A 57671-nucleotide genomic window follows, 5' to 3' on the forward strand; every position below is an offset into this window, starting at 1 on the left:
TCCTGATGCTTTTTAGTGTACATCTCACTGTAATTCTTTGAGCTTTCCTCAAAGTCATTACGGGTTTCTTTACTATTATCTCGTTGTTCAATTTTCAAGGTCCTATGTTCACTTTGCACAAGAAAAACTTGATTCTCTCTTTTGTTTTAAGAGGATTTGTTGTTTTCCTTCGCGGAACATTGTCTATTATATACCTTTTTCAAGAAAAGTCAACCCCTTTTTTCAAAAAAATTCAATTTTTTCAGAAAAAGTTTTAGCCTTGTGGTTTTGCCAACAAATTTCTTTGTTTTATCACAACATATTGTGGTTGTCTAAAATACACCTTTTTACAATTTTCAAAATCCTATTGTATTTTCCCTTTCTATAATATAAAATAGAAATACAAATTAATTTTTCGGAGGAAAATTTATGATTAATTCCATTCCCTATTATCCGTATCAACAGAATGTGCAGATATTGAAAGGATTCTTTTCCAAACCGCTTACATTAATATGTGCAATAGTCTCCGGCCTTACATGTATTCTCGGAATGTTTAGCATTAATACAAGAGCAGGTTCTACGAACATATCTTTCTCGAGCGGCACGGGCGGTTCAATTTCAATTCTTTTATGTATTGCTCTTATCCTGCTTTATGCAAAGTGCCGTTCAAATGATCCAATGCCGTTTGGTGCAACGGTTACTCTCATCAAGATATATTCTATCATTGAAATAGTAATCGGCGGACTTGCATTGCTCGCCTTTACCGGAATAACTTTTCTTCTTGCATTAGTTTTGCAGGGACAGGAAGTATTCGGATACATTCTTATCCTCTGCATCTTTGCTATTCCTATTGCACTTGTAACACTCATACACGGTATCGGATTGCTTTTATGGTCTGATTCAATTAAGAAGGGTGCAACATCGGTTTATCTCAAAAGCAGAGGTTCAATACTTCTTGCCGTGTCTTCTATTCTCTCTATTATAGTAAGCGTTGCATCCGCAATTGCTTCATTCATCTTCATTAAGGAATACGGTCCGGAAATTTCAGCGTATCTGCATCATTTGGCTGAGGAGAATCCGAACTTTAATTTTAGCGGTCTATTTGATTCGTCAGATCCCATGAATTCATTGTTTATTTCCGCTGCGGGGGTTGTAACGGTATTAAATACAGTACTGTCTGCTGTATTTTACGCTTTGCTTGCAGCACTTGCTATTTCTTTTCATACATATATAAAGAAATACACAAACGGAATTAACTTCGGTTCAGGTCACTCTCCTGAATATGACGCTCAGCAAAACGCTGTTCCCGTACCTCCTGTTGCTCCTGTAACAAATGAAATGCCGACAGAAGGTATTCAGCCGCCTGTTCAGCAACCGATTGATTTTCAGCCCCAAAGCGTTGATTTTGGCTCAATGGATGCAACTTCCGACAACAAACAGATTAACACTCAGTTTGAAAATCCTTATATGCAAGCTGTCGCAGACGATATGAGTGATAAATCAAATACGGTTGTTTGCCCGAACTGTCATGCACAATGCAATAACGATATGAAGTTCTGCGGAAACTGCGGTACAAAACTCAAATAAAAAACGCTATACATATATATAGAAAAAGCGGAGATTGAAGTTGAATCAATCTCCGCTTTATTGTGTCACAATTATTTACATATATATGTTACTTTTTAAAAGCCTTGAAATCCTTGATAACCTGCTCACGATGCTTATAGTTATCGCTATTCTTGTCGGGATTCGTCTTATCAATAGCAGTATCTGTATAAATCATAAGATAGTTGCCGTTATCCGAAAGATAGGCTGTTACATCGGGAAGTCCGTAGATGCTGAATGTGCCGTTGTCCTTAACAGACTTTACAATCTCATCGGCTGTGCTGTTCGTTTTCTTTGTATCATAAGAGTAAAGCTCAATGATAATATTTGAACCTGCATACTTTGCAGCAAACTTTTTACCTTCTTTGGCGCCGATAGCGGACGCATCCATTTTAATGCTGCCGTCTTTACTTCCAAGGTATTCCTTAGCTACAAAATAATCAACAAGTCCGTCAAGGTCATTGCCGTATTTATCATCCTTAACCGAAGATGTTGTAGGCTGAGTGCTGTCCTCGCTTGTCTGTGAAGAACTGTTACCGTCCTTATAAAGTGCATCATTATAGCTGCAACCAACTGCAGTAACCGCAAGAATGCCTGCACATAAAATCGCTGTAAGAATTCTCTTCATAATATTTTTCCTTTCGGTTCATTCTTTCGTTCTGTCATAAGTACAGTATATTATACCGCATATTTTCCGATAAATCAATATAAATTTCAAAAACAATAGGCAGATGCCGAAGCGTCTGCCCTGATTATGTCGTAACATTATTAATATCGTAAGATTTGATTATATAGAACTGCCCTTTCAAATTAAGTGTGATACACTCACCATACAGAGTTAATTCTATCACCAAGTCAAGCTCGGGAATTCATAGTTTAGATTATATCAAACTATCTACACGAACTAAAATTAACACGAGCTAAAATTAACCTACTATATATACATTCACATTTCGTCTGCCAAAGCTTACGCATTCATCATATGTGTTGTAGAAACAGTCAACAATTGCAGTTCCCGACATGAGCGCACCGCCTGTGTCAACGGCTGTTGCGTAGCCGTAAACAAAACTGCCGTCTGTTGATACAATGTAAAGCTTTGAGCCATACGGAATGATGTTCGGGTTGACTGCCACACCGCCGTGATAAGCCGTTACGCCTGTTGCCGTAAGTGAACCTGCGGGTGCTGTGTACGCTGTACCTGAACCTGTAACAACCGATGAATAGGCAACGGTGTTGCCGTTCATATCCGTAAATGTGCCGACAGGATTGCTGACATTTGAACCCTTTGTACCCATAAGTACAACCTTGTCAACAGGCTCTTTTGTAATTTTGGTGTCTACTGTTTCTGAAGATACCTTTTTGCCGTCAACATACTTGCACTTCTTTGTTACAAGAGCTTCGCCCTGTTTACCCTCAGTCTGAACCTTTGTTTTGCCAAGGTCAACATCTTTTGAATTTTTCTTAACGGTTTCAAAATCAACCGACTGAGTTTCAGTTTCGTTCCTGTAGGTCACACGCTTGATTGTGATGCTGTCTGCGTCCTCAATGTTGCTATCCTTGTCAACGCTGAGAATATCGTCATCGGAAAGCTTGTAGCCAAGCTGATTGAGGACATCGCAAACATTGCCGTTCGGAACATAAACGCTGTCGGTTTTGCCGTCAGCCGTAATTGAAAGCTTTTTGCCCTTGTAAACCTTAACGGTGAGATTATCAGAAACCGGAGTTGAAAGCGACGGCTCAACCACCTCGTTATATGCGGGAGTGATGCCTGTTCTTTCAAGCACATCGGAAACCGTACCTTTTGCAAGGCTGACTGTCTGAACATCGCCGTTATAGTCAACGCTGATTTCAACAGCCTTAATCATGCCGTGTGTAAATCCGTTTTCATCAAGTCCTGCATAAACGATATCACCGTTTGCAAGCTCAACACCGTCTGATGTTACAGCCTGTTCTGTTTCTGCGCTGTAGTTCACGGCAGCAGCTACCGTGTAAATCGAACCTGTAATAATTGCAGCTGCAAGTGCAAAAGTCGTTACGGAACGCAGGGAACGAAAGTTCTCTTTCTTTTTCTGCATAATAAATTTCTCCTGACTTGCAATTTTCTCAGGATTGATTTTGCATAGAAAATTGCATATTTAATTCATAAACCTTCACTAAAGAGCCGTCTTGCTCTTTACAGGCACACATTATAGGACTGTGTTTTGTGAATGTCAAACCAATCAAAAGTAAATTTTTTGTGCAATTCCACAATACTTTCGCCTTTATTTTCTATTTTTGCAATATAATCTTGTTTCCTATCGGGAATTATCCTGCAAATTTATATGCAATTTGCAAGAAATTCACTTTTACCGTTTCGTTACCGATTTGTTACTGTTTTGTAACCACTTTCCCATAGAGAATTTTATCGCTTTAAACAGCCGTTTTTAATGCTTTTTTAGCAACAAAAACGAGGTCAAATCGACCTCGTTTTCTGCTGTATTTATTCATCTTTTTTCTTTGTAATTGTTTTTTGTGATTTCTGTTCTATTTCTTTAATACTACTCTTTGGAGTGGGCAAATCTTCCGGCATAGTACCGCCAAGTTCCTTTATTGTTTCACGGACTTTTTTGCCAACATGATAATGGGTTTGATTAGCCTCCTGCTTGCCCTTTATATTATCTCTTCTAAGTTTTTCTTCAGTTTGAGTTGCTCGGAATAAATTAGCAGCTAATTCAGTGCTACCCATATAATCCAAAATTTTCTGACTTTTCTTTAAGCCCTTTTTATTATGTATTTCTTTCGCTCCAAGTCCACCGTAAAGCCCTTTATATCCATAATTTTGAAATATAGCATAATCCCTTTGTTCTACAACACCCGCATCATGCGCTGCATCTGCCAACATAGAATTATGTCTTTTTAATTCATTTCTGATTGCTAATCTTTTTGCATCTTCAGATAAGGAATCAAAATTTTCAGAAAGTTCTTGTTCTCTTGTTTTTACAGCAAAATAAGTTTGTCCAAAGGATATAATTTCCTTTTGAGGATCACCGTTCATAACGATTAGATAGCAAGCGTAACGAGATAATTTTATATCTTTTACTTTTCTATTTGCACCATTGCCTATCTTTCTTACAACTTCGCATTCTTCAAAATGTTCGTCTATATCATAACCGCTGTTTTCACATGATACAGCCGCTCTTTGAACAGCTTCATAAAAATTTCGCCATTGCGAATATTCAAGCACTTCCTGAAGTTCTCTCGCATACCAAAATTCTTGACCATATTCATTAATCTGTTTGATGTTCTCAAATATTCGGTCGCTATACTTTTCAATACTAGTCACGACTATCCTCCTTTGTGCAAAGTATACAAAATTTTCGTTTTTTTGCAACATTTTGCTGGCATCAGCAAAATGTTATTATTCAAATTACTAATCTTAAATCAGCTATTATTATATAATAATTATAATGTAACTCACATTAAAAATCAACACTAAAGTTTTATAATGTTGTTTCATTTGCGTGCTTTTTGCGGTACTCCGTAGGGGTGATTCCTTTCAGCTTTCTGAAAACCTTTGAAAAGTATAACTGATCGGAAAAGCCTACCGAGAGGGCGACATCCTTAATCTGAACATTCGTGTTGTTAAGCATTGTGCAGGCTCTGCCGATTCGGCAGTTGTTGATGTACTCGATAACCGAAAATCCTGTTTCTTCCTTAAAAAGTCTGTAAAGGTAAGTGCGGTCAATCTGAACTTTGTCGGCAACGCTTTTAACCGTGCATGAAACCTGCCGAAAGTTTCTTTCTATATAATCTCTCGCCTGCATAATGTAGTCGGTTTCGGTTGATTTCCGACTCGGATAATACTGAATATAGTATGACAGCAGAATCAGAACCTTGCCGTTTGTGCGACAGGCGGCATAAACCGTGTCGCTGCTGTCATCACAGACATCAAAATATTGAAAAAGACTTTCAACGGGAATTTCGGGGGCAACAGGACGGCTTTTTGAAAAATTGGTTCGGCTTATCATTACGGCAATTTCAAACCCCGTGAGTTCAACCCATTTGTATTCAAACATAATATTCGGATAGATCTTGACGCTTATGCTTGAATACGGAAAAAGCATAACCGAATTACCCCTTTTCACGGGATATTCGATGCCATCTATAATAAAAATTCCCTTGCCTGCCGTAACAAGAAACAGACCGTAGGTTTCACGCATTGCGGGTTTGATTTCAAAATCAATATCAGGAATCCTCACACCGCACGAAACACAAACATTTGACAGTACTCTGTAATTACTATTTTGTTCCATATAATCGCCTCAAATACAACATTTGTCCATAATATCATAACATATCTATATAGATTTTCGTGCTTTTTCACGCTATAATTATGTTATTATACAATAATTTTGCATTTTTGACAATAGGTGATTCGGAGTGAAGCATTTTGAACTATAAATACGAAATAATAAATTATGACCAAAACACACCTGCAAAGGTTATGTATCTTAACCTTTCGTCAGAAACACACAAGACTGAACTTCATTGGCACAGAGAGCCTGAGCTTGTCTATGTGATTGAAGGTCAGGCAGAATGTCCGAGAAACGGCGAAACAACGCTTGTAAACGAGGGAGATTTTATTCTTTTCAACAGTGAAGATGTTCACCTTGTTCGGCCTGTTGTCGGAACAAGCGTCCGCCTTGTGTGCATTCAGCTTTCGTTTGAATATATGCGAATGTTCTGCAAGTCAATTGACAGCGTTGTTTTTGACCTTTCTGTTTCTCCTCAAACGAAGCAGAAGCTTATTGAAGTTCTTCAGGAAATTGCCGAAACAAATCCCAATGACGAGTACAGCACACTTCTTCAAATTGCTCATGTCAATAAGATTTACTATCTGCTCTTGAAGAATTGCACCTGCTTTAAGAGAGCAACCAACAATCCGATTATTCCACGCAGAGATTTTTCATATGCAAAAACAGCAATTGCATATATTAATGAAAACTACAAGCGTGAAATTCCTCTTAACGAGATTTCATCGGTTGTAAATCTTTCTCCGTCTTATTTTTCAAAGTACTTCAAAAGCATCACCCGCGTGAGCTTTTCGGAGTATCTTGCAAACCTCCGACTTGAAAATGCAATCAACGATATGCTTGATAAGAACTCGACGGTTTCTGCCGCTGCACTTGAAAACGGCTTTGCAAATGTAAAGTCATTCATCACACAGTGCAAAAAGGTCTACGGTCTTACACCGGCACAGTATAAAAAGAAACTTCTCAACAGATAAAATTTTAAAGGCTCAGAACTTTGTACAGGTTCTGAGCCTTTTTGCATACGGCATACAGCCGTTTCTTATTGATAAAGTTTATCCTTGAAAAATTTCGCCACCATATCCCACAGCTTTTCCTGTGCAAAAAATATGTCGGCGTGTTCCGCTCCGTTAATTGCAACCAATGTGACATCGCAACCGTTTTCCTCAAGCAAATCGTGCAATTCGGCACTCTGCGAAAAAGGAACGGTGGAATCGTCTGTTCCGTGAAAAATCATAAACGGCGGTGCTGACTGGGTTACATACGAAACGGGGCAACACTTCATTGCCTTTTCCTTATTGAGTGCAACATTCATTCCGAGCATGAGCGACTCCATACTTGCCGCCGAAGTTAACGGCGATTCATATGGAAATGTCGAAACATCAGTCGGCGGATAAAAGGCACAGCAAGCCTGTACCTCGCTTGAACAGTCAAGATAATTTCCGACATCAAGAGCCTTATCGTTATCTAAAGCGCACATGGCAGCAAGATAGCCTCCTGCGGATTCGCCTGCAACACCGATTTTGTTTTCATCTATATTATAACGGTCTGCGTGAGCCTTGATGTAGCGAATAGCCGCTTTTACATCCTCCAACGGCATCGGATATGCCCCTTCATTGCTTGTGCGATATTCAACACTTGCAACTGCAAAGCCCTCGAGTGCCAACTTTGCAAGATAAGCAAAATGGGCAGATTTATCCAGTCTTATCCAACCGCCACCGCAAAACCACACAATACACGGGGATTTTTTGTTTTTTAATTTTGGATAAATCAAGTCGAGTTTCAAGTCTCTTGTGGTGTGTCCGAACCATGCGTCAACCTGTGCATAGGTTATGTCGGATACGGTAAAATATCTCGGTTTTTCAATTTTAAGATTCATTTCAAACTTCATAATATTATCCCTTATCAGTTGTATTTGCGAAGCAAGCCTATATTATATGACTCAATCTCCGAAAGGTCGCTTTCGCTGAAATTGTAGTTTTTGTGATACCAGCTCCGGCTCTCATAGTATTTCTGAATTGATTTTGTTTTGAAAACATATCCGTGACGGGCATAGATTTCATTGATTGCATCCTGTGCAACATCTCCGCCGAGTCCCGTAACTTCACCTACAGTAAGTTTTCTTTGTGACGAATGCGGAAATATAAAACCGTTGTTACGGCTTTCGTCTGATTTTGACGAAGAACTGTTTGAACCTTCATGCCTCTTAGCATCATCACTCTTTGTCGGCTCTGTTGATTTTGTGTAACTTTCGGTCGGATTCATATTGTTGCCCTTTACGGTAACGGTACAGGTTGCCTTTTTGCCGTTTGCGGATTCGCAGGTGATTGTTACAACGCCTTCGCTTTCACCAAGAACCATGCCGTTGCCGTCAACACTTGCGACCTTCGGATCCGATGACGACCACACAAGGTTGTCGGACGGAGCGTCAACAGGTTTAACCTTTGCCTCAAGCTGAATTTTACCTCCCTGTTTTACGGAAGTTGAGCTCTCGCTCAGAGTCACGCTTTCAATCTCTTTGTCAAGAACGGTCACATTGCAAAGTTTTTTAAGTCCGCTTTCGCTCTCTGCCGTCACAACGGCTGTTCCCTTTGATTTGCCTGTGATTGTTCCGTCATCAACGGTCACAATTTTATTGTCCGAAGATGACCAGCTTATTTTTCCCGCATCTGCACCCTCGGGTTCAATTGTTACCGAAATATGCTTAGTATCGCCCACATGAAATTCAATTTCTTCATAGCTTAATTTCATGCTCTTGGCTTGTTGTACAAAGCATGAGCAAATCACAAACGGCACAATCATAATCATCGCCAAAACGGGTATTAATTTTTTCACAAATACTCCCCCAGTCCTTAATATATGTAAAATCCTTATCCTTATCTGTATTCTAACCTATTTATATACTTTTGTAAACCACAGCCGATCAACTTTCATTCACAAGCTTTTCAAGACCTTCTCTGCTCTTTATAAGTATTCTTCGGTACTCGGTAGAAATGTATCCCGATTTTGCAAATCTGCTCAGAGTTTTGCTGACCGTTACCCTCGATACGCCTACCGTATTGGCAATTTCTTCATGCGTAATTGCAACAATGCCGTCATGTTCGCTTTCAAGCAAGAGCCCTGCAATACGGGCGTCTGCCTGCATAAAGGTCATTGAGTCAAGCTGTGATGACAAAAGCCTGATTCTGTTGGCAAGAATTTCAAGCAATTCAAACGCAAGCGTCGGGTGCTGTGCGATAATGTCGGTCAATCGCTTTTTGTCAATCATTATAACTTCGGTATTTGTAAGTGCCTTGGCGGAACTGACTCTCGGCTTTTTGTCAAAAAAAGCACCCTCACCGATAATCTCGCCGTGTCTTGCCGTGTTGAGAGTTTTCTCGTTGCCGTCAACGGAATTCATATACACCTTTACACTGCCCTTTTTGATGTAGCAAAAGCTTTGCGCCGTGTCGCCCTGAAGATAGATTATCTCATCTTTTGCGTATTTTCTGACGCTCCCCGACTGTTCAATCAGCGACTGCATATTCTCATGAACAGTGCTGTTTGCGTGTCCGCAGGCATTAATCGTGTGTTCCATAATACACCGCCCTAATAATCCGATTTATTTCCTTAATTGTAACATACTTTACAATCTTTTTGCAAGGTGTATGCAATAATTATCTTAAAAGAAAAGGAGTGATTTATTATGGGTATGACTATGTCGCAGAAGATTCTTGCGGCTCACGCAGGACTCAGCGAAGTCAAGGCAGGTCAGCTTATTGAGGCAAAGCTCGATATGGTTCTCGGTAACGATGTAACATCTCCCGTAGCCATTAATGTATTCGAGGAAAACGGCGCTACCTCAGTATTTGACAACACAAAAATCGCAATGATTATGGACCACTTTACACCTAATAAAGATATCAAGGCAGCAACACAGGTTAAACAGGTTCGCACATTTGCAGACAAATATGATATCAAAAACTACAGAGATGTAGGTCAGATGGGTATTGAACACGCACTTCTCCCCGAACAGGGACTTGTAGGACCGGGCTGTCTTTGCATCGGTGCTGACTCACACACCTGTACATACGGCGCACTCGGCGCATTCTCAACAGGTGTCGGCTCAACAGATATGGCGGCAGGTATGATCAGCGGTAAGGCTTGGTTCAAAGTTCCGTCAGCTATCAAATTCAATATCGTAGGCAAGCCACAGGGTTTTGTAAGCGGTAAGGATGTTATTCTCCACATCATCGGCAAAATCGGCGTTGACGGCGCACTTTACAAATCAATGGAATTCACGGGCGAAGGTCTTAAATACCTCAACATTGATGACAGACTTTGTATTGCAAACATGGCAATTGAGGCCGGCGCAAAGAACGGTATCTTCCCTGTTGACGACATCACCCGTGAATACTGCAACGGCAGATATCAGGGTACCCCTGTCGAATACACGGCAGACGAGGACGCTGTCTATGACGAGGAGTACACAATCGACCTTTCAACTCTCCGTCCGACAGTTGCATTCCCGCATCTTCCCGAAAATACAAGAACAGTTGATGAAATCGGCGAAAAAGAAGTTAAGATTGACCAGTGCGTAATCGGTTCATGCACAAACGGCAGAATTTCAGACCTGCGTGCCGCCGCAAACATTCTCAAGGGCAAGAAGATTGCAAAGAATGTTCGTTGCATCATCTTCCCCGGCACACAGCAGATTTGGCTTGACGCTATGCACGAAGGTCTTTTTGATATCTTCATTGAGGCAGGCGCAGTTGTTTCAACACCGACCTGCGGTCCGTGTCTTGGCGGTCATATGGGTATTCTTGCCGCAGGCGAAAGAGCAATCTCAACAACTAACCGTAACTTTGTCGGCAGAATGGGTCATGTTGACAGCGAAGTTTATCTTGCAAGTCCGGCTGTTGCCGCCGCAAGTGCTGTCGCAGGCTACATCATTGACCCCGAAAAGGTATAAGAAAGGCAGGTAACAAACAATGAACGCAAAAGGTACTGTACACAAGTTCGGCGACAATGTGGATACCGATGTAATTATCCCTGCTCGCTACCTTAACACCGCATCTCACAAGGAGCTTGCGGCTCACTGCATGGAGGACATTGACGCAGATTTCGTAAACAAGGTTAAAGAGGGCGACATTATGGTTGCCGAAAAGAACTTTGGCTGCGGTTCTTCCCGTGAACACGCACCAATCGCAATCAAGGCAAGCGGAATTTCATGTGTAATCGCATCAACCTTTGCAAGAATTTTTTATCGTAACTCAATCAACATCGGTCTTCCGATTCTTGAATGTGATGAGGCGGCAAAGGATATCAAAGAGGGCGACACAGTTTCCGTAAACTTTGACACAGGCGTCATCACCAACGAAACAACAGGCAAAACATATCAGGCTGAGCCGTTCCCCGAGTTCATTCAGAACATCATCAAAAAAGGCGGTCTCATCAACTCGATTATGTAATCCGTTGATTTTGATTTATAATTATAACAGAACAATAAACGGCAGACTTGTAAATAAGTCTGCCGTATTTTTTAGTTTGTAAAAACAGTCTTTTATGAGAGAAACAAAAAAGTCCGAGCGCTACATTGCTATTGTTTGTACAATCCAATGTAGCGGCAAACTTTGTTCGCCAATCGTTTCGATGGTAACATTGAAACGAACAGTAGGGGCGAACCGTGTGTCAAGTGCAACATGGTAACCACCTGTGCAAGGACATGGTATACAAATTCACAATCTTGAAATTTTGCGGTGAATACGCTTGCCGGATGACGAGTCATACTCAGCAATAACAAAATTGCGATAGCAAACAAGAAATGAATCATTGTTTGGATTAGGTCTGAATTGAACATAATCATTGATGAAAGTTTCACTAAGATATAATTGAAAATTCTGAAAACGGACATATCCCCACGAATTTACTTTTATGACTTTAAAGCCGGGTTCATATTCAAACGGCTCCACCTTGTCAGCAAAAATCCTTTCGCTGTGAGTATAGACATCGGCAGGACATTTGTTCCCAAGTGCTTCATGAGGTCGCAGGCAATTATACTTAGTTCGCCACTCTTGCAGAGCCTTGTCAGCGTAATCCAAGTTCTTGAATAGATTATGATTTAAAAGTTCTCTTTTCATACTGCCATGAAACCGTTCAATTTTTCCTTGTGTTTGCGGATGTTTAATTCTGCAATGTATGGGAAGAATGTCATTGTTCATAAGGAATTTTTCAAACATAGTAAATCCATGTTTAAAACCTGCAAACTGAGAACCATTGTCAGAAAGTACGCTTGATGGGCATACCAAACTCATAAAAAGCTTGCTTAAAAGCGTTAATAACGACATTTTTAGTGTTAGGAAAGCATGCTATTTTGATTGAGTATCGTGAGCTGTCATCGAGAATAGTCAATGGATAGCAATAACGATTATCGGCAGTTAAAAACTCTCCCTTGAAATCAGTTTGCCACATATCATTGCAATGTTCTTTCTGAAAGCGTTTAAAAGGCTTTCTTTTGAGAGATTCCTCTTCAGATATGAGTTGGTGTTTATGAAGAATGTTAGTAATGGTTCTTGGACAAGGAATGTTTTTATACCCTTGATTTTCAAGAAAAATTTTAATTTTATCATCACCCCAACCCGGGTTATCGAAACGAACAGAAACGATTAATTCTTCAATGTCGTCAGGCGTTCTGTTAGGAGAACATAATGGTCTGCGTGACATATCAGTTAAGGGCAGTCCCTGTTTAAATCTATCAACCCACTTGCGACCGGTTTTGCGTGTGATTTCATATTCCCGACATAGAGCACTAAAATTATTTGTTTCTAATGCTTTTGTAACAAATTCTAATCTTTGTTTTTCCACAGTTTTACACTCCCACGGCATAAAAACAGCTCCTTCATTTGCTATTTTCTTGCCATTTATTTTATCATAAAACTGTATACTATGTCTTTGCACTGTTGTATACTATGTTACTACACTGCACACCGTGCAAGCTTTCAATGAAAATCCATATAATCATTACATTAATATACAAAACAACCCCGACAGATTTTGCTCTGTCGGGATTGTTGCTTATAATATTATTTTCTTGTAATTGACCAACCTGTTGCGTTATAACCGCTGATTGTCTTGCCGTTTTTGTCGATACAACGGAGAGTGTATGTAACCTTCTTGCCCTTCTTTGCACCCGAGTCCGTATAACTTGCAGCTGTTGTGTCTTTAACCTTTGTCCAACTGCCTCCGTCATATTTTCTGTAAAGTCTGTAGCCGTATACACCTGCAACCTTGCCCCATGTCACGCTTACACCCTTTGGAGTGTTTGTAAGCTTTGTGATTTTCGGTGCAACTGCGGTATAGCAATGCGACCAACCTTTTGATTCAAAGCCGCTTACTGTATTTCCGTTCTTATCAATGCAACGGATTGTGTAGGTTTCCGTTCTGTTCGGACTTACTCCCGAGTCGGTAAAACTTGTCGCAGTTGTATCCTTAAACCTTTTCCAACCGCCTGATGAGGTCTTGTAGTAAAGTCTGTAACCGTAAACTCCTGCAATTTTGTTCCAACTGAGCTTGATACCACCTGAAGTGTTTTCAAGCTTTGAAATTTTTGGTGCAACGGGTGCATATTTTTTCGACCAACCCTTTGAATTGTAACCGCTTACTGTGTTGCCGTTCTTGTCAATACAACGGATTGTGTAGGTTTCCGTTCTGTTCGGACTTACTCCCGAGTCGGTAAAACTTGTCGCAGTTGTATCCTTAAACCTTTTCCAACCGCCTGATGAGGTCTTGTAGTAAAGTCTGTAACCGTAAACTCCTGCAATTTTGTTCCAAGTCAGTTTAATACCGCTTGATGTGTTTTCAAGTTTTGAAATTGTCGGAGCAACGGGAGTGTATTTCTTTGACCAACCCTTTGAGTTGTAACCGCTGACAGTATTGCCGTTCTTGTCAATGCAACGCATTGTGTAGGTTTTTGTCTGATTTACGCTTACCGCTGAATCGGTATAACTTGTTGCAGTTGTGTCCTTAATTCGTTTCCAACCGTTTGAAGTTTTCTGATAAACTCTGTAACCGTAAGCACCCGAAACTTTATTCCAGCTTATTTTGATACCGCCCGAAGTATTTTCAAGTTTTGAAATTGACGGTGTCTGCAAAGTTTTATCAAGTGCAACAAAGTTAAAGCTGTTTTTCTTAGCGTAAGATTCTGCGACAGTACCTCTGTAACCCTTAACAGTAAAATCTTTAACCTTGTTTATTTTATAATTATCAAAATCAAAAACAAAGCCGATTGCATAATCGTCTATTTTAGTTACATTTTTCTCAATTGTAACTGTTTTAAGATTTGAGTTATCAAGTAGCATACCGTAACTTCCGACATAACCATTGCATAGTTCTTTTAATGAAGTAGGTGTTGTATAGGCAGAATCCTTTTTGTTATACGGATAAAGAATAATTTTAGTCTTATTCTTGTCATACCAAATACCGTTTTCAGAGGTATAGTTTTTATTATTGAGGTTGACATTCACCTTTTCAAGCGAAGTACATCCTGCAAATACCTGTCCACCTACTGTTTTCAAATTGCTTCCTATATTAACACTCTTTAATTCCGAACATCCTGCCATTGCTATATTATCCATAATTATCACGCTGTCGGGGATGTCAATAGTTTCAAGACTTGTACAATGCGATAATGCACCCATTCCGATTTCGGTCAAATTCTTTGAAAGCTCTATATTTTTCAGATTGGTGCAATAAGAGAAAGCAAGTCCGTCAAGAACCGTAACGCTGTCGGGAACAGTAATGTTTGTCAAACTTGAACAATTAGAAAAAGTCCATGATTCAATGCGTTTGACACCGTCAGGAATATTTACATTTTTCAGTCCCTCACAATCTAAAAATGCCCAATTACCGATTCTGTTTACTGTTTCGGGAATTTTCACACTTGTCAGATTCTTTTCTTCATAGAAAGCATAACCCGAGATATTGGTAATGCCCGACTTGAGGGATAATTCTGTATTTTTAGGCATATCGCCTTTGTAACCGTAAGCACTCTCGCCTATATATACCACACCGTCAGGCTGACTGTTAAGCCACTTTGTTTTTTCAAAAGCTCTTCCGCCGACATATGGTAAATCATCCGAAACTGTAACACTTGCAAGATTTTCACAACCTGAAAACGCATACTCGCCCACACTTGCAACACTCCGAGGAATTGTTATTTTCGAAAGTTTTTTACACTCAACAAAAGCAAAAGCGCCGATACTTTTCAAGGTTTCCGAGAAATTAACGCTTGTAAGTTTTTCGCAAGAGCCAAAAGCGTCATTTTCTATTCTTTCAATGCCGTCATTGAAGTTAAGTTTTGTGAGTCCCTGACAATTATAAAAAGCGTACTTGTCAATATGTTTTACACTGCTTGGAATTAAAATGGCGGTAAGATTTGCACAATCTTTAAAAGCCGACTCTGAAATGCTGACTGTATCGGATTTTACAGTAATTTTGGTGTTGCGTGGCATGTCGCCTTTATACTTATACGCTACTTTTCCGACATACACAAGACCGTTCGGCTGATTATTAAACCACTTTGTGTTATTAAATGCATTTTCACAAACAGTATCAAGATTGCTGGAAAATTTAATTCTCTCAAGTTTTATACAGCCGTTAAAAGCAGAAAATCCAATTGTTGTAACTCCGTTCGGAATGGTAACGCTTGTAATAATTCCGTTGTCACTCAATGCACCGGTATCAATTTGTTTTACCGTGTGACCGTTAATTGCCGAAGGAATGGACAAAGATGATGCCATACCGTCATAGTCAGTAATTGTACACGAATTATCGTCTTCTATTTTGTATTGAAAATCACCATAGGTAAGTTCATCGTCCTCCGATGCGTTTACCGTAATCGGAGCAACAACAATTATACTTAAAAGCATAGTAATCGTCAGAAATACAGATGTCAAACATTTAATCTTTGTTTTCATAAATAAGCCTCCTTAAAATATAATACTCGTTGTCTGTCAACTCGATTATACACCTTGATATTTGCAATTATCAATAAAATTATTTTTAATTTCAAAGCATTTTTATGAATGTTATAGAAATTCACATTGCTTTTTAATATGTCATACCAAAAAGCATCGGACAAATAATGATTGAATTTTTTGTTATGATAACACCATATAAAATTCGCAAAGTAAAGGTCATAATGTGGGGGAGAACCGTGTTCTCCCGTTCGTGTGCATTGCACACGATTGAACGCTGTGCGTTCAAATTATACACAACTCATCACCTTTTCATCAAAAATCTATTAAACAAAAACATTCATCACGCGGGCGGATAATATCCGCCACTACAGTATATCAACAACTTTGTAACATTTATATAATATGTAACGACAAAAAAGCCTCCCGAACAAACGGGAGGCTTGAATGCTTTTACGCACAAATATTTAAAGTAAAGTTATTTAACAAATTACTTCTTGTAAGATGTGTGCCAGATTTCCTTAGCATACTGGAGGATTGTACGGTCAGATGAGAACTTACCTGCATTTGCAATGTTGATAAGGCACTTCTTACCGAATTCCTTACGGTTAGCATACTCTGTGTTAGCTCTGATCTTTGTATCAACATAATCGGGAAGGTCATAGATGAGGAAGTAGTTATCAGCCTTCTGCCATGAAGAATCCTTGAGGAGTGAATCATGGAGTTCCTTGAAGCTGCCTTCGCCCTGAGCGCCGCCGTCATCAAATGTGCCGTCAACAAGAGTATCAACAACTCTCTTAATTTCCGGATTAGCGTCATAAAGAGCCTTTGGATGGTAGCCTTCCTTCTTCATTCTCTCGATATCCTCAACCTTTGCGCCGAAGATGTACTCGTTCTCAATGCCTGCGCACTCAGCGATTTCAACATTAGCACCGTCAAGTGTACCGAGTGTAGGAGCACCGTTGAGCATGAACTTCATGTTACCTGTACCCGATGCCTCAAGACCTGCTGTTGATGTCTGCTCAGAAAGGTCAGCAGCAACAACAATCTTCTCAGCGTAAGATACATTGTAGTTAGAAATGAAGTAAACCTGAAGGAGATCCTTTGTTTCGGGATCGTTGTTTACAAGCTTTGCAATCTCGTTGATGTACTTAATGATTGCCTTTGCTCTTGCATAGCCCGGAGCAGCCTTTGCGCCGAAGATAAATGTTGTAGGAGTCCAGTTTTTAAGCTTCTTATCCTTCAATCTGAAGTAGATTGTCATGATTGAGAAAGCGTTGAGGAGCTGTCTCTTGTACTCGTGAAGTCTCTTAACCTGAATATCATAGATTGAATCGGGATTTACATCGTAGCCGTCCATCTTCTTGATGTAGTCTGCGAGCTGCTGTTTCTTCTTCTTCTTGATATTGTTGAACTTTGTGATTGTTCTTGTGTCAATGCTGTCATTGAGCTTTTCAAGAAGTGAAAGGTCTGTAAGCCATGCATCTGAGCCAACCTTCTCTGTGATAAGAGCAGAAAGCTCAGGGTTGCAAAGACCGAGCCAACGGCGCTGTGTAATACCGTTTGTCTTGTTCTGGAATCTCTCGGGATATACCTGATACCACTCTTTGAGTACATCAGCCTTGAGGATTTCTGTGTGAAGCTCAGCAACACCGTTTACATATGTTGATGCGTATGTTGCAAGTCTTGCCATATGAACAACATTACCGTCGATAATGCGCATCTTAGCCTTTATATCCTCGTGCACACCCTTAGCAGTAAGCTCTTCCTGGCACTTGTTGGCGATAAGGCAGATAATGTGATAAATCTCAGGAATAACCTGTGTCATAAGGTCAGCAGGCCACTTCTCGAGAGCCTCACCGAGAACTGTGTGGTTTGTATAGTTAAATGTCTTTCTTGCAATTTCAAAAGCGTCGTCAAAATTGAAGCCTTCGTTCATAAGAAGTCTTACAAGCTCGGGAACACATGATACAGGATGTGTATCGTTAAGCTGAATTGTGTTTTCCTTTGCAAAGAAGCTGAAATCATTGCCGTGCTTCTTCTTATAACGGCGCATAATGTCCTGAAGTGATGCAGAACAGAAGAAATACTGCTGTTTAAGTCTGAGAACCTTGCCCTCATACTTGTTATCGTTAGGATAAAGAACCTTTGTGATGTTTTCGGCATCGTTCTTTTCCTGAACGGCATTGTTGTATTCTGTGTTGTTGAAAGCAGTAAAATCAAAATCGTTTATTGCCTCAGCCTGCCAAAGACGAAGTGTGTTGATGTTTGTTGTCTTACAGCCGATAACAGCCATATCGTAAGGAACAGCCTTAACTGTCTGGCCCTTGAATGATACTGTAACAGCCTCATCTTCAACACGGTTGCACCACGGATCTTCAAATCTCTGCCAGTTATCAGCTGTTTCAACCTGATAACCGTTTTCGATAAGCTGCTTGAAAAGGCCGTACTTGTAACGGATTCCGTAGCCGTCAAGCGGTACTTCCTGTGTAGCAGCACTGTCGAGGAAACAAGCGGCAAGTCTGCCGAGACCGCCGTTACCGAGAGCGGCATCGTCGATATCCTCAAATACATTGATGTCAATGCCCTTCTTTTTGAGGAGCTTTGTAACATCTTCAAGAATGCCGAGGCAGTAGAGGTTGTTGTACATCATTCTGCCCATGAGGAATTCTGCAGAGAAATAGTAAGCTCTGCGTTCGCTGTCATGTTTAATCTTGCTTGCTTCCCAGTTGCCTGCGATTTCGCCCATTACTGCTTTGCCGAGTGAGTAGTGAAGCTCAGCGGGTGTGAGCTCTTCAATCTTTTTGCAGTACATAGACTGAGCTGTGAGTTCAAGCTTTTCCATAATATTACCCATTTGTTTAGTCCTCCAGTCGTCCGCTTTTTTCAGACATAGTTTTTAATTTATCAGCAAGCTCATCAGTAAGAGCTGCACCATCGAGTCTCCATACCCAGTTTCCGCCGAGTGTTGACGGAATGTTCATTCTTGCCTCCTTGCCAAGGCCGAGAATGTCCTGCATAGGTACGATTGCTGTATCTGCCTTGCTTTCATAAGCAACACGGATGAGTCCCCAGTTGAATGGTTCGTCATCAGGCATCTGACAATAACTTCTTGCATAGTTAACGTCCTCGGGTTTAGCTGTTTCAAGCCAGCCCATAACAGTATCGTTATCGTGAGTACCTGTGTAAACAACACAGTTTTCGGTGTATTTATGGGGAAGATAGTCGTTCTCTTCACCACTGTCGAAAGCGAATTCAAGAACCTTCATTCCCGGATAGCCTGTCTGCTCCATAAGCTCGGTTACATCGGGAGTGAGTGTTCCGAGGTCTTCGGCAACAATATCAATCTTGCCGAGTGCCTCTTCCATCATATTAAAGAACTTAATGCGCGGACCTTCAACCCATTCACCGTTGATTGCGTTTTCGGCAGGATAAGGAATTGAATAGTAGCTTGCAAAAGCTCTGAAATGGTCAATACGGGTGATGTCATAAAGCTTTGATGCGGCTTTGATACGCTCAAACCACCACTCATAGTCGGTAGCCTCAAGGTAATCCCAATCATAGAGAGGATTGCCCCAAAGCTGACCTGTTGCCGAGAAGTAATCCGGCGGACAACCTGCAACTGCGATGGGATCACCGTCGTCATAAAGCTGAAACAGCTCGGGATTTGCCCATGTGTCTGCGCTGTCCATGGCAACATAGATTGGCATATCGCCCAAAATCTTGATGCCGAGACCGTTTACATACGCACGGAAGGATTCCCACTGCTCATAGAATTTGAACTGTACAAACTTCCAGAAATCAACATCATCCTTGAGCTTGCGTTCATAACGCTTCACGGCAGCCTCATCACGCATTTTGATTTCCTCATCCGGCCATTCTGTCCAGGAAACCATGTCAAAGCTCTTTTTAACTGCCATATAAAGTGCATAGTTTTTGAGCCATGAACTGTTTTTACGCTTGAAGGATGTAAATGCCTTCTGGTCACCCTTTTTGAAGTTATCGTAAGCAATCTTCAAAACTTCAAAACGGTTGTTGTAGATTTTCTCATAGTCAACCTCGGCGTCATTTGAGCCCCAGTCACGGCTCATGACCTCTTCCTTAGTCAAAAGACCTTCTTCACAAAGAGTGTCAAGGTCAATGAGGTAAGGATTGCCTGCATAGGTTGAAAAAGACTGATACGGTGAATCACCGTAACTTGTCGGTCCAACGGGGAGAATCTGCCAGATTGTCTGACCTGATTTTTTCAGAAAGTCAGCAAACTTGCGAGCCTCTTTGCCGATGGTGCCGATACCGTAGGGGGATGGAAGCGAAGTAATCGAAAGGAGAACACCTGCGCTTCTAGCCATAAAAATCAACTCCATTCTGACGGACTGTTAAATTTTTTAAATCTGCGAATTCGGGCGCAATTCGCCCCTGAACCCACAGTATCAAGATAATTTTAGCACATAATCTAAATTTTTACAAGTTATTTTTTTAACAACGACAAGTTATTGCAATATACTCAAAATAGTCAGTAAAACAGCGTCAGAAGTTAGTTTTCTTATATAGCCTCTTGAATTTACCATGTTAATACTGCCGCCAAGCATAAGCTTTATTGCATAACTTTTGTCTTTTGTGCTGATTCCGCAATAAACAAGACCGACAGGCTTTTCGGGAGTTCCGCCCGTAGGACCTGCAATTCCCGTTGTACTTACGGCTAAATCCGCACCCGAAACATTTCTTGCACCCTCTGCCATCTGCATTGCAGTTTCAGCCGAAACTGCACCAAGCACAGACAGCGTTTCGTTTGAAACTCCAAGCACCTTATGTTTCATTTCATTTGCATATGTGCATACGCCAAAATCAAACACATCGCTTGCACCGCTTACTGCGGTAATTCTTTCGCTTAAAAGACCGCCCGTACAGCTTTCTGCGGTTGCAAGCTTTACACCCTTTTCACGGAGCTTTGCAACAACATTTTCCTGGAGCGTGTCGGAATTGAGATTGTTTTTTCTCAAAAGCCGAACCACATCTGTATCTGTCAGAGTTATCATTAATAATCATCTCCGAAAATTTTTCGTATATCCATATTTTAGCACCGGCATATGAATATTGCAATTATTTTTATTTTTTGATATATTAAATAGAAAAGGAAAGCGCTCACGCAAAAACGCTTAAAAAAGAGGTAATTTTATGGCTTGGTTTTTTACCGAAAAAAATATATTCGGCAACAACTACACCCTTGTCGGAGAAAACGCAAAGCATATTTCTAAGGTGCTGCGTATGCGTACAGGCGATGACATCACCCTTGTTTCTCCGAACAAAACGCAGTATGAATGTAAAATTTCGCTCATCACACAGGGTGAAGTCACAGTTGACGTCATCTCACAAAAGCCGTGTGAAAACGAACCCGATGTTTTTGTAACCCTCTATCAGGCTCTGCCTAAGGGTGATAAAATGGATTTCATCGTTCAGAAATGCACGGAACTCGGAATCAGCAGAATTGTGCCGATGATTTCGGCAAGATGTGTTTCCCGTCCCGATGAAAAGTCGCTGAAAAAGAAGTGTGAACGCTGGCAGAAAATCGCTCTTCAGGCAGCAATGCAGAGTCGCAGAGGCATTATCCCCGAAGTAACTCCGTGCATTTCGTTTAAAGAGGCAACAGAACAGACAAAGCAGAACGAAAAGACCGTATTTTTTTACGAAATGGGCGGAGAATCCGTCAGAAAAATTCTGAATGGCATAAAGCCTAAAACCGTCGGAATGTTCATCGGCAGTGAAGGCGGATTTGAACAATCGGAGGTTGACAGCGTAACCGCAATCGGCGGTCAGGCGGCAACCCTCGGCAAACGAATTCTCCGTGCAGAAACCGCCCCCCTCGCCGCCCTATCCATTATTATGTACGAAACCGACAATTTTTAGGCGAGTGCCTCGTACCCCTCTCGTGAAGACAGTTTGTGCAATACACAACAAATGATGCCCGAGCGTAGCATAGTAGTTGCCTATACAAAAATTACATTAACTCAACACCAAAATCGGAGGAAAATTTATGACAGGAATTATATGTGCCATGCAGATTGAGGCCGACGGAATTATCGCCCTTTCTCAGAACACACAAACCGAAGAAATCGCAGGAATGAAATTCACCACAGGTACTCTTAACGGCAAGGACATAGCCGTTGTAGTCTGCGGAGTCGGCAAGGTCAATGCCGCCATGTGTGCCGTTGTGCTTATTGAAAAGTTCAATCCCGATGTTGTAATCAACAGCGGTGTGGGCGGTTCACTCTCCCCTCTTGTATCAATCGGAGATATTGTTGTTGCAACAAAATCCGTTCAGCACGATATGAACACAACTGCTCTTGGTGACAGACAGGGCGAGGTTTCGTTTCCTGACGGTACAAAGATATTCTTTGACTGCGACAAAACAGTAGTTGAAAAGCTCACGCAGGCGTGCAGGGCACTCCCCGACACCAAGGTTGAGCAGGGCGTTATCGCAAGCGGCGACATATTCATTTCAGACCGTAAAAAGCGCAAGAGAATTGCCGACACATTCGGTGCGCTTGTCTGTGAAATGGAGGGTGCGGCAATCGGTTATGTTTGCTACGCACTCAAAACTCCTTACGGAATCATCAGGGCAATCTCCGATGACCTTGACGAAAACAAGGGCGTTGATTATGCAAAATTCTGCGAGCTTGCAAGCAAAAAAACCGTAGGCGCAATATGTGAATATCTCAAAAATGAATAATTATGACCGACTTAAAACGGGGAACGCTTTTGTTTCCCGTTTTTTCTTTTGTAATGAGTTGTCTTTTTCGATTTCTATTGACAATATAATCACATTTGGATAAAATAAAAGGTAACATTGTTTTATGGAATAACACTACATATACAAGGGAGAGATTTATATGCAGCTTACAGGTGCAGAAATCATTTGCGAGTGTCTTCTTGAACAGGGTGTTGACACGGTTTTCGGTTATCCGGGCGGTGCGGCACTCAACACATACGATGCGCTCTATAAATACAGCGACAAAATTCGTCACATTCTCACAGCACATGAACAGGGTGCTTCTCATGCGGCTGACGGTTACGCAAGAGCAACAGGCAAAACAGGCGTTGTTATGACAACATCGGGTCCCGGTGCAACAAACATTGTAACAGGCCTTGCAACAGCCAATATCGACAGCATTCCGCTTGTTGCAATCACAGGCAATGTAACAACCGATCAGCTTGGAAGAGACAGCTTTCAGGAAGTTGACATTGTAGACATCGTAAAGCCCGTTACAAAGGCAAGCTTCCTTGTTGAAAAGGTTGAGGATCTTGCCGACACCATACGCAAGGCTTTTGCTCTTGCTCAACACGGCAGAAAAGGACCTGTTCTCGTTGATGTTCCAAAGGATGTAACGGCAAACAAAACAGAGTTTGTACAGACTATTCCCGAAAGACCGAGAACCTTTGAAATCAGAAACCCCGAAAAAGTTCGTGTTGTTCAGGAAATGATTAAAAACGCAAAGCGTCCTATGATTTACGCAGGCGGCGGTATCATCAGCGCTGACGCAAGCGAAGAATTCAAGGCATTTGCAGAGCTTATTGACGCTCCCGTTTGTTGTTCGCTTATGGGACTCGGCTGTATTCCTGCCGATCATCCGCTCTGCGTCGGCAACATAGGTATGCACGGCGGTTACGAAACAGGTATGGCAACAGCCGAATGTGACCTTATGATTGCGTGCGGTGCAAGATTCTCCGACCGTGTTGCAGGCGACCGTGAAAGGTTCGGCGAACAGGCAAAGATTGTTCAGCTTGACATTGACGAAAAAGAAATTAACAAGAATGTAAAGGTTGATGAATACATTCTCGGAGATATAAAAGAAATTCTCATTGCACTCACAATCGGTCTTGACCGTCAGAACCATCCGGACTGGCTTGCGAAGATTGAAGAATGGAAGCATCATTTTGACGATAAAAAGCTCCCCGAGTGCGACCTTCCGCTCCCACAGCAGGTTCTTGATACAATCAACGAAATCAAGTGTCCGTCAGACATCATCGCAACAGATGTAGGTCAGCACCAAATGTGGGTTGCACAGTTCAGCAAGATTATGGAAAGCAGAACGCTCCTCACATCGGGCGGTATGGGTACTATGGGTTACGGCATGGGCGCCGCAATCGGTGCGCAGTGTGCCCGTCCCAATGACAGGGTTTGCCTCATCACAGGTGACGGCAGTTTCCACATGAACTTAAACGAACTCGTAACAATGAAGTCCTATGAACTCCCCATTGTTGTAGTTGTTATGAACAACACGGTTCTCGGCATGGTTCGTCAGTGGCAGAAGCTTTTCTACGGCAGTCGTTTTTCACAGACCGATCCGCACAGAGCAACCGACTTTGTAAAGCTTGCAAACGCTTTCGGCGTTGACGGTTTAAGAATCACAAAGCCTGAGGAAATCAAGCCGATTCTCACAAAGGCTTTTGAGATGAACAAGCCCGTTGTTGTTGACTGCCGCATCAGTCCCGATGCAAATGTTCTCCCGATGATTCCTCCGGGAAAAACAATCAACGAAATCATCACCGAAATGTAAGCCGAGAGCCTCGGCACGCAGTTCGTGTAGGCAGTTTGTGTTTGGAACAGTTTTCAGTTCCCGAGCACGGCAAACCGCTGTTCCTTGTTTGTGTAGGTAGTTTGATTAAATAACATCTGCATATTTCCGAACACAGCTAACTTAATAATTAAACATATATAGGGTACTCGTTCGAGTACCCTGTTTTTTATGCCATTCAGTAGCGGCGTTCAACTTTGAATACATAGCTTTAAACAAAGCGTAAAAAAACAGCCGTAAAAATACGGCTGTTTTGTGTTACGACTATTAAAGCAAAATTACTTCTTTTCTTTCTTTTCCTTTGGTTTAACTTCTTTTTCAAAGTTTGCGGCATCGGCAACATCTTCCGTATCGAACTTATAGTCCTTACCGGAGAAAACTGCGTTGAGAACGATACCTGCAATTGATGCAACAGCAAGCGGTGAAAGTGTTATTGCGGCACTGCCGATTGTGAAGCTTACCGTGTCGCTTGAAAGACCGAGCGCACAAACAAGAATAACTGCGGCAACAATAAGGTTACGGCTCTTTGTGAAGTCAACCTTGTTTTCAACAACATTTCTGACGCCGATAGCAGAAATCATACCGTAAAGAACAAACGAAATACCGCCGATGATACAGCTTGGAATTGAACCGATAATTACCGAAACAATCGGGAAGAATGATACTGCAACGGCAAAGTAAGCGGCAATTCTTATTACTCTCGGGTCATAAACTCTCGTAAGAGCGAGAACGCCTGTGTTTTCACCGTATGTTGTGTTTGCAGGGCCGCCGAAAAGTGATGCAAGTGTTGTTGCAAGACCGTCACCGACAAGAGTTCTGTGGAGTCCCGGATCTTTGATGTAGTTATTGCCTGTTGTTGAACTGATGGCGCAAATATCGCCGATATGCTCCATCATTGTAGCAAAAGCAATCGGAACAATGGCAATGATTGAAGATGCGATAAGCGCACCGTTTGAGTAATCAATACCGCCGAATACCGTTTTATCCCAGTGAATCGGAATTCCGATAAGTCCCTCACTGCCGAAAATGTGACCTTTTGAGATGTTGTCGCAAATTGTGTTCAGGCTTGTAAAGTCAAAAATAGGCTGATAAACACCGTTTGCGTCAGCACCGCCCGAGAAAAGCCACGGAACATTCTGAATAAGGTCAGGATTTGCCTGTGAAATGAAGTAAAGCACAAGACCTGTACCGTAGGAGATGAGCAAGCCGAGTATAATCGGAATGATTTTAGCCATTCCCTTGCCCCAGATGTTGAAAACAACAATTACAGCAAGAGCAACTACAGCCAAGAACCAGTTTGTTGTGCAGTTTGAAACAGCCGACGGAGCAAGTCCAAGACCGATTGCAATGATGATAGGACCTGTTACAACAGGCGGGAAAAATCTCATTACCTTTTCAATGCCCACCGCCTTGATAACTGCGGCAAGGATGAAGTAGATAAGACCTGCACACGCAACGCCAAGGCACGCATACGGGAGCATACTGTTAGGGTCATTGGGTGAAAAAGCCTTGATTGCGGCATAACCGCCCAAGAATGCAAAGGACGAGCCGAGGAAGGCAGGTACTTTAAACTTTGTAATGCAGTGGAACAAAAGTGTTCCCAAACCTGCCATAAGCAAAGTTGTTGAAATGTCAAGTCCCGTTAAAATCGGAACAAGGATTGTTGCGCCGAACATTGCAAACATATGCTGAACACCGAGAATTATCATCTTCGGTTTTCCGAGTTTGCGGGCATCATAAATTGCGCCGTTGTTTTTGTCCATTAGAATTCCCTCTTTCTCGTTTTCGGGTTTAAAATCTGTAAAAACCCATTCCTTTTAATTATACCTTTACACAGATATAAAAGCAATAACTTATTTTTACAAAACACACAAAAATGAAAAAACATTCATTACACAATCAATTCGTCGTAGGTTGTTTCGAGAATATCCTTTATCAGTTTTAACTCATCTATATAAATATGCCTTTGCCCCACTTCAATTTTAGCAACGGCACTGCGTGTAATGTCACACCCCATTAATTGAAGTTTTGCAGCAAACTGTTCTTGCGTAATATTCTTACTTTCACGGATTTTTCTTATATTTCCTCCGACAATTTTTTCATAAGACCAATTCATCCAACTACTCCTTTGCACCTATTTAGGAACAATTTTTTGTTGACATTATTGTATTCCCGTGTTACTATTATTTTGCACTTATATAAGTGCAAAATAATTTGAAAATTGTGGAGGTTGGCAAAATGACGGCAGACAAAATTACACAATATCTTGAAATTTTACTTGATATGCACAAAACTTTGTACATACAGGAAACTACCCTTACAAAACTTAAACAGGAATATTCTTCACTCGGTCGAAAGAAAAGATTTTCTCTTCCTGAAAGAACAATCAGTAAAGGCAATTACGGCGAAGCAATTTTATCTGTCGGATTTATTTCAGGAATAATTGTAGGTCTTATATTCGTAATTTTTTATTTTAAAGACACATTTAATACCGGTGGAATTGCAACTATAATTTTTTCTCCGATAGTATTTGCCTTTGCAGGTTTAGTCGGTGGTGGTATACTCGGCGTAATTATCGGTCCGATATACGAAAGAATAAACAACTCAAAATGGCAAAGTAAATACGATGAACAATATAGGCAAGAAATGCAAGAGTATAACAAATTAGTTGAAGATGACAAAATGCGACTCAGATATGAAGAGGTACAAAGGAATTTTTTGTATGAACAAATCGCTTCTCTTCAAGCACAAATAAAAAAGAGCAGAGATAATCTATCTTATTTCTACTCTAAGAATGTTATTGATAAAATATATTACAACGATATGGTAGCAATAGCCTCTTTTTATCAATACTTTAAAACAAAACAAACTTACAGTCTTGGATTTGACCGTTCTACAGGCGATACAGGTGCTTACAGAATATATGAATACGAAAAGCGAATGAATATTATTATAACAAAACTTGATACGGTTATTGAAAAACTTGACGAAATCAAAAACAATCAAGCTGTATTGTATTCAACTATAATTGATGCAAATAACAAGATTGACCGTATGAATAAAAATGTTCTCCTTGCATCACAGAATATGCACGATGACATTCGCAACCAAACAGAACTTATGGCATATAATAACGAGCGTGTTAGAAAAGAGTTAGAATACCGAAACACAATGGACTCTATATTCACTTGGAAATAATATTTCTGATTAAAAACATAGCTTGCCCCCTGATATCATTGACATTTTGAACGGTTTTTAGTATCATTAAGTTAATCAAATAATCAAAATTCAACAAGGAGGCAATGATATGTCAGTTTCGTACATGACACATCCGCTTATAAGACACAAAATTACACTTCTCAGAAAAGAAGACACATCAACAAACGAATTCCGCAAATTGGTTGAAGAAATTGCAATGCTTATGGGTTACGAGGCTCTTTCGGATCTTGAAACTCAGGACATCACAGTTAAAACTCCGATCGAGGAGTCTGTTCAGCCTGTTATTTCAGGCAAAAAGCTCGCCGTTGTTCCGATTCTTCGTGCAGGTCTTGGTATGGTAAACGGTATTCTCGCACTCGTTCCGTCTGCAAGAGTAGGTCACATCGGTCTTTACCGTGACCCCAAAACTCACGAACCGCACGAATATTACTGCAAGCTCCCCGATCCGATTGATCAGCGTCAGATTGTTGTTGTCGATCCGATGCTTGCAACAGGCGGTTCGGCTATTGCCGCTGTTGATTTCATCAAAAAGCACGGCGGTCAGAAAATCAAGTTTATGTCAATCATTGCAGCTCCCGAGGGTGTTGACGCTCTTATGAAGGCGCACCCCGATATTCAGCTTTATGTCGGCTGTCTTGACCGTGAGCTTAACGAAAACGCATACATTTGCCCCGGTTTGGGCGATGCAGGCGACAGAATTTTCGGCACAAAATAATTTATCCTTCCGCATTCAAAAAGCCTGAGCAAAAATGCTCAGGCTTTTTCTGTTTCGCATAAATGTAAATGCAGCAGTGTTAAAAGTGTTTCGGGGTTAGGATGTGCGAAACAGGATAAGGTTTTCCAAAATAACATATCTTTCGGAATAACTTTCAAAGAACAAGGTCTGTGTATTTATTTGTGACCGGTTAAATTCACATACCCTGTTTTCGATATTATTATAGCACAAAAAATATGTTTGTATTAATTAGTCTTTAAATTGCCGATTTTTGACCGCTAATTTAATACTTTAGTCAACACGCATCAATCATGAATGATTTTATTTCCCCAAAAATCAAGGAGCTTCTCCTTAATTTCCGCATAGAGTGATGCGCTTATCGGCACTCTGTCCCCGTTTTTGCACACCCATTCCCGGCGGTCAACTTTCTCCACATTCTCCATATTTGCTATACAGCCTCTGGAAATATAAATAAATTCATTTGAGTCAAGTTCTTCAAACACAACAGACAGCGGTTTTCGTATTTTTATCGGCTCTTTGCTTTTGAGGTGGTAAATTTCACTGTTTTTACCTCTTTTGATAATGTACAGAATGTACTTACACGGCAACATACCGCACATATCGTGCCGTTCAATCAGATACGATTTTTTGCTTTCAAGGTCAATGACATTAGCTGCGTCAAGCAATGCGTCCTTCAGCCTATAATCTCCGTCTTGCTTTGGAACAAATCTGAAAATATCAAGTTTATATCCGTCAACGGCATAATTTACATGGGAGGTCATAAAAATAATAAGACAATTCGGGTTTGATTTTTTCACATAATCCGCAATCTCAAAACCCGACATTTTTGGCATTTCGATATCAAGAATCAGAATGTCCATTTGTTTGTTGTCGCCAAGCTCAAACATAAACTGACTGCTGTCGGTGTATACCGAAATATCCGCCGATATGTTCATTTCGCAAAAAGTACGGTCGGCTATTTCCTTTTCCCGTTTAACCGCCGAAGGGTTATCATCACATATTGTACAATGCAAAATCATATTCATAACATTCACCGTTTAAAGTTAATATAAATCACTTCTACAAAATCATTATACTATAGAAATTATCGCATTGCAATATATTGTCTGAATTTTATAAAACTTGTGCCTGTATATACCCCAAAAAAGAAACACCCGAACTAAAAAGTTCGGGTGTAAAAGAATAAATTTAACTCAAAGATTATTCCGATTTATTTGCGGCAACACTTGAAGCCTGTTTGACAGCAGTATTGACTTTTGACTGATATGCATGACCTGCAACTCTGCCGTTGACAACCGCAACATAACGGTTGCCGTCAGACTTGTAATAGCTTACGGTGTCTGTTGAGCCGTCAGATGAGTATTTATATGTAACGGTAAGAACAGGCGAACCGTTTTTGCTGTCAGACTTTGTGTCGGCAAGCTCGACCATTGTAAGATTCTCATAGAAACCAGAGAATGTTGCAAGCTCAATTTCTGTCTTGCCGTTCTTAACGGTTGTTGTGGTTGTTGTTGACTCACTGCCGTTATCGTCTGTCTTTGTTTTCTGTGCAGTGCTCAGCGAGAATGTGTAGGTATTCTTGCCGTCATTTACGGAAACCTCCGACAATGCGCTCATCTTCGGATAAAGCACATATTCGTTTACAAGGCTGTCATAGCTTGTTTTAACCCACGGAACCTTTTCGGCAGAAATTGTATATACAATATTTCCGCCCTCTTTCATAAGGCACACATTGCCGTCACCGTCAGGCTTTGAAGCTCTGAGGCTGACTGTTGTGTCGGGATAAACAGCCTTTAACTTTGCATACGGATTAGAAAGACCTACGCTTGAAAGCTGTGAGGATGACGGATTAACCATTTTTACCGTGAGGGCATAAAGACCTCTGATGCCGCCTGCAACAAGACTGCTTTCTTTCTCGTTTGCGTAGCACTCAACGGGGCTTGTCATAACATAAGAAGCTGAGTTCTTATTGTCTGAATTTGGCTTGAGTGTGATTGTATTTGAAAAATTAGAACCTGAAATCTCAATTGACGATGCCTGACTGTTGTCGTTATCAGATGCCGCATCGTTGATTGTAAGACTGATAAGATCTGTAAGGCCGTAGTCAAATGCAGAAACAGAATCTTTTGCAACAAGATAAACAGTATCGTTGCTGCCGAACTTAATATATGTTCCGGCATTCTGCGGAGCATCATCACCGACATAGATAATAGCCTTTGTCTTGTCGGTATAAGTTACGGTAACAGTATCTCTCGGCTTATCAAGTCCGTAATCTGCAAGCTTTGAGCCGTCAAGAGTCATAACCTTTGTAAAGTCAATGCTTGCGGCATTGTTTGCGATATTGTCGGCAATACCGCCCTGAAGGTCAAAATCTTCATAACCTACAATAGTGTACTGTGTAGCACTTGTTTTGCCGTTTTTATCGGTCGGTGTATATGACTTGATGTCCAAAGTACCCTTTTTGTTTTCAAGATGAATCTTTGAAATCTTTGCAGGGATATAATCCATAAGAGTGCCGTAGCTGTTGTTATCAATTTCACCCTTATCGTTTGTCTGAATCTGTGCCTGATGAACACCGTCTTTATCGGTTGTAACGCTCATCTTTACACCCTCATCATATGTTGCTGCTCCCGATGACGAACCGTCGCCCTTCGGAAGAAAGATGAGCAGACACATAAGTCCCGCAAGAATCAATGCTGCTGCGCAGACAATAATCAATATTTTAGTATTCTTTTTCATTATCTGTTCCTCCTGCGTAACCAGAAAACGAAGCCTGCAACAAGTATTGCAATCGGGATAATGATTACAAACACAACAAGCATTGTGTTCTGTGTTGCAACATCGGTGATTCCGAGTTCCGTATTGTCAATCGACTTACTCTCAATTGTAATGCCGACATCTTCCTTATCTGCAATTGTGTTGATTACATTCATAAAGTAAGCGGAGTTATTAAAGCTGTTGTACTTCATAATTGTGTCGCTGAACATAACATATGAACCGAATATGATAACTCTCGATGAGTTCTTGTCCTCGTTTGTCATAACACCTTCTGCCGCAACATTTTCGCCGTTACCCGAAACTGCGTCCTTGTAGTCCCAGTTCTTGTCGGCGTCAATCGGCAATACACCTGCCTTATCGGAAGTTTTAAGCAATGCGTGTGCAGTGTTTTCATCTGTAATATTAACAGCGTGTGACTCTGATACAACAACAGGAATCTTGCTGTTTTTGAGGTTATCTTTGTAGTAATCGCCGTAGCTTACCGTGAATGCATACGGTGAGCTTGCGCTTACAAGGGTGCTTTCATCAGTTTCAAACACATATCCTCTGTCAATTGACATACCCCATTCCTTGAGGAAATCGTCAAGGTTCGGCATCTCGCCCATATCGGCAGTAGGAACATAGATGAGTGAGCGTCCGTATTTGCCGTCATTTGAAAGCCATGTCGAAAGCTTTTCAACAATCTTCTCGTCAAGGTCAACAGACGGTGCGTACATAATTGCAATCTTTGCGTTGCTGTCAAAGTCGCCTGTTGCGAGTGAAACCTCGTTCACCTGATAAGCATTGTTTTCAAGAAGTGTTTTAAGTGATGAAGAATCCTGCTCGTTGTTGCCCTTAATCATATCAACAACAACCTTGTCATCTGTTGTAACATTGAGAATAGCCGTTACAACAGCCTGCTCAATCTTTGTGCCGGTAAAGCTGTATGAACCGTAGTAATTGTAGGTCTTCTCGTCATATTCAAAGCAATCCGTAAGAGTAAGCACCTTGTACTGCTTGCCGGATTCAACAAGAACAATGTTATTTGCCGAGCTTGACTGCCAGTCAACATTCGGATAATCGGATGTGAACGACGGGTTGGATGTAAGGTCAACATACTTGATTTTCATCTTGCCGTCTGACTTGCTCGCCATTTTGTTAAGCATTTTCTGAGCCTGTACAAAGTAGGTACCCTGGCTCTCAAATGATTCCTTTGCCATAAGTATATTTACCGTAACATCCTTGTCAAGGTGTGAAACATAGTCAATTGTATCGTCCTGAAGTGCAAACGACTTGTTTGATGTAAGGTCAAGCTCCAGGTCGGGGAATCTGTTAACAAGAAGTCCGACAATAATGTTTACAATAATTACCATAACGATAACAAGCGCCGTAATTGCCATTGCAACCGTGCCGTGTTTTGCTTTTCTTGACTTCATAAACTTTTTGAATCTGCCCTTTTCGGACTTATTCTTCTTATTCTTTTTGGCCTTTGTATCTTCCTTTTTATCGGCTGTTTCCGCCACTGCATTGCTGTCGGCATTTGCAGTATCTTCGGAGATAGTATTAAGGTTTTTATTTTCTTCGCTCATTTATATTACCTCCTTAGCTCCAGCGTCTTTTTTCCAGAACACGAACAGTAAAAAATACGAACAATCCTGCCACACTCAGGAAGAATACGATATCAGGTGCGCTGAGCAGACCGTATTTGAATGAATTATAATATGTAGCAAAATCAATCTTTTCAATAATGTTCTTGATCCAGTCAATTGAAATCATACTTGTGAAGTTTGTCATCATATAGATAACAAGGTTAACCGCCATGCTTACGATTGCGGCAACAATTGTGCTTTCCGTAAGTGATGAAATGAAAATGTTAATTGCAAGCAGAGCCGCACCAAAGAGGAGAAGTCCGATGAATGTACAGAGAATAACCGACCATTCCGGAGTTGCAAAGAATGAAATTACAACCGCATAGAGAAGGAAGATTGCACTGCAAATTGCATAAAGCACAAATGCACCGAGGAACTTTCCTAAAACGACCCTTGTAAGGCTTACAGGTGCAGTAAAGAGCGCCTGATCTGTTCTCTGATACTTTTCATCTGCAAAAGATTTCATTGTCATAATCGGAATTATAAACAGAATAATCAAAAGCATATTGCCGTATACATAGCTTAAACTTGCCGAGTTGTACACAATACAGTAGTTGTAGAAAAACACACCCGAAAAGAAGAAGTAAGCGGCAAGAACAACATATGCAATTGCCGAATTGAAATAAGAGGAAAGCTCCCTCTTTAAAATAGCACCCATTACATATCTTCCTTTCTGCTGTCATATTTACCTGAGGTAAGCTTGAGGAACATATCCTCAAGTGTTTCATTGCCTGACTGCATATCAAGAATTACCGCACCTACTCTTACCATGGCATTGTAAACATCTCTTCTGATGTCGCTTGATGTTTCGTATTCAATCATATACTTTCCGCTGCCGTCGGCATTACTGCCTGTCTTTGTAACACGCTTAACAGCAGGGATTTTCTTTATTGCCTCGGTAATGTCAGCGGTACTTCCCTCTGCAGTAAGCGAGAGCTTCTGACCGCCCGAAACCTGAGCAGAAAGTTCATCTGTTTTTGCATCGGCAACAATTTTGCCCTTTGAAATAACGACGATTCTGTCACACACCTCGGAAACCTCGGAAAGAACATGAGATGAAAAAATTACAGTATGCTTTTTGCCGAGATTGCGGATAAGCTTTCTGATTTCGATAATCTGCTTAGGATCAAGACCTACCGTCGGCTCGTCAAGAATGATTACGGGCGGATTGCCGAGAAGCGCCTGAGCAAGACCTACACGCTGGCGATAACCTTTTGACAGATGCTTGATAATTCTGTCAGCCTGCTCCGTAATTTTTGTCAAACGCATAACCTCGTCAATGTGTTCCTTTTTCGGCAGCTTCACCTTCTTGAGATCAAACATAAACTCAAGATATTTTTTAACCGTCATATCAATGTACAAAGGCGGAATTTCGGGAAGATAACCGATTTTTGACTTTGCGTGAATCGGATCGTCAAGAATTTCGCATCCGTCAATGGTAACAGTACCGCTTGTTGATGAAAGGTAACCTGTTATCATATTCATTGTTGTGGATTTGCCCGCACCGTTAGGTCCGAGAAATCCCAGAACTTCACCTGTTTCAACAGTGAAGCTGATGTCATCAACGGCCTTTATGCTGCCATAAAATTTTGTAAGGTTTTTAACCTCGACCATGTGACTTTTCACTCCTTAAAATTAATTGCGTAATTTCTGTGATTTGAATGTGCCGTACAAAAACACAGAAACGAACATTATTGATTATACTATAAAATGAGCAGTTTGTGTAGAGTTTTTCCAAAAAAATCAACGCCATCTCACAAAAGTTCAGTTTTTCATCACATAAAGAAATGTCTTGGGGAATTATTCACCAAAAACTCGGAACAATATTTATTGATAATGACAAAACGAAGGAAGTGTCAGTATGCAATATGTAAATGCATTCTGGGTTGGCGGACTGATCTGCGTGGCAGGTCAGATTCTCATTGACAAAACAAAACTCACTCCCGCAAGAATACTTACGGGCTTTGTTGTCGCAGGCGTAATTCTGGGGGCAATCGGACTGTACAAACCGCTTGTTGATTTTGCGGGTGCCGGCGCAAGTGTGCCGATCAGCGGATTTGGTTTTCTTATGAGCGAGGGAGTGCGAAAGGCGCTCTCTCAGGACGGCGCACTCGGAATTCTTACAGGAGGTCTTACAAGCGCCGCCGCAGGAATCTCAGCCGCAATAGTTTTCGGGCTTATCGCCGCCCTGTGTACAAAATCGGGAGATAAGTAAAGGCAGTATGATATAGAAAATTATTGCACCCGGGCATAGTATTGTAATTGTTTTACAACAAAAACCGCCGTACAGATTTTTCGCTGTACGGCGGTTTAATTTATTCACCTTATTCAGTTAGAGGTAATCATATCCATTTTTGTCACACCATATTCTGTATCCAAAAATTTTATCCATGCAAATAAAATTATTATCTATGTATGTGCCACTTGTTACATCATTTCTGCGAGGACAGATATTGAAATTGCAGTAATTATACCAACGCAGAGTGTCGTCAAGTGAACTTACACAACTCTGTTCGTCAATGAAAATATCATTGTTTTTAAATTCAGGCTCAAGACCTACGATATGTTTCTGAAGGTTTGTTGCAGTCGTGACCGTAATGTTTTCATAATTTTTTTCATTTGTCAGCATTTTCTGCGCACCCGTAAGGTTCTCAATATGAGCAACATATTTTTGAACAAGCGTTGCATCTTCAATATTTACTTCACCGTCACCGTTCACATCACCTTTGACGGTATACGCATTGGTCATTTTGTTGTAAGATGTCATCATCTCTTTAAATGCTTTTGTAAGTTGATTACACGGAAATTCATTCTTATGTGCATAATAATAATCAAATGCGTCACCAAGATTTTTTAACTTTTCCTGAAAATCATTCCATTCATTTTCTGAATACCAATTATTATAATTTTCTTCTTTCAAAGCATTTTTATATGTAGCCTCTGCATACTCAATATTTACAAGCGGTGCATCGTAATACATATCATAAACCTGTTTTAGTGCAACAGTATATTCATCTGCCGATAAACCGTCAGTATCATACACTTCTCTTGCGTTGTCCATTATTGACGGCCAAACTCCATCATATATCACTGCACAATCCAACCAAATATCTTTATTCAAATTCAATATGTAACCTAGCTTTTCCTGCTGAATTTCAGCGTCTGTTTTTTCAACAGCAGATGCATTAAAGCCAAATGCTGTAACAGACATAACTCCTACAAGTAATATTGCTAATATCTTTTTCATTAGTTAGTCCCCCTTGTTATATTTAATGCCATTTTCTGAATCAATGTTGCATCAATTATGTCAATATCACCATTTCTATCAACATCACCCAAAATGGCGATCCTAAACTTAGTTAAGTTAATTAGAACATATGGTTAATTTAATTAATTTTATTTTTTGTTGCAATTTAAAATAGAGCTTTATAGCTAACATTATTATAGCATAATTAAATAAGTATTGATAGCTTTTTTATTATTTATGTTATAGAATTTCTCGATGGTTTTTTGTGCATTTTGTCAAATTAAACAAAAACCGCCGTACAGATTTTTCGCTGTACGGCGGTAATGTTTAAAGATATTAAATTTTATTATTCAGCGTTAATCTGAACTTCTTCGGGATTTTCAGAAATATCGCCTTTCTTTTTTCTGCGTTTTTTGATGATATATGTCCATACGCAGAGGAACGCAAAGGTTGCGGCACATATGATTGTCACGGTCAAGCCTATTGCAAATCCCTTTGGATAATACTCAAGCTTGATTGTATGCTCGCCCTTGTCAAGATTGAATGCAACAAGTGCGTTGCCGACAGGAGTAATTGTTACTTCCTTGCCGTCAACATATGCCTTCCAGCCTTCTTCATACGGAACAGAGGTGTAGAACAATCCGTTTTCCTGTGCATTGATTGTTCCCTCCATAGAACTGCCTGTAAGCTTTGTTGTTGTCATTACGCTCTTTGAAAGCTTATTGTAACCTTCTTCAAAGACATCCTGATTAAGAACATCAACAAATACCATTGCAGAACCCGACTGTCCCTGCTGGAGATTTGAATAAACGGAAATCTTGTCGCCCTTTTTGCATTGACCGATGCAGGCAATGTAGCTTCTGCCCATACCGTAGGTCTTGCTCTGAGCAACATCGTTAATCATAACGGTAACATCGTCACCGCCCGAAATATCCGCATACATAAGATACAAGCCGTCCTTAGGTGCTTCGTAATTCCACTTTACATGCGGAGTAACTGTTGTATCGGTACAGCTGAATGAATATCGTCCGTAACCTGTCTTATTTACGGGGAACTGATTGTAGTCTGTGTGTCCCTGTGAAACAACATCAAGCGGAGTGTAAACATCATCCTTAATGCCTGTTGCAAGTTTGAAAAATTCATTCTGTTTGTCAAACGGATTGAACTGATCTTCGTTTTCATCAACCTGCCAGCTTGCAAGTGCGGAGTTTGTCATAAAGCCCATTGGCAGATAATGATTGTTCTGCAAAAGCTTTACATTACCGACACCGTAAACCTCTGTAAGGTCATAGGTGTTCATATAGATATTGTCACGGGCAATAAGATATTTAAGATTCATAAAGAGATTTGTAACCGGTGAACCCTCGGCATAGGTGTAGCGGTTACCGCTCTTCCAACCCATCATGCCAAAGTTTTCAAACAGCACGGTCATATCAACATTAGCCATTGAGTTGAACATCGAAAGTCCGTTGTAGTGGTTGAGAGCCGCATCGTTAAGCGTCTGAGTTGATGTCATCTCCGCTCTCCACATTTCGGTTGTGTTGCTTTCAAGGCTGTCCATATAGTCAATTACCTGTGCAGTATTCTCCTCGCCTCTCGGATAATCGTAAGTGCCCGTTACAGTTGTTGTCTTAACACCGATATAACCTGCGGCGGCACTCTCGCCTATTATGATTACACCGAATACAATCAAAAGAACCTGTTTCGGAACAATTCTCTTTGTATAGAGGAAAAGCAGAACGCAGATTACAGCCGCAATAACTGCCGTGCCGACAAGCGCATAAGTCTCCTGTGTGCCGATACCGAAGATGATAACAAGTGCAACAAAAAGTGCGGCAAGAATAACATCCCAGCAAGAGCTTGATTCAAGGAGCATAAATGCTCTGAATGCCATAACAACAAGTACAAAGCTGATAAGATAGCTGAAACGGTACGGAATCATATTTGTAAAATGGAAACCGTGCCAGATGTAGTCAAGCTGTCTGATGATACAGCTGATAATCATAAAACCGATAAGGCAGCCGTCAACGATTTTCTCTTTGAGCGAAATTTTCTTGCTTGTGAAGAAAAGAATTCCGAGTACAAGAGAAAGTGTACCGCAGGCAATGTTAGGCAATGCGTCAGCCTCTTTAATTGCAGGAGCGGCAAATGTTATGAAATTGGAAAGAATCTTTCTGATTGCCTCAAGCACACCCATAAGGTCATTTGTCGAGCCTATATTGATTGCAAAGGTTGTCGGGAAAGTTGCCCCCGATGCGTTTGTGTTTTGCAGACCGAAGAATGCCGGCAGCAGGAAAAACGCAGTAAGTCCGATTGCAATCAATGAGTAGATGCCTGTGCGAAGAATATTTGTTGCAAACTTTTTGACGCCGTCCCATTTTACAATGTTGTATGCAATAAATGACAACAGTACAAAAATGCAGGCGAACAAACCTATATAATAGTTAGTCAAAAGTGAAAGTGCAAGCGAAACTATGTAAAGTCTGAACTTGCCCTCCGTGAAGAGCTTTACTGTGCCAAGAGCAACAAGCGGTGTGATACAAACCGTATCAAGCCAGATTGTGTTCCAATAGTAACCCATAAAGAATGCACAAAAGCCGAAACTGCATCCGAAAATCACAAGAGAAAAATCATTCTTCTTAAAAAGACTGCGTAAGAAGATTGCCATAAACATACTTGCACATGCAACCTTGATTACAACAGAGAACATCAAAAATTCTCTCAGCCATTCACTCGGCAAAAATACCGTAAGAAAATTCAGTGGGCTCATAAGGTAGTATGACATAAGTGCAAAGTAGTTTACACCTCCGCCCTGCGTCCATGACCAGAACAGCGATTCGCCGTGTTTAAGTTTTTCCTGCATATCCGCAAGGAACGGATAATACTGATGCCACAGGTCGGTTACGAGAATCTGATTGTCACCAAACGGCGAAACCTTCATAACTCCGAAAGCGGCTGTCATAAGCACAAACGGTATGACAAAAGCCAAAACGATAAACATGTTTTTTGAGAAAAAGCCTTTGCCGTTGCTCTTGTTATTCAGCGTAACAGGCTCAGCCTTCTTCCTTTTCTTTACAGCGGGCATAATTTGACCTCCGAAATATTTTGTAATTGTTTTCCGATATGCACAAAAATGCAATCGGGTACAAGTAATCCATTCTATTTTAACGCTTTTCGTGTGTGATGTAAATAAAAAAACATAAAAATCTTAAAAAAAATAGACTTTTTGCGTTAGCTTTGTTATAATTAAAATCTAAGTGCGGATACTCTCACCCCTATGCGGTGAGTTTAACTTTATAAAGGTGATGTAAAAAATGAAAACCATAGACTTAGTTGTTCCCTGCTATAATGAAGAAGCTGGACTTGAGCATTTTGTGCTTGAAACCAACAAGGTTATCGACTCTCTGCCCGAGTATTCTTTCAGATACATACTTGTAAATGACGGCAGTAAGGACAGGACCTATCTCATTATGAAAAAGCTTGCGAAAACTTTTAACAATATCAAGTATATTTCATTCTCACGAAATTTTGGCAAAGAGGCGGCAATGTATGCCGGACTCAGACACACAACAGCCGACTATGTTGTTGTTATGGACGCCGACCTTCAGCATCCTCCGCAGTTGTTTCCTCAGATGATTCAGGCTGTTGAACATGAGGGTTACGACTGCTGTGCGACAAAGCGTGCCGACCGTGAGGGCGAAAGCAAGTTCAGAGGAATTTTTTCAAAACTGTTCTTCAAGCTTTCAAATAGGCTTACAGATGTAAAAATGCCCTACGGCGCAATGGACTTCCGTATGATGAGCCGTCAGATGGTTGACTCAATCCTTGAGCTCAGCGAAGTTCAAAGATTTTCAAAGGGCATTTTCTCATGGGTTGGCTTCAACACAAAATGGATTGCCTACAAAACAGTTGACCGTCAGCTCGGTCAGACAACATGGAAATTCTCAAGTCTGTTCAAATATGCAATTGAGGGAATCACAAGCTTTTCGGTTGCACCGCTCAGATTCACGGCTGTTATGGGATTTATCATCTTCGTAATTTCGCTCATATACATTATAATAACGCTGATTCAAACGCTTTTTCTCGGAATTACCACACCCGGTTATGTCACCACGCTGTGCGCTATCCTCTTTATGGGCGGAATCACCGAAATGTCAATCGGTATTCTTGGCGAATACATCGGAAAAATTTATATGGAAGCCAAGGACAGACCTATTTACATTACAAAATTCTCCAATTTTGAAGATGAAGATAACGAAGAAAAAGATGATAAGGAGATTAACGGTTAATGGGTAATTTTATAAAGCAGTTTTTTGACATTAAATTTTGGAAGTTTATACTTGTCGGAATTTTAAACACGGTTGTGGGTATGGGACTTCAATTTCTGTTCTTTAACCTCTGCGGTTGGAATGAATGGGTTTCATCACTTGTCGGCTACATCCTCGGCAGTATTTTAAGCTATTTTCTCAACAAATACTTCACATTCAAAAACAAGGACAAGGGCTGGAAACCAATCGTTAAATTTGCACTCAATATTGCAATATGCTACGGACTTGCCTACGGAATTGCAATTCCGCTCATCAGTATGCTCTGTACGGCAAACAGCTGGACAATGTTCGGCTGGAGTGTTGAAAAGTTTGCAGGAAACTTCTCAATGATAGTAGGCGCTTGCCTATTTGTTGCATTCAACTACATCGGACAGCGTTTCTTCGCTTTCAAAGAAAAAAAGGACGAAAACAATAAGTAATCCTACCCATTAAAAGTTTTCAACATTTAATAAACACCAAATAAACACCAAAAGGACTGAAAGTGATTATCTTTCAGTCCTTTTTATATATACGGCAAACCGCCGTTCCCCATTCGTGAAGATAGAATGTTAATCATGTATGCAAAATAAATACACAAGTTTAATTACGCCAAATTAAATATGTATAAACAAAGAATTTGATTGTGGCGGGCGAATAATATCCTCCCTACGAAATTTGTTGTAAAAAGAAGCTCCGAAGTAGATACTTCGGAGCTGATAAGCAATGTAAATTTGATTATCTCTTTGAGAACTGTAGCAGCGTTAAGAAAACAGTCCTGTGGACTGTTTTTAGCTGTGCCGCAGGAGCTTTGCTCCGAGGACCCGAAGGTGAAAAAATCCCCAAAGCCATAAGCGACTTTGGGGTTGATAATAGCAAATATACAATTATCTTTTTGAGAACTGAGGAGCTCTACGAGCTGCTTTAAGACCGTACTAAACATCTCTATGGTGCGTTTTTCCTTGATATTACGGGCTTTTTCGCATTTTCTGTTGTCGGTTGTCCTATTCCTTAACCATAGAAATCGGTGATTTTTCATCGAAATTCTCCTGGTTCAAAGCATCATTCACTACCTCGAAAAGTTCCTCTGGTTTATTATACTTGACCCTCGCGTAAATGTCCATAGTTGTCTTACTATTCTCATGCCCTGCCAGATACTGAACTGTCTTAGGGTCAACGCCCGCATAGAGCAGATTCGTGATGTAGGTATGCCGCAACAAGTGCGGTGTTACATCGAAATTCAGGGTATAGCGAATCTTGGGATTGTTCCTCTGCCTTGTTCCTAATGTCGGCTTGACGGTATATTTAATGCTCTGTCCATTCACATATTTATAGTAGGTTCTCTCTTTTGCAGAACGAACAACTACATACTGCCAAACTCTCGTAAACTGAGAATAGGAAAGCGGCTTTCCTTCACTGTCGGCAATCACATACTCCGATATGGAATTTGCTTTTGCTTCCCGCAGACAGTCCACCAGACACTTCGGAATGGGAATATCCCTTTTAGCTGCCTTTGTCTTTAGGACGGTGGAGATCACCGGCCTGTTATGCTCCGCGCGCCATGCCCGCCGCACAGAAATGTATGGTGTGGATTCATCCAGGAATACACAATCCCATTGCAATGCAAGAATTTCTTCCCGACGCAAGCCGGAATACAAACCAATCATAATAAAAAGATATGGCGGAAGCTCTTTCACCGTATCCAACAGAACCGCAACCTGTTGATCTGTTAAGGCATCTTTCTTTTTCGATGCTTTTCCGCCCTTTGCTGAAATTCCCACACATGGATTATCGGTTATCAGCTGACTGCGCTCTGCCGAATAAAACACACACTTAATCAGCATATTTACCGTATCATACAGTCCTTTCGATTTTTGAGACAGCGGAACAAGCGCCAGACGAATATCATCCGCAGTCACTTCCTCCATATACATATCTCCCAGAGAGTTAATGACATAATTCTTCATATTCTGTCTGTATCCTTTTATAGTAGCCGTAGACACCTTTGCTGACTGCATCAGCAGCCATTTCTCACAATACTCGGCAACCGTCGGATGCTTCCGGCGAAAGATGATTTCCTCCACCTGTCTCCGGGCCTCCAACTGCTTTTCATATAATTCTTCACAGGTGGTCGCATATAAGCTGACCTGCTTTCCATCGGCATCTGTAATTCTGGTTCTGTAATACAGTGTTCCTTTTCTTGTAACCGTTCCGTACTCTGGAACGCTTTGTTTTTTCTTAGCCATACAAATCTTCCTTTCCTGATAATGAGTGTTCTTTCATTCACACCTTCTTTTTATCAGAAAGCATCAACTTAATCAAAGATACGGATTATGTAAAACAAAGAGCGAGACATCCTTGCCTCGCTCCTGCTTTGTTTTCTACTCTTTATAATTGTTATGCCTGTGCTGCATCCCACTGGGCAAATGCGCCGCCCATTGTTCTTACCAGCTCATCCGGTCTGTTGTATTTGACCTTTGCGTAAATGTCCATCGTAATTTTACTACTCTCATGCCCTGCCAGGTATTGAACCGTTTTCGGGTCCACGGACGAATGAATCAGATTCGTAATGTATGTATGCCGCAGCTGATGCGGTGTCACTTCAAAATCCAAACTGTAAATCACTTTGCCGTTATGTGCTGCCTTTTCACCGAGAACCGGCGTAACCGTGTGCTTTACACGCTTTCCATCCTCGTAACGATAATAGAAACGCTCCTTGACGGTTCGGGTTACAATGTACTGCCAAAGCCGCTTGAACTGTGTATAGGACAGCGGATCACCATCCCGGTTCGGCACTACATATTCTGACTGCGATTTAGCTTTTGTCTCTTTCAGACAGTCTGCCAGGCAAACTGGCAACGGAATATTTCGATGCGCGGCTTTCGTTTTCAGCTCATCCAGAATCACCGGCCTGTTATTTTCTGTGTGCCATGCCCTGCGTACCGTTAAATAAGGGCAATCCACATCCAGATATACAGAATCCCATTTTAGGGCAAGAATTTCTTCTCGCCGCAAGCCTGCATACAGTCCTAACATGACAAATACATACGGCGGAAGTCCCTGAATGGCATCCAGCAGTCTGGCAGCCTGTTCATCCGTCAATGACGCTTTGTCCTTCTGCGGAACGCCTCCACCTTTGGCCGTAAGGTAAATCGTTGGGTTGTTATCAATAATCTTACTTTCCTTTGCTGCACGGAAAATGGATTTATACAGGATAAGCACTGACTTATATACCGAAGCGGACTTCTCGGAAACAGAAACAAGTGCAAGCTGAATGTCATCCAGTGTCACATCTGCCATTCGCATCTGTCCCAATTCTTTTATGATGTGCCGTCTGACCTTTGATGTATAATCTATCAGCGTGGTTGCCCTCACATGAACCGACTGCATCAAAAGCCATTTTTCACAGTAGTCTGCAACCGTCGGGGATTTCCGGCAGAATGTATCGTTGTCGATCTGCTCTAATGCACCCAACTCTTTATCATATAATTCTTCCGGTGTTCTCGCATAAAGGGCCACCAGTTTTCCATCTGCGTTCTGAACCCGCGTTCTATAATAATCTATGCCGTTAAGCGTAACTGTACCGTATTGTGGAATTGCTCTTTTTCTTTTTCCCAATTCCGCCACCTCCTAAGAATATACTCCAGCGCTGTATCTATGTTTTATCAGACCATTCCGATTCCGGCAAGGATACGGACCGGCTCACACTCCAGCTCTGCGAGGTTTACGATAAGTTGCGTTCTTTTCTGCTGGCTTTGCTCTGTGGGTGCATTTTGCGATATACTCCTGAAGGCCCGCTGAAGTAAAGTACACACAGCCATTCTGCACATATTGCACATAAGAAATAAGACCATTGTTACGGGCCGCGTCCAGCGTTGCAATGCTGATACCTAAAATTTCTGCTGCTTCTTTTCGTGTAATAAGTTTTTCCATAAAGCATATTTCCTCCAATCTGTCAAGTTTGTCATCGTGTTTGTTCAAAGCCACATGAATACGCTGGCAGCCGAAACTGCCAGCGTATGGTATCTGATTTTGAACAGGAAGCTGCAAACGCTTCCTATTTATATAACTCAGCTTTCATCACATTTGCCACGCCCCCTGACGATGGGAACACAACAGGTCTCCGCTGGCGCGGCTGTCATAACTCCGCAGCACCGTTCGTATCGTGTGCCGCAGGGTTCCCCCCAAGTCTTTGGCGGGCCGTGAGGAAGTATCTTTAAGCCCCCATGCAGTCATCGCGCCGAATCTGCCACAATCCGTTTTATGAAATCGTAGATCGCTCCGAAGCAGTTCTTTCATCACCTCCCTGACTGCTCCATCTTCGCGGCGTTTCATATTCGCTCGTACATGGGTTATGTACCTGTTGTGCTGTCTATTCGATTGTCAATGTACTGATGAAGGAGGAAAACTTGTCCTTCTTATTAACACTGACAAAAAAGGCAAAAAACAGGCGCATCAAATGAAATTTTATCAAAAATATTTTACAATCTGCTTTAATCCACGGCGGATACTGTCTCGGACACGGCTTGGGTCTACACCTTCTACTTCGGCAATTTCATTTACCGTCATTCCCAGATAGTATCGGGCATAAATCCTCTTTGCCTGTTTCTCCGGCAGCTTCATCACAGCGGCATAGACCTGCTCCTGAAACTGTTTTTCCTCCAGAAGCATCTCCGGTGTTTGCGGCTTCAATAGCACCGCATTTTCAATGCCATTCTCGCAATCCAGAGAATACTGTGCTTTATAACGATACATCTTTCGCTCATACGCAGCCTCCGCACGTTCAGCTGCTCGAATAGTCTCCATTACTTCCTCTGTCACATCTACAAAAAAGTCTGTTGTATAAACATTAGGATAAAGTTCCCGAAGGTTAATTTTCTTCATTATGTACCTCCATTTCGATTCACGGGTGATTGACGAGTGAATCGAATGGAGGTGGGGAACGACACCGGTATACAGCCGGATTATCTCCGAAAAAAAGGCAACAAAAAACGCCAGATTCCCGCAATGGGAAACTGGCGTGCCAAGAACAGTCATTATTATGCTGAATCACATGGAACGATAATGCCGATGCAATGCTATACTTGCCCGGAGGAGGGGCAATGCTTTTTTTAATTGATGTAGATCATGGGAGCTTTGAAAAAGCAAAAGAGACACGGCAAATTAACCTCCAAGCGGCTACCGTGTCCCTGCAAGTCGTCATTGGTTTGTGTAAACGCAAAGAAACGGCGGCTCTGATTTCTCAAAACCGCCGTTAGGGTAATAACTTAAAATGAGCGTGCAAAATCACCTGCCCCAGCCAGCGGTTTTTTTCTTTCCCCGTAGTCGGGGCAGGTTCATACGCTATCTAATTATTCTTTCGTGACTAATTCTTTCAGCCGTTCATAGGTTTCTGCGCTAATATCATGTTCAATCCGGCAGGCATCAGCCTCCGCCGTTTCAGGATCAACGCCTATAGATATAAGTTGCTTCGTTAAAAAACAATGGCGCTCGTAGATTTTTTCAGCCACATCCTGGCCAAGATCGGTCAGGTGTAGATAATGGTTTTCGTCTGTTGTCAAAAAGCCGCCCTCTCGTAAAGTTCCTACTGCGTAACAAACGCTGGGTTTTGAAACCTCCATGTACCGAGCAACATCCACAGAACGCACCATACCGAGCTTCTTTTGAAGTATAAGCATGGCCTCCAAATAATCCTCTCCGGCAGTATGAAGTTTCATAGGCAGCTCCTTTCGTCATTAAGCAAGACTCCAGCCAGCCGCACTCTTTCGGATATTGACAAAATCCTGATAGATACCAGGCTGTTTCAAAAGTTCCTCATGGGTTCCTTGCTGTGCAATCTGGCCGTTGTCTATAACTAAAATCTGATCGGCGTTCTGGATGGTATTTAGGCGGTGAGCGATTACAAGCAGGGTCTTTCCCTTCACCAATTCGGAAATAGCCTCCTGAATATAGCTTTCATTGTCCGTATCTACACTTGCGGTAGCTTCATCCAAAATGACAATAGGCGCGTCTTTCAGAATACAGCGGGCAATCGAAATACGCTGTTTTTCACCGCCGGAAAGTGTTGCACCGCCCTCACCAACCACCGTTTGGAATCCGTCGGGCAAAGCCATAATGAAATCATAGCAGCGGGCTTTTCTGGCAGCCTCATAGACTTCTTCTTCCGTGGCATCCGGCTTTCCCATGATGATATTGTTGTAAATGGTGTCCTGAAACAGATACACGCGCTGGAATACCATGCTGATCTGATCCATCAATTCCGACAGAGGTACATTGCGAATATCCACGCCCCTTATCGTCACATTGCCGGATTTTACATCCCAAAGTCGCGCCAGCAAGTTTGCAATGGTGGACTTACCGCTACCGGACGGTCCAACCAGCGCTGTCATAGAATTTTTCTTCATGGCAAAACTGATATGATGCAGAACCTCTTTATCCTGATAAGCAAATGTAACATCGTTGAACAGGACTTCCGGCTGTCCCGGCTGTGCCTGAGCCGGAATATGCTGCTTGCCGTTGTCGGAAAGTTCCGGTTCATCCAATACCGCTTCAATACGATCAAGGGCAGCATTCATCACGGTCAGTCGGGTTGCTTCTCCATAAAGAGCTTTCAGAGGTCCAAAGAGATCAAAGACAAACAGCAGCACGCCCAAAAGATAAGCCAGGGAGAGTACGCCTTCCTGATGTAAAAAAACGGATAAACCGAAGATAGCGGCAATACCCACGCCATAGAGAATGTTTAAGCCAGTGGTCCACGGTGTCATTTTCTGCTCAAACTTCGTATTGACATCCCTTGATTTTTTGAAGTTTTCCGTTAATTCGTCAGATTTTTCTCCGAGCAGATTGTAACTTTTGATAACCCCAATTCCTTCAGCAAAAGACAAGACCGCATCCGTCAAATTCTCGCTTTGGTTTTGACGCCCGACAGCCTCCTTGAAGGAAACCTTATTCATATATTTTGCAACCAGTGATGCCAGCAAGGTAATGATTACCGCAATCAGCCCAAGTCTCCAATCCAGTACGAACATAAAAACAGCTAAAACCAAAGTAGACAGCATATAGCTCATCATGTTGCCAATGGTGCTCATAGAAACTTCCTCAATGAATACCATATCCGTACTGAGAACAGAGCTGATTTTGCCAATATTTCCCGATGTAAAGTAACCCATCGGCATTTTTCTTAAATGATTTCCCAACTCCATCCGTTTATCAGCAAAGATCATAAATCCAGCGGCACTTTGCAGACGGTCGCTCAAATAGTGAACCACTGTCTGAACCACTACAACAGCTAATAATCCAAGTCCGACAAACAGACAGGTCTTTCCAGTCAGCGTATTATCAGCAAACCCGGCCAAGACAATAAACGCCATGAAGATCGGCATTTTGGAGAGAATGGACTCGACAAATGCACATAGAAATGCAGCCTGAATACGGCTTTTATACCTCCCGGAGAGGTTCAGGATTCTTGAAATCAATGCAAACATTTATCTTCCCTCCTTTGCAGTAGATACTTTCCACTCGGCGCTGTCCTGAGCCGCTTTCCACAACTTTTGGTATTCTGGGCAAGCTTGAATCAGCTCCTGATGTTTTCCGGTTGCCACCATCTTTCCGTGATCCATAACGCATATTTGATCTGCGTTCATTATAGCGGGAAGTTTGTGAGCGATAACTACCAAGGTTTTTCCCTTCACCAGCTCCGCAATAGCAGCCTCCATTTTTTCCTCATTTTCTGGATCAGCATAGGCCGTGGCCTCGTCAAGCACTACAATCGGGGCATCCTTCAATATTGCCCGCGCCAGGGAAATTCGCTGGCGCTGCCCCCCGGAAAGCATTTTCCCCGCATCGCCCGCCATGGAGTGAATACCTTGCGGCAGCTTTTCCAGAAACTCCATACACTGGGCTTTCTTCGCCGCCTCCATTACTTCCTCATCGGTAGCATCCAAACGTCCAAGACGGATATTTTCCAGCAGGGAGGTGTTAAACAGGTACTGATCCTGAGCCACATATGAAATGCGGCTGTTCAATGCCTCCAGGCTCATATCACAAAGTTTCTGCCCACCAATGGAAATGCTCCCTTTCTGCGGGTCATAGTAGTGGATCAACAGTTTTGCAAGGGTGCTCTTGCCAGAACCGGATTCACCAACCAGGGCAGTTTTTTGTCCTGCTTTTGCCACAAGGGTAATATCGTGGAGGACTTCGTTTTCCGCTATTATCGGTTTCCCATCTGGGCCAGGCTGTGCCATCTGATACGCAAAGGAAACATGATCGTAAGAAATGTTAAAATCCTGTCCGTGGAAATCATCCTCAGCAGCTTGCAGCGGTGCCGCATTTAACATCTGTTCAAGTGCCGTGATCTTATAATTCAGATTCGGAATCGTCTCCATAAAGCCCAGTGCTTTCAGGAGAGGAATCCCAATGCTGAGGGAAAGGCAGAGGACTAAAATCAAATCAGGTAAAGTGCTTATGCCACAGAGAACAAACCATGCCCCAAGAGGCAAAGTCAGAATAACAGTGCAGGGCAGCAGACTTCCGTATATCGCCATCCAGGGCCAGGCGGCCTTATACCATGCCAAGGTATAATCCCGATAGTCCGTTACATCCTTGCGGAAGTTCTCGTAAGATTCACTCTCCCGGTTGAAAACCTTGACAACCTCCATACCATTGATGTACTCAATGATCGTGTTGTTCATTTTCTGTGCAGACTGATAGTAGGGACCCATGCGCTTCATTCCAACAGAGTACATAATGACCATGGAGAGCAGGCTGATCGGGATAGAGGCCAAAGACATAAGAGCCAGTTTCCAGTCCGCACAAAACATAGCAACATAAATCACCAGCGGGATCAGCAAATTTGCGATACCCTCCGGGACTGAATGAGCAAGGAGCAATTCCAAGCTATCCACATCATCGACAAACAGCTTTTTGATTGTCCCTGTCCCTTTTTCCTCCACAATGCCAAGGGGAAGTTTCTCAAACTTCTCTTGCAGAGATACCCGCAGCCGGAACAATGTGTTATATGCTGCTTTATGAGAAATTGATAATCCCCATCCATATAAAACCGCCTGCAAAACAAGACAGATCAAAACCCCTATAACACGCAATAAAACAAATTCTGTCTCAACAGAATCGCCCATAACCAATGGTGAAATGACCTGATAGGCCAGCACAAAAGGCAGGACGCCCATAAGAACGCTGACCAGTACAACGACCGTGGCCACATACATATTTTTCTTATATGGCCCTGCGTACTCAAAGATTTTTTTGAACATAAGCCCTCCTTATATTGAGCCGTACTGTCTGTGCTTCAAAAACAAGAGGCCGCCAAAGTAAAGCGGCCTCTTATCATTATCTTTCTGTCCAGTCAAGGCGGCCCTGACATTCATAATTTCTAAAATTCACTGGCGGATTCGGAAAAAATCCAAAACCTTTTTACTGCCGGATTCGTCCAATGGATAGCTTTCTTTTATTTGCCCTTTTTCCATATGGACTACATACGAACATCCCGCCATCACCAACTCCGGATCATGCGTAATAACAAGAAGCGTTTTGCCCTGATCCGCGAGTGACTTCAAACTACGCGCAACTTCCCGCATATGTTTGAGATCAAGCCCGCTGGTTGGTTCGTCAAACACAATGATCTCCCGGTTACTCACAATGGCAGACGCGATCGCTACCCGCTGTTTTTGCCCGCCGGAAAGAGAAAGCGGGTGCCTGTCTTTATATTCCAGCAGATCAAACTGTTTAAGGATTTTATCCACAACAGTTTCATCCTTGTTGTCCATGCTCAGAAGCACTTCATCCGTCACGCTTTCGGTAAATAGCTGATGGCTGGTATCCTGCATTACCATGTAGCAATGTTTGAGCCGGGCTTTCCAATCAAGGGTTTTCCCGTCAACCTGCAAAAGGCCACACTTCTTTTCCAGTCCGCAAATACAGCGGGCCAGAGTAGATTTTCCAGCGCCATTCAGACCGATAATGGCAATCGTTTCTCCAACAGGCAGTTCTGCACTCGGAATATGGAGGCTTTCCGGTTCCCGCTTTTTATACGCAAAGCAGAAATTTTGAAATTCCATCTGTTTAGCTGTATGCGCCTGATACTGATTCGCAGGCTTCAACTTCGAGAGAGAAAACGGCCGCAGCCCCATTTCTTTTCGAGTGCCATCCGATAAGCTGTCAAATTCAGCAGGCGTGTATTCCCGTTCAATCTCCCCATCTTTTACATACAGCACACGATCTGCAAGATCGTGAAGGTAGTAAAGGCGGTGTTCTGCGACCAGAATTGTTTTGCCCTGCTTTTTCCAGAGGCTCAGGACCTGCCGCAGGTCATCAATAGCAGCCATATCCAAATTAGAAGATGGTTCGTCCAGGACCATAATTCCCGGCAGCAATACACTTGATGAAGCACAGGCTATTTTTTGCTTTTCGCCTCCGGACAGAGCAAACACGCTTCGCCCCATCAAATCTTCAATATGATAATCGGAAACTGTCCGGTCAATCCTTTTCAGGATATCCTCCTGAGGATAGCCTAAATTTTCGCAGGCAAAGGCTAATTCACTATCCGTATCCACGTTGAAAAACTGACTTTTGGGATTCTGGAATACAGATCCCACCATAGCAGCCAAGTCATAAAGCGGCGTATCTGATACGCTTTTTCCGTCCAGAAGGACATCGCCCTCTAAATTGCCCTCGTAATAATGAGGCACCAGCCCGTTTACCAAACGGGTAATCGTTGTTTTCCCACAGCCGGATTCTCCCGTGAGTAAAACAAATTCCCCTGTGTTTATGGTGAGATTGACATTTCTAATCCCTCCGCCGCTGGATTCTTCACCATAAGAAAAAGAAACATTTTGAAAATCTATCATGGCAAAATCCCTCCTGCGGAAATTATCGGGGAAGCAATCGCCCAAAACACTACAAAGCAACAAAACAAGATCAGCACCACATCGGCAAAATTGAATTTAAGCTGGCAAATGTTTGTGCGTTTGACAGGAGCGCCGAGGCCACGGGTAATTGCCGCAGCGGAAAGTTCCTCACCGATTTTCACGGAGCAGGTAATCATCGGGATCAGCTTATACTCCAATATTTTTGAAGATTTTTTCCCTCCAAGTTTAATCCCACGCATTTTCATAGCGTCACTGATTGCTTCTGACTCCTGAAAGACAGTTGGAAAGAAGCGGAACATGACCGTTAAGGGGATCGTCACTTCTTTAGGCATATGGATTCTTTCCATGCCGGAAATCAATTCACTGACCGTTGTTGTTTTCACTGCATAGGCAGCAATCGCAACACTGGGAAGGATTCGGCAGAAGAATCCTGTTGTAAACAGAACGAGGAAATTCAATATTCCCGTAAGGTGCGGCAAAACATAAATTTGAACAGCATAAAAAGCAGAAAACACAGCAATATAGCCCACAGCTTTTGCACATTGTTTCGAGGTAAGCAGCAATATAGCCGGAACCGTACAAAGAACAAGGCGGATCAGCCCCATAGCTTCTCCGCCTGTTCCACCCATGACAAAAATGCTTATGATGAAGATGAGCAACAGTTTTGTACGCGGATCGAGCCGTAACCCTTGTTCTGTTTTTTTGCTGAGCAGAATTTCCCGCGCCATTATGCAATACCGGCACGCTGGAAGTGCTTTTTGCAAATGGCTTTCCCAATCACACCTCCGACAAGGCCAAACACAAAGCAGGCAACCAGCAGAATAGGCGCAATCCACATAGGCATATATGTATTAAGGGTAGCTGCATATTCAGCGCCGTATCCTTCAGTCAACATTACCATATAGCTTTCACGGTTCAGGAAAATGGGAGCAAAGTTGCCAAACACCCAGATGCTGAACACGCCGCAGGAAAGAACTGTACTCTTTGCACTTTTGTAGTCCGCCTTTTTCAGGATCACGTCGGCCAACAGGCCGCCAACGAGACCAGTTACCATAGTAAGATAGCCGTTGCCGAAGAACACCATGATTAGGCCAATCAGGAAACCCATGATTGCAGTCATCCCGAATTTTTTAGCCTTTGTAACATACAGCATATAGGGGATGCCGCCAATCAAAGGGCACAGTACTGCCATCAGCGGAATAAAAATGGGGATAAAGCCAAGCATCGCCACCAGCATAACAATCACGACATAGATGACGGTGTAGATGCCGATAGTAATTAAATCTTTTCCCTCAAGCCGGGAACTTTTTTTCTGGGAACTCATACCAGTATCCTCCTTATATCTGAGAAAATGAAAATGTGGTGTGGTTAGAGTGTTCTAACCACACCACATATAATAGCAATTTGCGCCCACGATTCCAACCCAAAACCAATTTTATTCTACCCAAAATCAGTATTTTTGCATTTATCCAATCGTAGCTTCTGCTTTATAGTTTTTCGGATTCACTCCGTATTTCCTTTTGAAGGCCGCTGCGAAATTGCTCGCTTTTGAATATCCCACCAGTATAGCCACCTGGCTGACATTCAAATTACTTTCTAACAGCAGGCTTGCCGCCTTTTCTAACCGCTGGTCGATGACATACGCATGAACCGATGTTCCGAACAGGGAGGAAAAGCCCTTCGTCAATTTTGAAGTGCTGATATTGACCTGCCGCGCCAATTCCTCGCAGCTCGGAGCCAGGGCAAGCTGGCTGTCAATAATTCGCTTTGCCTCTATGATGGAATCCCGGTCACTTCTGGAAATTGCAACGTAGGTTGACGCGAGAATACTCAGCTCCAGGACCTCGCTCAAATATACCGATAGCAGCTCAAAGACCTTGCTTTCCAGAAACAGGTATCCCAACCCGCCGCGATATTGCGTGAAGTCTTTCAGCTCCGCAAAAATGTGTTCCATATAGGGCGTGATATTCACCTTTGATATGCCGTCCAATAATTTTTTCTGATAGACCTCGATCTCACCAGCCTCAAAGTAGTCATTCAGAATCTTATAGAAATAGGATAGAGGTATTTTCACATTTTTGAAAAGGAAATCGCTCTTTTTAGAATAGCACAGATATTCCATTTTCCCGTGGCCGCGATAAATACAGGATTCACCCTTTTGTATGCTGGCACTTTGCCGGTTGTCTGCAATATTCCAGGAAACACCGTCATTGAAGCAGAACAGCATTTGTATGTATTCCTCGCTGCTCACCCCCTGCACGTTCATATCCGAAAAGTAATTCATTCTCCAGTCTGAAACAACTGCTCCCTGTTTCGTGACGATCTGCGAAATCTGACCTGTTCCCATATCAGCCGGAATATCTATTGTCACTGTCTGCGGAGAGTTGGAGAGCAGATCATGGTACAGCTTCGTCATGTATTGGTTTGTCATTGTACGCCCTCCTTTCTTGGTTAGTCAAAGCTAATCATATAATACTGCATATTTTGGAAGCAGTCAAGGAAAGCCTACAGCAACAGAAGTCCTACGGTCTCTAAAACACATTTTTTCTTTTTTATTTATAAAATCGGTATAATCATACTCTTTAGCAAGCACGATAAGGTTATTCCTTTGTGCAAACCGGAACGATACAATATTCTTGAGGTGAACGATTATGCCGATTGATGATTTAACTGCTTTAGGGCAGAAAATGCGGGAAGCCCGAAAGAATAAAGAGCTGACACAACAAGAACTTTCTGATCTGAGCCATGTTTCTGTAAAGCAAATCGCCAATATCGAAAAAGGAAAAATGAATCCTTCCTATTTGATTTTGAGAGCATTGGCAAAGGTCCTGCACATCTCTTTAGATACGCTTATAAATCCAGATATTTCTCTGGAGGATGAGGGTGTCAATCAGATGAAAATACTTTATTCCAGCTGTCCGCCAGAAATGCGTGACACCCTGTTGCATCACACCCAGGAAACGGTGAAAGAACTTACAGAGTTGTCCGAGAAATTTGAAGCGAATTGAGCCAGTGAGTGAAATTTAACGATTCTCTCACTGGTTCTTTTCATTTTCGGAGAAAAGAGGCAAGCAATGCCTGTGTTAATACACACAGGCCCGCAGAGAATAAAATCCCTTTGTGATTTTCCTCTCCGCTTGCTTGTTGAGGGCAGCGCCCCCAAGCCCCTTTGAACACAGAATTTCATTCTGTGGCTGCGCGTTCTGCGAACGCTTTTGACCAGGACCAGCTTACCGCTGGCCGTGGTCTTTTTCTTTTTCAACATCCTGTTCTACCTCCATTTTCAGCACTCGATCTACATTCGCTTTTGCAGTCAAAAGCTCCCTCATTTCTTCACGGGAACGTCGATACTCGGAATAAGTCTTTTTCTTTTCTTCCAGCAATTTCGCGTACTCCGTCTGCAACTCTTTGACCTTGGGAAGCTTCTTGACGCCCATCTCATCAAAGGCATTCTTAGCAGCCTGGTGGAGCAGAATTTCTTCCTCATGTTCCTCCCGGAATTTCTTAGAGTAACCCGCTTTGCGGTATGCTACATAAACCTCACGGGTCTTGGCATAATTTACGATGTGAGTACGCAGAACAGCAATCTCTGCCATGCGCTTTTCAGCCGCTTTGATCTGCGCCGAAAGTTCATTGTGATGTGCCGTGGCAGCCGCAGCCTTTTCTTCCAAAACCGCATACTCCAGCAGGTTATTCTCTGACAGGTAATTCATGGTCTGCGCCATTTGCTTCAGATTGAAAACTTTAGCCCATCGCGCATAGCCAGCACCTTTTCCAGCCTGCAATTTTGCCTGAATGTCCACCAGCAGATTGACCTTCGGCGGCTCTGCCTGTGTGACTGTTTTCTTTCGCGGGATATGTGCTTTCTTCCCTAAGAGAACTGCCCGCAAATCTTCCAATCCATATCCTTCGCCCAGACTGTCCATGCGGGCGGCTTTCTCCCAACCAGAGAGTTTCAGTCGATACGATTTTCCGCGCTTTGAGACTTCACAACCATATTCTCGCAACAGCTTCAGCAGTTCTTCAAAGTCAGCAGGACTTTGTGATAATGCGTTGTCAATCGCCACACGAAGCAGCTCTCGGTGAGATGGCTTTGCCTGATCGCCCAGCCATTTGTTATAGCTCTTTCCGTGAAGTTTCGGATTCTCTACAATGGACAGTCCATTCTCAATACAGATGGTGTCACTTAGCCGACGAACCGCCTTGGTGCTGCCCCAAAAGTTTCGGAACTTCCGGTCATATTCTAAGCTGACCGATGACCAGATAATGTGATTATGAATGTGCGACTTGTCTATGTGAGTGCAGACCACAAAGGCATGATTGCCTTTAGTAAAACGCTTTGCAAATTCTACGCCCAGCCGGTTTGCTTCTTCCGGGGTAATCTCACCAGGGCGGAAGGACTGGCGCACATGATAGGCAATTACATCATCTGTACCACGCACTCGTCCGGTAGCGGCAATGTACTGCCGCTTTGCCAGAAGGAACTCCGCATCCGCAGTCCGGCTGTCACACGCATAGCCGGTAATGAGCCTGCCGTTATCTGTTTTCTGTGGATTGGCCACATAGTCGATGATGTCACTGATCGCCCGACTCTCTGTGCGGCCTTTGCCGACATGAAGCGGCATGATTCTTGTAGTTGCCATAATAGAAGGCCCTCCTCTCATAAATATTTTTGTTTTCGCTGAACTCTTTGCTTCTATCGTTGCAATAACTTTCTCCGCTGGGTATAATAAAAAAGAATATTCTACAACCTCAAAGGAGGGATTTCTATGATAGAACAGCTCATTGCTGAGGCAACAGAATGTGATTTCAAAGTTGCTCTCGAAACAAAAAAGCCAAAAAGCTGGTTAAAAAGTGTCAGTGCCTTTTCCAATGGAATCGGCGGCACTCTGTTTTTCGGAGTCTCCGATGACCGGGAGCCTATCGGCTTGTCCGATGTTCAAAAGGATGCTGAAGCGATCAGCCGCTTAATCAAAGAACGTATCACACCATTACCTCAGTTTATCTTAAAACCATTACAGGAAGATGGTAAAAATCTATTAGCTCTGGAGGTTTCTCCCGGCCGTAGCACCCCATATTATTACAAGGCAGACGGTGTGATGGAGGCATATATCCGTGTTGGAAATGAAAGCGTAATTGCCCCTGATTACATTGTGAATGAATTGATCTTAAAGGGAACCAATCAGTCCTTTGATACCCTAACAACAGACGCGGTAAAAAAGGATTACAGCTTTACACTTCTGGAAGCAACCTATCTGGAACGGACCGGTCTCCGCTTTGAGCCATCCGATTATGTCTCCTTTGGTTTGACTGATAAAAATGGACTCCTGACCAATGCCGGAAAACTCATGACCGATCAGCACACGGTTTATAACTCCCGTATGTTCTGTACCCGGTGGAATGGCTTGGAAAAAGGCTCTATCTTTGATGATGCGCTGGACGATAAAGAATACGAGGGAAATTTGATTTATTTACTGAACAGCGGCAGTGAATTTATTCGCAATAATTCCAAAGTCCGTTTTGTCAAAAAGGCACAGTATCGTGTAGACAAGCCGGATTATGCTGAACGAGCTGTGACAGAGGCTCTTGTCAATGCGCTTATCCATCGTGATTATATTGTGCTTGGCAGCGAAATCCATATTGATATGTTTGATGATCGGGTGGAAATCACATCTCCGGGCGGTATGTTTGGCGGCGGCTCAATTCAGGAATACGATATTTACAGTATCCGTTCCATGCGGCGAAACCCTGTGATTGCTGACCTGTTCCACCGCATGAAGTACATGGAACGCCGTGGAAGTGGCCTACGCAAAATCGTCAGTGAAACCGAAAAGCTGCCTGGATACTCAGAGGCATATAAGCCCGAATTTTCCTCAACAGCGACAGATTTCAGAGTCATCTTGAAAAATGTAAACTACATCATGTGCGGTGCTTCCGCACATGATACAGCACATGATGCCGCACATGATACATCTGTGATCACCAAACAAAACTTGCTATTGGAATTTTGTGCAGACCCTAAAAGTCGAGATGAAATGCAAGCATATATTGATGTTTCCAGCCGTTCTCACTTCAGCAAATATTACCTCAAGCCTTTATTATCTTCTGGTAAACTTAAAATGATGTTTCCAGACAAACCCAAAAGCAAAAACCAGAAATACACTACCGTTCATTCCAAATAACCAAGAAGCAGGGCACTGGGTCTCATCTCCCATTGTCCTGCTTCTTTTCATTCCAGATTTATTCACATCATTTACCCATACATCCAATCCTGGATCGCAAATTTCAAATCCTGCACCTTACCCAACAGCCAGATCGCCGCAAGCGGCAATCCCATCGGGCTAATCAAAAAAGCTATAACCAGCAAAATCACACCATTCTGCGGGGAATAGGTAATCAGCACAGCCACGCCAAGCAGAGCAATTACCGTGCTAAGCAGACCAAGCACCAGACCGGATATGTAGATCAGCCCCATGC

The 57671-nt window shown here is 42.2% G+C and carries 51 protein-coding genes (1 of these 51 running past the window's edge); 15 read left to right on the forward strand and 36 right to left on the reverse strand.

What is annotated here, in order from left to right; all coding sequences use genetic code 11:
- Positions 1–408: 408 nt before the first annotated feature.
- Positions 409–1566: a zinc ribbon domain-containing protein gene (locus WMO31_RS03740; protein WP_367286099.1), complete on the forward strand. Its 1158-nt coding sequence runs from the start codon at positions 409–411 to the stop codon at positions 1564–1566.
- Between the two features lie 88 nt (positions 1567–1654).
- Here WMO31_RS03740 and WMO31_RS03745 read toward each other — a convergent pair whose 3' ends face one another.
- The 4 genes from WMO31_RS03745 to WMO31_RS03760 all read right to left on the reverse strand — a co-directional run bounded on the left by WMO31_RS03745 (position 1655) and on the right by WMO31_RS03760 (position 5876).
- Positions 1655–2212: a hypothetical protein gene (locus WMO31_RS03745; protein ID WP_021883589.1), complete on the reverse strand. Its 558-nt coding sequence runs from the start codon at positions 2210–2212 to the stop codon at positions 1655–1657.
- A gap of 298 nt (positions 2213–2510) precedes the next feature.
- Positions 2511–3659, reverse strand: coding sequence for a resuscitation-promoting factor (locus WMO31_RS03750; protein WP_117846913.1), 1149 nt, complete (start codon positions 3657–3659; stop codon positions 2511–2513).
- A 404-nt stretch (positions 3660–4063) separates the two neighbouring features.
- Positions 4064–4906, reverse strand: a complete 843-nt coding sequence (gene dinD / locus WMO31_RS03755) for a DNA damage-inducible protein D (protein ID WP_303806770.1) — start codon at positions 4904–4906, stop codon at positions 4064–4066.
- A 157-nt stretch (positions 4907–5063) separates the two neighbouring features.
- Positions 5064–5876 (reverse strand): AraC family transcriptional regulator, encoded by an 813-nt coding sequence (locus WMO31_RS03760; protein ID WP_303806769.1) that lies wholly within the window; start codon positions 5874–5876, stop codon positions 5064–5066.
- Positions 5877–6013: 137 nt separating this feature from the next.
- Between WMO31_RS03760 and WMO31_RS03765 the strand changes: the two genes are divergently transcribed.
- Entirely contained in the window at positions 6014–6850 is an 837-nt protein-coding gene (locus WMO31_RS03765) for an AraC family transcriptional regulator (RefSeq protein WP_021883593.1), read from the forward strand.
- A gap of 65 nt (positions 6851–6915) precedes the next feature.
- Here the strand turns inward: WMO31_RS03765 and WMO31_RS03770 are convergent, their stop codons facing one another.
- The 3 genes from WMO31_RS03770 to WMO31_RS03780 all read right to left on the reverse strand — a co-directional run bounded on the left by WMO31_RS03770 (position 6916) and on the right by WMO31_RS03780 (position 9450).
- Complete coding sequence (locus WMO31_RS03770; RefSeq protein ID WP_303806768.1) at positions 6916–7764, reverse strand: alpha/beta hydrolase; 849 nt, start codon at positions 7762–7764, stop codon at positions 6916–6918.
- A 14-nt stretch (positions 7765–7778) separates the two neighbouring features.
- Complete coding sequence (locus WMO31_RS03775; protein WP_303806767.1) at positions 7779–8708, reverse strand: Ig-like domain-containing protein; 930 nt, start codon at positions 8706–8708, stop codon at positions 7779–7781.
- An 88-nt stretch (positions 8709–8796) separates the two neighbouring features.
- On the reverse strand, positions 8797–9450 hold the full coding sequence (locus tag WMO31_RS03780; protein WP_117838025.1) for a Crp/Fnr family transcriptional regulator: 654 nt from the start codon (positions 9448–9450) through the stop codon (positions 8797–8799).
- A 108-nt stretch (positions 9451–9558) separates the two neighbouring features.
- Here WMO31_RS03780 and leuC point away from each other — a divergent pair, with 108 nt between their 5' ends.
- Positions 9559–10824 (forward strand): 3-isopropylmalate dehydratase large subunit, encoded by a 1266-nt coding sequence (leuC, locus tag WMO31_RS03785; RefSeq protein WP_046432360.1) that lies wholly within the window; start codon positions 9559–9561, stop codon positions 10822–10824.
- Positions 10825–10843: 19 nt separating this feature from the next.
- A complete protein-coding gene (leuD, locus tag WMO31_RS03790; RefSeq protein WP_015522977.1) occupies positions 10844–11323 on the forward strand; it encodes a 3-isopropylmalate dehydratase small subunit in 480 nt (159 codons plus the stop codon).
- A gap of 267 nt (positions 11324–11590) precedes the next feature.
- On the opposite strand, the gene WMO31_RS03795 is transcribed toward leuD, so the two are convergent.
- From WMO31_RS03795 to WMO31_RS03825, 7 genes are all read right to left on the reverse strand, one after another.
- Entirely contained in the window at positions 11591–12166 is a 576-nt protein-coding gene (locus WMO31_RS03795) for an integrase core domain-containing protein (RefSeq protein ID WP_367999236.1), read from the reverse strand.
- Positions 12132–12716, reverse strand: coding sequence for a helix-turn-helix domain-containing protein (locus WMO31_RS03800; protein ID WP_367999237.1), 585 nt, complete (start codon positions 12714–12716; stop codon positions 12132–12134). Before WMO31_RS03800 ends, WMO31_RS03795 begins: the two co-directional genes overlap by 35 nt.
- A gap of 218 nt (positions 12717–12934) precedes the next feature.
- Positions 12935–15826, reverse strand: a complete 2892-nt coding sequence (locus WMO31_RS03805) for a leucine-rich repeat protein (protein ID WP_367999238.1) — start codon at positions 15824–15826, stop codon at positions 12935–12937.
- 133 nt (positions 15827–15959) lie between these two features.
- Positions 15960–16124 (reverse strand): hypothetical protein, encoded by a 165-nt coding sequence (locus WMO31_RS03810; RefSeq protein ID WP_304011500.1) that lies wholly within the window; start codon positions 16122–16124, stop codon positions 15960–15962.
- 192 nt (positions 16125–16316) lie between these two features.
- Positions 16317–18683, reverse strand: a complete 2367-nt coding sequence (locus tag WMO31_RS03815) for a glycogen/starch/alpha-glucan phosphorylase (protein WP_367999239.1) — start codon at positions 18681–18683, stop codon at positions 16317–16319.
- Positions 18684–18687: 4 nt separating this feature from the next.
- Entirely contained in the window at positions 18688–20175 is a 1488-nt protein-coding gene (gene malQ / locus WMO31_RS03820; protein ID WP_367999240.1) for a 4-alpha-glucanotransferase, read from the reverse strand.
- A 141-nt stretch (positions 20176–20316) separates the two neighbouring features.
- Positions 20317–20862 (reverse strand): CinA family protein, encoded by a 546-nt coding sequence (locus WMO31_RS03825; RefSeq protein WP_101070710.1) that lies wholly within the window; start codon positions 20860–20862, stop codon positions 20317–20319.
- A gap of 139 nt (positions 20863–21001) precedes the next feature.
- Here WMO31_RS03825 and WMO31_RS03830 point away from each other — a divergent pair, with 139 nt between their 5' ends.
- From WMO31_RS03830 to ilvB, 3 genes are all read left to right on the forward strand, one after another.
- Complete coding sequence (locus WMO31_RS03830) at positions 21002–21730, forward strand: 16S rRNA (uracil(1498)-N(3))-methyltransferase (protein WP_367999241.1); 729 nt, start codon at positions 21002–21004, stop codon at positions 21728–21730.
- 127 nt (positions 21731–21857) lie between these two features.
- Positions 21858–22553, forward strand: a complete 696-nt coding sequence (locus WMO31_RS03835; protein WP_367999242.1) for a 5'-methylthioadenosine/adenosylhomocysteine nucleosidase — start codon at positions 21858–21860, stop codon at positions 22551–22553.
- A 160-nt stretch (positions 22554–22713) separates the two neighbouring features.
- Complete coding sequence (gene ilvB, locus WMO31_RS03840; protein WP_367999243.1) at positions 22714–24381, forward strand: biosynthetic-type acetolactate synthase large subunit; 1668 nt, start codon at positions 22714–22716, stop codon at positions 24379–24381.
- A gap of 296 nt (positions 24382–24677) precedes the next feature.
- Here the strand turns inward: ilvB and WMO31_RS03845 are convergent, their stop codons facing one another.
- On the reverse strand, positions 24678–26162 hold the full coding sequence (locus WMO31_RS03845; RefSeq protein WP_367999244.1) for a uracil-xanthine permease family protein: 1485 nt from the start codon (positions 26160–26162) through the stop codon (positions 24678–24680).
- A 128-nt stretch (positions 26163–26290) separates the two neighbouring features.
- Positions 26291–26515, reverse strand: a complete 225-nt coding sequence (locus tag WMO31_RS03850) for a helix-turn-helix domain-containing protein (RefSeq protein WP_015522986.1) — start codon at positions 26513–26515, stop codon at positions 26291–26293.
- 122 nt (positions 26516–26637) lie between these two features.
- On the opposite strand from WMO31_RS03850, the gene WMO31_RS03855 reads away from it, so the two are divergent.
- A complete protein-coding gene (locus tag WMO31_RS03855; RefSeq protein WP_015522987.1) occupies positions 26638–27597 on the forward strand; it encodes a hypothetical protein in 960 nt (319 codons plus the stop codon).
- A 109-nt stretch (positions 27598–27706) separates the two neighbouring features.
- Complete coding sequence (gene upp / locus WMO31_RS03860; RefSeq protein WP_015522988.1) at positions 27707–28333, forward strand: uracil phosphoribosyltransferase; 627 nt, start codon at positions 27707–27709, stop codon at positions 28331–28333.
- A 305-nt stretch (positions 28334–28638) separates the two neighbouring features.
- Here the strand turns inward: upp and WMO31_RS03865 are convergent, their stop codons facing one another.
- The 5 genes from WMO31_RS03865 to WMO31_RS03885 form a co-directional block, all read right to left on the reverse strand.
- Positions 28639–29379: a LytR/AlgR family response regulator transcription factor gene (locus WMO31_RS03865; protein WP_367999245.1), complete on the reverse strand. Its 741-nt coding sequence runs from the start codon at positions 29377–29379 to the stop codon at positions 28639–28641.
- Positions 29380–29554: 175 nt separating this feature from the next.
- Positions 29555–31093: a DUF4340 domain-containing protein gene (locus WMO31_RS03870; protein ID WP_015522990.1), complete on the reverse strand. Its 1539-nt coding sequence runs from the start codon at positions 31091–31093 to the stop codon at positions 29555–29557.
- On the reverse strand, positions 31093–32700 hold the full coding sequence (locus WMO31_RS03875) for a DUF7088 domain-containing protein (protein ID WP_195230001.1): 1608 nt from the start codon (positions 32698–32700) through the stop codon (positions 31093–31095). The genes WMO31_RS03870 and WMO31_RS03875 overlap by 1 nt, the downstream gene beginning before the upstream one ends.
- Before the next feature lie 13 nt (positions 32701–32713).
- The gene (locus WMO31_RS03880; protein ID WP_101070702.1) at positions 32714–33418 is read right to left on the reverse strand and encodes an ABC transporter permease; all 705 of its coding nucleotides are present in this window, start codon (positions 33416–33418) and stop codon (positions 32714–32716) included.
- Positions 33418–34374 carry an ABC transporter ATP-binding protein gene (locus WMO31_RS03885; protein ID WP_015522993.1) on the reverse strand — a complete coding sequence of 319 codons (957 nt, stop codon included), beginning with the start codon at positions 34372–34374 and terminating at the stop codon, positions 33418–33420. The genes WMO31_RS03880 and WMO31_RS03885 overlap by 1 nt, the downstream gene beginning before the upstream one ends.
- 247 nt (positions 34375–34621) lie before the next feature.
- Between WMO31_RS03885 and spoVAE the strand changes: the two genes are divergently transcribed.
- Entirely contained in the window at positions 34622–34975 is a 354-nt protein-coding gene (gene spoVAE / locus WMO31_RS03890; RefSeq protein ID WP_015522994.1) for a stage V sporulation protein AE, read from the forward strand.
- Between the two features lie 117 nt (positions 34976–35092).
- On the opposite strand, the gene WMO31_RS03895 is transcribed toward spoVAE, so the two are convergent.
- On the reverse strand, positions 35093–36007 hold the full coding sequence (locus tag WMO31_RS03895) for a dockerin type I repeat-containing protein (RefSeq protein ID WP_015522995.1): 915 nt from the start codon (positions 36005–36007) through the stop codon (positions 35093–35095).
- 346 nt (positions 36008–36353) lie between these two features.
- Positions 36354–39092, reverse strand: a complete 2739-nt coding sequence (locus WMO31_RS03900) for a YfhO family protein (protein ID WP_367999246.1) — start codon at positions 39090–39092, stop codon at positions 36354–36356.
- 229 nt (positions 39093–39321) lie between these two features.
- On the opposite strand from WMO31_RS03900, the gene WMO31_RS03905 reads away from it, so the two are divergent.
- Both WMO31_RS03905 and WMO31_RS03910 read left to right on the forward strand, forming a co-directional pair.
- Positions 39322–40296, forward strand: a complete 975-nt coding sequence (locus WMO31_RS03905; protein WP_117950152.1) for a glycosyltransferase family 2 protein — start codon at positions 39322–39324, stop codon at positions 40294–40296.
- The gene (locus WMO31_RS03910) at positions 40296–40754 is read left to right on the forward strand and encodes a GtrA family protein (protein WP_117912380.1); all 459 of its coding nucleotides are present in this window, start codon (positions 40296–40298) and stop codon (positions 40752–40754) included. The genes WMO31_RS03905 and WMO31_RS03910 overlap by 1 nt, the downstream gene beginning before the upstream one ends.
- A gap of 561 nt (positions 40755–41315) precedes the next feature.
- Here the strand turns inward: WMO31_RS03910 and WMO31_RS03915 are convergent.
- The 4 genes from WMO31_RS03915 to WMO31_RS03930 all read right to left on the reverse strand — a co-directional run bounded on the left by WMO31_RS03915 (position 41316) and on the right by WMO31_RS03930 (position 45195).
- Complete coding sequence (locus WMO31_RS03915) at positions 41316–42557, reverse strand: tyrosine-type recombinase/integrase (RefSeq protein ID WP_367999247.1); 1242 nt, start codon at positions 42555–42557, stop codon at positions 41316–41318.
- Positions 42558–42708: 151 nt separating this feature from the next.
- Positions 42709–43929, reverse strand: coding sequence for a tyrosine-type recombinase/integrase (locus tag WMO31_RS03920; protein ID WP_367999382.1), 1221 nt, complete (start codon positions 43927–43929; stop codon positions 42709–42711).
- Positions 43930–44013: 84 nt separating this feature from the next.
- A complete protein-coding gene (locus WMO31_RS03925) occupies positions 44014–44244 on the reverse strand; it encodes a helix-turn-helix domain-containing protein (protein ID WP_008728422.1) in 231 nt (76 codons plus the stop codon).
- A gap of 537 nt (positions 44245–44781) precedes the next feature.
- The gene (locus tag WMO31_RS03930; protein WP_367999248.1) at positions 44782–45195 is read right to left on the reverse strand and encodes a sigma-70 family RNA polymerase sigma factor; all 414 of its coding nucleotides are present in this window, start codon (positions 45193–45195) and stop codon (positions 44782–44784) included.
- A gap of 218 nt (positions 45196–45413) precedes the next feature.
- Here WMO31_RS03930 and WMO31_RS03935 point away from each other — a divergent pair, with 218 nt between their 5' ends.
- On the forward strand, positions 45414–45569 hold the full coding sequence (locus tag WMO31_RS03935) for a hypothetical protein (protein ID WP_165858871.1): 156 nt from the start codon (positions 45414–45416) through the stop codon (positions 45567–45569).
- A gap of 93 nt (positions 45570–45662) precedes the next feature.
- Here the strand turns inward: WMO31_RS03935 and WMO31_RS03940 are convergent, their stop codons facing one another.
- The 7 genes from WMO31_RS03940 to WMO31_RS03970 form a co-directional block, all read right to left on the reverse strand.
- Positions 45663–46028: a metal-dependent transcriptional regulator gene (locus tag WMO31_RS03940; RefSeq protein ID WP_173829126.1), complete on the reverse strand. Its 366-nt coding sequence runs from the start codon at positions 46026–46028 to the stop codon at positions 45663–45665.
- Between the two features lie 18 nt (positions 46029–46046).
- Positions 46047–47795, reverse strand: a complete 1749-nt coding sequence (locus tag WMO31_RS03945; protein WP_067543237.1) for an ABC transporter ATP-binding protein — start codon at positions 47793–47795, stop codon at positions 46047–46049.
- Positions 47796–49580 (reverse strand): ABC transporter ATP-binding protein, encoded by a 1785-nt coding sequence (locus WMO31_RS03950; protein WP_367999249.1) that lies wholly within the window; start codon positions 49578–49580, stop codon positions 47796–47798.
- 126 nt (positions 49581–49706) lie between these two features.
- Positions 49707–51173, reverse strand: a complete 1467-nt coding sequence (locus WMO31_RS03955; protein ID WP_005601656.1) for an ABC transporter ATP-binding protein — start codon at positions 51171–51173, stop codon at positions 49707–49709.
- Entirely contained in the window at positions 51170–51922 is a 753-nt protein-coding gene (locus WMO31_RS03960) for an energy-coupling factor transporter transmembrane component T (protein ID WP_006428309.1), read from the reverse strand. Before WMO31_RS03960 ends, WMO31_RS03955 begins: the two co-directional genes overlap by 4 nt.
- A complete protein-coding gene (locus WMO31_RS03965; protein WP_005601664.1) occupies positions 51922–52518 on the reverse strand; it encodes an MptD family putative ECF transporter S component in 597 nt (198 codons plus the stop codon). The genes WMO31_RS03960 and WMO31_RS03965 overlap by 1 nt, the downstream gene beginning before the upstream one ends.
- A 141-nt stretch (positions 52519–52659) precedes the next feature.
- Entirely contained in the window at positions 52660–53625 is a 966-nt protein-coding gene (locus WMO31_RS03970) for a helix-turn-helix domain-containing protein (RefSeq protein WP_118192063.1), read from the reverse strand.
- 220 nt (positions 53626–53845) lie between these two features.
- Here WMO31_RS03970 and WMO31_RS03975 point away from each other — a divergent pair, with 220 nt between their 5' ends.
- On the forward strand, positions 53846–54202 hold the full coding sequence (locus WMO31_RS03975; protein ID WP_009272648.1) for a helix-turn-helix domain-containing protein: 357 nt from the start codon (positions 53846–53848) through the stop codon (positions 54200–54202).
- A 222-nt stretch (positions 54203–54424) separates the two neighbouring features.
- On the opposite strand, the gene WMO31_RS03980 is transcribed toward WMO31_RS03975, so the two are convergent.
- Entirely contained in the window at positions 54425–55837 is a 1413-nt protein-coding gene (locus WMO31_RS03980; protein ID WP_367999250.1) for a relaxase/mobilization nuclease domain-containing protein, read from the reverse strand.
- Between the two features lie 126 nt (positions 55838–55963).
- On the opposite strand from WMO31_RS03980, the gene WMO31_RS03985 reads away from it, so the two are divergent.
- Positions 55964–57376: an ATP-binding protein gene (locus WMO31_RS03985; RefSeq protein WP_367999251.1), complete on the forward strand. Its 1413-nt coding sequence runs from the start codon at positions 55964–55966 to the stop codon at positions 57374–57376.
- 71 nt (positions 57377–57447) lie between these two features.
- Here the strand turns inward: WMO31_RS03985 and WMO31_RS03990 are convergent, their stop codons facing one another.
- Positions 57448–57671 carry the 3' portion of a CD1845 family protein gene (locus WMO31_RS03990; RefSeq protein WP_367999252.1) on the reverse strand. 76 nt of this gene lie beyond the right edge of the window, so only the last 224 of its 300 coding nucleotides appear in the window; its start codon lies beyond the right edge, outside the window — the gene reads right to left on this strand; the stop codon is at positions 57448–57450.

The organism is Ruminococcoides intestinale, assembly GCF_040095935.1.
In the GTDB taxonomy this organism is placed as follows: domain Bacteria; phylum Bacillota; class Clostridia; order Oscillospirales; family Acutalibacteraceae; genus Ruminococcoides; species Ruminococcoides intestinale.

Excerpts from the sequence above, each read along its gene's own strand:
- WMO31_RS03975 (WP_009272648.1), top strand. The coding sequence starts at position 53,846 with ATGCCGATTGATGATTTAACTGCTTTAGGGCAGAAAATGCGGGAAGCC.
- upp (WP_015522988.1), top strand. The coding sequence starts at position 27,707 with ATGTCAGTTTCGTACATGACACATCCGCTTATAAGACACAAAATTACA.
- WMO31_RS03940 (WP_173829126.1), bottom strand. The coding sequence starts at position 46,028 with ATGAAACTTCATACTGCCGGAGAGGATTATTTGGAGGCCATGCTTATA.
- WMO31_RS03985 (WP_367999251.1), top strand. The coding sequence starts at position 55,964 with ATGATAGAACAGCTCATTGCTGAGGCAACAGAATGTGATTTCAAAGTT.
- malQ (WP_367999240.1), bottom strand. The coding sequence starts at position 20,175 with ATGGCTAGAAGCGCAGGTGTTCTCCTTTCGATTACTTCGCTTCCATCC.
- WMO31_RS03980 (WP_367999250.1), bottom strand. The coding sequence starts at position 55,837 with ATGGCAACTACAAGAATCATGCCGCTTCATGTCGGCAAAGGCCGCACA.
- spoVAE (WP_015522994.1), top strand. The coding sequence starts at position 34,622 with ATGCAATATGTAAATGCATTCTGGGTTGGCGGACTGATCTGCGTGGCA.
- leuC (WP_046432360.1), top strand. The coding sequence starts at position 9,559 with ATGGGTATGACTATGTCGCAGAAGATTCTTGCGGCTCACGCAGGACTC.
- WMO31_RS03850 (WP_015522986.1), bottom strand. The coding sequence starts at position 26,515 with ATGAATTGGTCTTATGAAAAAATTGTCGGAGGAAATATAAGAAAAATC.
- WMO31_RS03825 (WP_101070710.1), bottom strand. The coding sequence starts at position 20,862 with ATGATAACTCTGACAGATACAGATGTGGTTCGGCTTTTGAGAAAAAAC.
- WMO31_RS03795 (WP_367999236.1), bottom strand. The coding sequence starts at position 12,166 with ATGAGTTTGGTATGCCCATCAAGCGTACTTTCTGACAATGGTTCTCAG.
- WMO31_RS03900 (WP_367999246.1), bottom strand. The coding sequence starts at position 39,092 with ATGCCCGCTGTAAAGAAAAGGAAGAAGGCTGAGCCTGTTACGCTGAAT.
- WMO31_RS03805 (WP_367999238.1), bottom strand. The coding sequence starts at position 15,826 with ATGAAAACAAAGATTAAATGTTTGACATCTGTATTTCTGACGATTACT.
- WMO31_RS03830 (WP_367999241.1), top strand. The coding sequence starts at position 21,002 with ATGGCTTGGTTTTTTACCGAAAAAAATATATTCGGCAACAACTACACC.
- WMO31_RS03815 (WP_367999239.1), bottom strand. The coding sequence starts at position 18,683 with ATGGGTAATATTATGGAAAAGCTTGAACTCACAGCTCAGTCTATGTAC.
- WMO31_RS03870 (WP_015522990.1), bottom strand. The coding sequence starts at position 31,093 with ATGAAAAAGAATACTAAAATATTGATTATTGTCTGCGCAGCAGCATTG.
- WMO31_RS03965 (WP_005601664.1), bottom strand. The coding sequence starts at position 52,518 with ATGAGTTCCCAGAAAAAAAGTTCCCGGCTTGAGGGAAAAGATTTAATT.
- WMO31_RS03780 (WP_117838025.1), bottom strand. The coding sequence starts at position 9,450 with ATGGAACACACGATTAATGCCTGCGGACACGCAAACAGCACTGTTCAT.
- WMO31_RS03905 (WP_117950152.1), top strand. The coding sequence starts at position 39,322 with ATGAAAACCATAGACTTAGTTGTTCCCTGCTATAATGAAGAAGCTGGA.
- WMO31_RS03970 (WP_118192063.1), bottom strand. The coding sequence starts at position 53,625 with ATGACAAACCAATACATGACGAAGCTGTACCATGATCTGCTCTCCAAC.
- WMO31_RS03750 (WP_117846913.1), bottom strand. The coding sequence starts at position 3,659 with ATGCAGAAAAAGAAAGAGAACTTTCGTTCCCTGCGTTCCGTAACGACT.
- WMO31_RS03955 (WP_005601656.1), bottom strand. The coding sequence starts at position 51,173 with ATGATAGATTTTCAAAATGTTTCTTTTTCTTATGGTGAAGAATCCAGC.
- WMO31_RS03855 (WP_015522987.1), top strand. The coding sequence starts at position 26,638 with ATGACGGCAGACAAAATTACACAATATCTTGAAATTTTACTTGATATG.
- WMO31_RS03925 (WP_008728422.1), bottom strand. The coding sequence starts at position 44,244 with ATGGAAAAACTTATTACACGAAAAGAAGCAGCAGAAATTTTAGGTATC.
- WMO31_RS03910 (WP_117912380.1), top strand. The coding sequence starts at position 40,296 with ATGGGTAATTTTATAAAGCAGTTTTTTGACATTAAATTTTGGAAGTTT.
- WMO31_RS03880 (WP_101070702.1), bottom strand. The coding sequence starts at position 33,418 with ATGGGTGCTATTTTAAAGAGGGAGCTTTCCTCTTATTTCAATTCGGCA.
- WMO31_RS03895 (WP_015522995.1), bottom strand. The coding sequence starts at position 36,007 with ATGAAAAAGATATTAGCAATATTACTTGTAGGAGTTATGTCTGTTACA.
- WMO31_RS03885 (WP_015522993.1), bottom strand. The coding sequence starts at position 34,374 with ATGGTCGAGGTTAAAAACCTTACAAAATTTTATGGCAGCATAAAGGCC.
- WMO31_RS03745 (WP_021883589.1), bottom strand. The coding sequence starts at position 2,212 with ATGAAGAGAATTCTTACAGCGATTTTATGTGCAGGCATTCTTGCGGTT.
- WMO31_RS03945 (WP_067543237.1), bottom strand. The coding sequence starts at position 47,795 with ATGTTTGCATTGATTTCAAGAATCCTGAACCTCTCCGGGAGGTATAAA.
- WMO31_RS03740 (WP_367286099.1), top strand. The coding sequence starts at position 409 with ATGATTAATTCCATTCCCTATTATCCGTATCAACAGAATGTGCAGATA.
- WMO31_RS03760 (WP_303806769.1), bottom strand. The coding sequence starts at position 5,876 with ATGGAACAAAATAGTAATTACAGAGTACTGTCAAATGTTTGTGTTTCG.
- WMO31_RS03835 (WP_367999242.1), top strand. The coding sequence starts at position 21,858 with ATGACAGGAATTATATGTGCCATGCAGATTGAGGCCGACGGAATTATC.
- WMO31_RS03935 (WP_165858871.1), top strand. The coding sequence starts at position 45,414 with ATGCTTTTTTTAATTGATGTAGATCATGGGAGCTTTGAAAAAGCAAAA.
- WMO31_RS03915 (WP_367999247.1), bottom strand. The coding sequence starts at position 42,557 with ATGGCTAAGAAAAAACAAAGCGTTCCAGAGTACGGAACGGTTACAAGA.
- leuD (WP_015522977.1), top strand. The coding sequence starts at position 10,844 with ATGAACGCAAAAGGTACTGTACACAAGTTCGGCGACAATGTGGATACC.
- WMO31_RS03865 (WP_367999245.1), bottom strand. The coding sequence starts at position 29,379 with ATGAATATGATTTTGCATTGTACAATATGTGATGATAACCCTTCGGCG.
- WMO31_RS03845 (WP_367999244.1), bottom strand. The coding sequence starts at position 26,162 with ATGGACAAAAACAACGGCGCAATTTATGATGCCCGCAAACTCGGAAAA.
- WMO31_RS03930 (WP_367999248.1), bottom strand. The coding sequence starts at position 45,195 with ATGAAGAAAATTAACCTTCGGGAACTTTATCCTAATGTTTATACAACA.
- ilvB (WP_367999243.1), top strand. The coding sequence starts at position 22,714 with ATGCAGCTTACAGGTGCAGAAATCATTTGCGAGTGTCTTCTTGAACAG.
- WMO31_RS03875 (WP_195230001.1), bottom strand. The coding sequence starts at position 32,700 with ATGAGCGAAGAAAATAAAAACCTTAATACTATCTCCGAAGATACTGCA.
- WMO31_RS03950 (WP_367999249.1), bottom strand. The coding sequence starts at position 49,580 with ATGTTCAAAAAAATCTTTGAGTACGCAGGGCCATATAAGAAAAATATG.
- WMO31_RS03960 (WP_006428309.1), bottom strand. The coding sequence starts at position 51,922 with ATGGCGCGGGAAATTCTGCTCAGCAAAAAAACAGAACAAGGGTTACGG.
- WMO31_RS03770 (WP_303806768.1), bottom strand. The coding sequence starts at position 7,764 with ATGAAGTTTGAAATGAATCTTAAAATTGAAAAACCGAGATATTTTACC.